At 65.8% G+C, this 56174-nt stretch carries 55 protein-coding genes, 2 tRNA genes and 1 other RNA gene (2 of these 58 cut by a window edge); 42 read left to right on the top strand and 16 right to left on the bottom strand.

Features of this window, described 5'->3' with window-relative positions:
- The 3 genes in view from ACW7G6_RS10265 to dnaQ are tightly spaced (at most 20 nt apart) and all read left to right on the top strand, a layout consistent with a single transcriptional unit that may run on beyond the window.
- On the top strand, positions 1–616 hold the 3' portion of the coding sequence (locus ACW7G6_RS10265) for a hypothetical protein (protein ID WP_456978678.1). The gene continues 110 nt to the left of window position 1, outside the view; the window shows 616 of its 726 coding nt (coding positions 111–726); the start codon falls outside the window, past its left edge; it ends in the stop codon at positions 614–616.
- Positions 617–636: 20 nt separating this feature from the next.
- Positions 637–1146: a ribonuclease HI gene (rnhA, locus tag ACW7G6_RS10260; protein WP_456978853.1), complete on the top strand. Its 510-nt coding sequence runs from the start codon at positions 637–639 to the stop codon at positions 1144–1146.
- Complete coding sequence (dnaQ, locus tag ACW7G6_RS10255; RefSeq protein ID WP_456998281.1) at positions 1085–1867, top strand: DNA polymerase III subunit epsilon; 783 nt, start codon at positions 1085–1087, stop codon at positions 1865–1867. Before rnhA ends, dnaQ begins: the two co-directional genes overlap by 62 nt.
- An 85-nt stretch (positions 1868–1952) precedes the next feature.
- Here the strand turns inward: dnaQ and ACW7G6_RS10250 are convergent, their stop codons facing one another.
- Positions 1953–2657 carry a PP2C family protein-serine/threonine phosphatase gene (locus ACW7G6_RS10250; RefSeq protein ID WP_456998190.1) on the bottom strand — a complete coding sequence of 235 codons (705 nt, stop codon included), beginning with the start codon at positions 2655–2657 and terminating at the stop codon, positions 1953–1955.
- A gap of 162 nt (positions 2658–2819) precedes the next feature.
- A tRNA-Ser gene (locus ACW7G6_RS10245) sits at positions 2820–2910 on the bottom strand.
- 128 nt (positions 2911–3038) lie between these two features.
- On the opposite strand from ACW7G6_RS10245, the gene ACW7G6_RS10240 reads away from it, so the two are divergent.
- Positions 3039–3446, top strand: a complete 408-nt coding sequence (locus tag ACW7G6_RS10240; protein WP_456978681.1) for a DUF6165 family protein — start codon at positions 3039–3041, stop codon at positions 3444–3446.
- A gap of 22 nt (positions 3447–3468) precedes the next feature.
- Here ACW7G6_RS10240 and ACW7G6_RS10235 read toward each other — a convergent pair whose 3' ends face one another.
- On the bottom strand, positions 3469–4551 hold the full coding sequence (locus ACW7G6_RS10235; RefSeq protein WP_456998280.1) for a glycosyltransferase family 9 protein: 1083 nt from the start codon (positions 4549–4551) through the stop codon (positions 3469–3471).
- Positions 4552–4573: 22 nt separating this feature from the next.
- Here ACW7G6_RS10235 and ACW7G6_RS10230 point away from each other — a divergent pair, with 22 nt between their 5' ends.
- Positions 4574–5323 (top strand): 3-deoxy-D-manno-octulosonic acid kinase, encoded by a 750-nt coding sequence (locus ACW7G6_RS10230; RefSeq protein WP_456978682.1) that lies wholly within the window; start codon positions 4574–4576, stop codon positions 5321–5323.
- A gap of 1 nt (position 5324) precedes the next feature.
- Positions 5325–6086, top strand: a complete 762-nt coding sequence (locus ACW7G6_RS10225; RefSeq protein ID WP_456978683.1) for an MBL fold metallo-hydrolase — start codon at positions 5325–5327, stop codon at positions 6084–6086.
- A 52-nt stretch (positions 6087–6138) separates the two neighbouring features.
- On the opposite strand, the gene ffs is transcribed toward ACW7G6_RS10225, so the two are convergent.
- Both ffs and ACW7G6_RS10215 read right to left on the bottom strand, forming a co-directional pair.
- Positions 6139–6235: signal recognition particle sRNA small type (gene ffs / locus ACW7G6_RS10220), an RNA gene on the bottom strand.
- A gap of 25 nt (positions 6236–6260) precedes the next feature.
- Positions 6261–6353, bottom strand: a tRNA-Ser gene (locus ACW7G6_RS10215).
- Between the two features lie 211 nt (positions 6354–6564).
- Here ACW7G6_RS10215 and dnaX point away from each other — a divergent pair.
- The 4 genes from dnaX to ACW7G6_RS10195 all read left to right on the top strand — a co-directional run bounded on the left by dnaX (position 6565) and on the right by ACW7G6_RS10195 (position 9810).
- Positions 6565–8349 (top strand): DNA polymerase III subunit gamma/tau, encoded by a 1785-nt coding sequence (dnaX, locus tag ACW7G6_RS10210; protein WP_456998189.1) that lies wholly within the window; start codon positions 6565–6567, stop codon positions 8347–8349.
- Between the two features lie 71 nt (positions 8350–8420).
- Positions 8421–8741, top strand: coding sequence for a YbaB/EbfC family nucleoid-associated protein (locus ACW7G6_RS10205; RefSeq protein WP_456962034.1), 321 nt, complete (start codon positions 8421–8423; stop codon positions 8739–8741).
- Positions 8742–8805: 64 nt separating this feature from the next.
- Positions 8806–9402, top strand: a complete 597-nt coding sequence (recR, locus tag ACW7G6_RS10200; protein ID WP_456998188.1) for a recombination mediator RecR — start codon at positions 8806–8808, stop codon at positions 9400–9402.
- Between the two features lie 54 nt (positions 9403–9456).
- On the top strand, positions 9457–9810 hold the full coding sequence (locus ACW7G6_RS10195; protein ID WP_456962032.1) for a histidine triad nucleotide-binding protein: 354 nt from the start codon (positions 9457–9459) through the stop codon (positions 9808–9810).
- A gap of 21 nt (positions 9811–9831) precedes the next feature.
- Here the strand turns inward: ACW7G6_RS10195 and ACW7G6_RS10190 are convergent, their stop codons facing one another.
- From ACW7G6_RS10190 to ACW7G6_RS10175, 4 genes are read right to left on the bottom strand one after another with little or no spacing between them, the layout of a single operon-like run.
- Positions 9832–10317 carry a Slp family lipoprotein gene (locus ACW7G6_RS10190; RefSeq protein WP_456978686.1) on the bottom strand — a complete coding sequence of 162 codons (486 nt, stop codon included), beginning with the start codon at positions 10315–10317 and terminating at the stop codon, positions 9832–9834.
- Positions 10318–10345: 28 nt separating this feature from the next.
- Positions 10346–12334: a transglutaminase TgpA family protein gene (locus ACW7G6_RS10185; protein ID WP_456998187.1), complete on the bottom strand. Its 1989-nt coding sequence runs from the start codon at positions 12332–12334 to the stop codon at positions 10346–10348.
- A complete protein-coding gene (locus tag ACW7G6_RS10180) occupies positions 12327–13295 on the bottom strand; it encodes a DUF58 domain-containing protein (protein ID WP_456998186.1) in 969 nt (322 codons plus the stop codon). The genes ACW7G6_RS10185 and ACW7G6_RS10180 overlap by 8 nt, the downstream gene beginning before the upstream one ends.
- Positions 13296–13316: 21 nt before the next feature.
- Complete coding sequence (locus tag ACW7G6_RS10175; RefSeq protein WP_456998279.1) at positions 13317–14243, bottom strand: AAA family ATPase; 927 nt, start codon at positions 14241–14243, stop codon at positions 13317–13319.
- A gap of 171 nt (positions 14244–14414) precedes the next feature.
- Here ACW7G6_RS10175 and ACW7G6_RS10170 point away from each other — a divergent pair, with 171 nt between their 5' ends.
- Positions 14415–16397: an ArnT family glycosyltransferase gene (locus tag ACW7G6_RS10170; RefSeq protein ID WP_456998185.1), complete on the top strand. Its 1983-nt coding sequence runs from the start codon at positions 14415–14417 to the stop codon at positions 16395–16397.
- A 45-nt stretch (positions 16398–16442) separates the two neighbouring features.
- On the opposite strand, the gene ACW7G6_RS10165 is transcribed toward ACW7G6_RS10170, so the two are convergent.
- Complete coding sequence (locus ACW7G6_RS10165; protein WP_456998184.1) at positions 16443–16817, bottom strand: hypothetical protein; 375 nt, start codon at positions 16815–16817, stop codon at positions 16443–16445.
- 188 nt (positions 16818–17005) lie between these two features.
- On the opposite strand from ACW7G6_RS10165, the gene ACW7G6_RS10160 reads away from it, so the two are divergent.
- The 13 genes from ACW7G6_RS10160 (at position 17006) to ACW7G6_RS10100 (ending at position 27925) form a co-directional block, all read left to right on the top strand.
- Positions 17006–17542 (top strand): YceD family protein, encoded by a 537-nt coding sequence (locus ACW7G6_RS10160; RefSeq protein WP_456998183.1) that lies wholly within the window; start codon positions 17006–17008, stop codon positions 17540–17542.
- A 58-nt stretch (positions 17543–17600) separates the two neighbouring features.
- Positions 17601–17795 carry a 50S ribosomal protein L32 gene (rpmF, locus tag ACW7G6_RS10155; protein WP_456962024.1) on the top strand — a complete coding sequence of 65 codons (195 nt, stop codon included), beginning with the start codon at positions 17601–17603 and terminating at the stop codon, positions 17793–17795.
- A 69-nt stretch (positions 17796–17864) separates the two neighbouring features.
- Positions 17865–18845, top strand: a complete 981-nt coding sequence (locus ACW7G6_RS10150) for a beta-ketoacyl-ACP synthase III (RefSeq protein ID WP_456978692.1) — start codon at positions 17865–17867, stop codon at positions 18843–18845.
- Positions 18846–18998: 153 nt separating this feature from the next.
- On the top strand, positions 18999–19958 hold the full coding sequence (gene fabD, locus ACW7G6_RS10145) for an ACP S-malonyltransferase (protein ID WP_456978693.1): 960 nt from the start codon (positions 18999–19001) through the stop codon (positions 19956–19958).
- Positions 19959–20014: 56 nt separating this feature from the next.
- Entirely contained in the window at positions 20015–20761 is a 747-nt protein-coding gene (gene fabG / locus ACW7G6_RS10140) for a 3-oxoacyl-ACP reductase FabG (protein WP_456978694.1), read from the top strand.
- 105 nt (positions 20762–20866) lie between these two features.
- The gene (gene acpP / locus ACW7G6_RS10135) at positions 20867–21106 is read left to right on the top strand and encodes an acyl carrier protein (protein WP_456962020.1); all 240 of its coding nucleotides are present in this window, start codon (positions 20867–20869) and stop codon (positions 21104–21106) included.
- Between the two features lie 159 nt (positions 21107–21265).
- Complete coding sequence (gene fabF / locus ACW7G6_RS10130) at positions 21266–22519, top strand: beta-ketoacyl-ACP synthase II (protein WP_456978695.1); 1254 nt, start codon at positions 21266–21268, stop codon at positions 22517–22519.
- Between the two features lie 47 nt (positions 22520–22566).
- A complete protein-coding gene (locus tag ACW7G6_RS10125; protein WP_456998182.1) occupies positions 22567–24000 on the top strand; it encodes an aminodeoxychorismate synthase component I in 1434 nt (477 codons plus the stop codon).
- A complete protein-coding gene (gene pabC / locus ACW7G6_RS10120; RefSeq protein WP_456978856.1) occupies positions 24000–24788 on the top strand; it encodes an aminodeoxychorismate lyase in 789 nt (262 codons plus the stop codon). The genes ACW7G6_RS10125 and pabC overlap by 1 nt, the downstream gene beginning before the upstream one ends.
- Positions 24785–25867, top strand: coding sequence for an endolytic transglycosylase MltG (gene mltG, locus ACW7G6_RS10115; RefSeq protein WP_456978697.1), 1083 nt, complete (start codon positions 24785–24787; stop codon positions 25865–25867). The genes pabC and mltG overlap by 4 nt, the downstream gene beginning before the upstream one ends.
- Positions 25864–26502 carry a dTMP kinase gene (gene tmk / locus ACW7G6_RS10110; protein WP_456978698.1) on the top strand — a complete coding sequence of 213 codons (639 nt, stop codon included), beginning with the start codon at positions 25864–25866 and terminating at the stop codon, positions 26500–26502. Before mltG ends, tmk begins: the two co-directional genes overlap by 4 nt.
- Positions 26499–27572, top strand: coding sequence for a DNA polymerase III subunit delta' (locus ACW7G6_RS10105; RefSeq protein ID WP_456978699.1), 1074 nt, complete (start codon positions 26499–26501; stop codon positions 27570–27572). Before tmk ends, ACW7G6_RS10105 begins: the two co-directional genes overlap by 4 nt.
- On the top strand, positions 27569–27925 hold the full coding sequence (locus tag ACW7G6_RS10100) for a PilZ domain-containing protein (protein ID WP_456962013.1): 357 nt from the start codon (positions 27569–27571) through the stop codon (positions 27923–27925). Before ACW7G6_RS10105 ends, ACW7G6_RS10100 begins: the two co-directional genes overlap by 4 nt.
- 29 nt (positions 27926–27954) lie before the next feature.
- Here the strand turns inward: ACW7G6_RS10100 and ACW7G6_RS10095 are convergent, their stop codons facing one another.
- Complete coding sequence (locus ACW7G6_RS10095; protein WP_456998181.1) at positions 27955–30024, bottom strand: 3-hydroxyacyl-CoA dehydrogenase NAD-binding domain-containing protein; 2070 nt, start codon at positions 30022–30024, stop codon at positions 27955–27957.
- A 221-nt stretch (positions 30025–30245) separates the two neighbouring features.
- On the opposite strand from ACW7G6_RS10095, the gene rpoE reads away from it, so the two are divergent.
- The 9 genes from rpoE (at position 30246) to recO (ending at position 39059) form a co-directional block, all read left to right on the top strand.
- Entirely contained in the window at positions 30246–30866 is a 621-nt protein-coding gene (gene rpoE / locus ACW7G6_RS10090) for an RNA polymerase sigma factor RpoE (RefSeq protein ID WP_456978701.1), read from the top strand.
- Positions 30866–31918, top strand: coding sequence for a sigma-E factor negative regulatory protein (locus tag ACW7G6_RS10085; RefSeq protein ID WP_456998180.1), 1053 nt, complete (start codon positions 30866–30868; stop codon positions 31916–31918). The genes rpoE and ACW7G6_RS10085 overlap by 1 nt, the downstream gene beginning before the upstream one ends.
- A gap of 122 nt (positions 31919–32040) precedes the next feature.
- Complete coding sequence (locus ACW7G6_RS10080) at positions 32041–33543, top strand: DegQ family serine endoprotease (RefSeq protein WP_456998179.1); 1503 nt, start codon at positions 32041–32043, stop codon at positions 33541–33543.
- Between the two features lie 84 nt (positions 33544–33627).
- Positions 33628–35421 carry a translation elongation factor 4 gene (lepA, locus tag ACW7G6_RS10075; RefSeq protein ID WP_456978704.1) on the top strand — a complete coding sequence of 598 codons (1794 nt, stop codon included), beginning with the start codon at positions 33628–33630 and terminating at the stop codon, positions 35419–35421.
- 23 nt (positions 35422–35444) lie between these two features.
- A complete protein-coding gene (gene lepB, locus ACW7G6_RS10070; RefSeq protein ID WP_456978705.1) occupies positions 35445–36230 on the top strand; it encodes a signal peptidase I in 786 nt (261 codons plus the stop codon).
- Between the two features lie 45 nt (positions 36231–36275).
- Positions 36276–36656: a DUF4845 domain-containing protein gene (locus tag ACW7G6_RS10065; RefSeq protein WP_456998178.1), complete on the top strand. Its 381-nt coding sequence runs from the start codon at positions 36276–36278 to the stop codon at positions 36654–36656.
- A 10-nt stretch (positions 36657–36666) separates the two neighbouring features.
- Positions 36667–37329: a ribonuclease III gene (gene rnc, locus ACW7G6_RS10060; protein ID WP_456978707.1), complete on the top strand. Its 663-nt coding sequence runs from the start codon at positions 36667–36669 to the stop codon at positions 37327–37329.
- A 50-nt stretch (positions 37330–37379) separates the two neighbouring features.
- Complete coding sequence (gene era, locus ACW7G6_RS10055; RefSeq protein ID WP_456998177.1) at positions 37380–38297, top strand: GTPase Era; 918 nt, start codon at positions 37380–37382, stop codon at positions 38295–38297.
- Positions 38298–38330: 33 nt separating this feature from the next.
- On the top strand, positions 38331–39059 hold the full coding sequence (gene recO / locus ACW7G6_RS10050) for a DNA repair protein RecO (protein WP_456978709.1): 729 nt from the start codon (positions 38331–38333) through the stop codon (positions 39057–39059).
- Here the strand turns inward: recO and ACW7G6_RS10045 are convergent.
- Positions 39015–39791, bottom strand: coding sequence for an Hpt domain-containing response regulator (locus ACW7G6_RS10045; RefSeq protein ID WP_456998176.1), 777 nt, complete (start codon positions 39789–39791; stop codon positions 39015–39017). The genes recO and ACW7G6_RS10045 overlap by 45 nt on opposite strands.
- Before the next feature lie 55 nt (positions 39792–39846).
- Here ACW7G6_RS10045 and ACW7G6_RS10040 point away from each other — a divergent pair, with 55 nt between their 5' ends.
- The 8 genes from ACW7G6_RS10040 to ACW7G6_RS10005 all read left to right on the top strand — a co-directional run bounded on the left by ACW7G6_RS10040 (position 39847) and on the right by ACW7G6_RS10005 (position 48697).
- Positions 39847–41886 carry a hypothetical protein gene (locus tag ACW7G6_RS10040; RefSeq protein WP_456998175.1) on the top strand — a complete coding sequence of 680 codons (2040 nt, stop codon included), beginning with the start codon at positions 39847–39849 and terminating at the stop codon, positions 41884–41886.
- Positions 41887–41961: 75 nt separating this feature from the next.
- Positions 41962–42579, top strand: a complete 618-nt coding sequence (locus tag ACW7G6_RS10035) for a DUF1318 domain-containing protein (protein ID WP_456978712.1) — start codon at positions 41962–41964, stop codon at positions 42577–42579.
- Positions 42580–42649: 70 nt separating this feature from the next.
- Positions 42650–43981, top strand: coding sequence for a 23S rRNA (uracil(1939)-C(5))-methyltransferase RlmD (rlmD, locus tag ACW7G6_RS10030; protein ID WP_456978713.1), 1332 nt, complete (start codon positions 42650–42652; stop codon positions 43979–43981).
- A gap of 6 nt (positions 43982–43987) precedes the next feature.
- Positions 43988–44515: a CYTH domain-containing protein gene (locus tag ACW7G6_RS10025; RefSeq protein ID WP_456978714.1), complete on the top strand. Its 528-nt coding sequence runs from the start codon at positions 43988–43990 to the stop codon at positions 44513–44515.
- 54 nt (positions 44516–44569) lie between these two features.
- Entirely contained in the window at positions 44570–45565 is a 996-nt protein-coding gene (gene nagZ, locus ACW7G6_RS10020) for a beta-N-acetylhexosaminidase (protein WP_456978715.1), read from the top strand.
- Positions 45562–46161 carry a hypoxanthine-guanine phosphoribosyltransferase gene (locus ACW7G6_RS10015; protein ID WP_456998174.1) on the top strand — a complete coding sequence of 200 codons (600 nt, stop codon included), beginning with the start codon at positions 45562–45564 and terminating at the stop codon, positions 46159–46161. Before nagZ ends, ACW7G6_RS10015 begins: the two co-directional genes overlap by 4 nt.
- A 3-nt stretch (positions 46162–46164) precedes the next feature.
- The gene (locus tag ACW7G6_RS10010) at positions 46165–46947 is read left to right on the top strand and encodes an S-methyl-5'-thioinosine phosphorylase (RefSeq protein WP_456998173.1); all 783 of its coding nucleotides are present in this window, start codon (positions 46165–46167) and stop codon (positions 46945–46947) included.
- Between the two features lie 61 nt (positions 46948–47008).
- Complete coding sequence (locus ACW7G6_RS10005; protein ID WP_456998172.1) at positions 47009–48697, top strand: acyl-CoA dehydrogenase family protein; 1689 nt, start codon at positions 47009–47011, stop codon at positions 48695–48697.
- On the opposite strand, the gene ACW7G6_RS10000 is transcribed toward ACW7G6_RS10005, so the two are convergent.
- From ACW7G6_RS10000 to ACW7G6_RS09985, 4 genes are all read right to left on the bottom strand, one after another.
- Positions 48681–50768, bottom strand: a complete 2088-nt coding sequence (locus tag ACW7G6_RS10000; protein ID WP_456998171.1) for a TonB-dependent copper receptor — start codon at positions 50766–50768, stop codon at positions 48681–48683. The genes ACW7G6_RS10005 and ACW7G6_RS10000 overlap by 17 nt on opposite strands.
- An 80-nt stretch (positions 50769–50848) precedes the next feature.
- The gene (locus ACW7G6_RS09995; protein WP_456978721.1) at positions 50849–51184 is read right to left on the bottom strand and encodes a DUF2946 family protein; all 336 of its coding nucleotides are present in this window, start codon (positions 51182–51184) and stop codon (positions 50849–50851) included.
- Positions 51185–51261: 77 nt separating this feature from the next.
- Positions 51262–53046, bottom strand: a complete 1785-nt coding sequence (locus tag ACW7G6_RS09990) for an ABC transporter transmembrane domain-containing protein (RefSeq protein WP_456978722.1) — start codon at positions 53044–53046, stop codon at positions 51262–51264.
- A gap of 5 nt (positions 53047–53051) precedes the next feature.
- Entirely contained in the window at positions 53052–53678 is a 627-nt protein-coding gene (locus ACW7G6_RS09985) for an IMPACT family protein (protein WP_456978723.1), read from the bottom strand.
- A gap of 128 nt (positions 53679–53806) precedes the next feature.
- Between ACW7G6_RS09985 and ACW7G6_RS09980 the strand changes: the two genes are divergently transcribed.
- On the top strand, positions 53807–56174 hold the 5' portion of the coding sequence (locus tag ACW7G6_RS09980; RefSeq protein WP_456978724.1) for an EAL domain-containing protein. Its footprint extends 587 nt past the window's final position; the window shows 2368 of its 2955 coding nt (coding positions 1–2368); its start codon is at positions 53807–53809; its stop codon lies beyond the right edge, outside the window.

Raw genomic sequence — 56174 nt, 5'->3', positions numbered from 1 at the left:
CAAGCGGGTATTGGATGCGTGTCCGGCGATGCCCTGGCTCTGGATCGGGGTGCCGGCGGCGGTGCCCCCGGTCGCTGGTCGTCGTGGGATTGTGCTGCACCGCAACCAGCACGATCTGGTCGGAACGGTGCGCTGTGCCTTGCCATTGCCGCTGGCCACGGAGACCTGCGGGGCGGTGCTGCTGCAGCACGCGCTCGATGACGGTGATGGTGGGCTGGCATTGCTGGAGGAATGCGCGCGCGTGCTGGCGCCGGGCGGTACGCTCTGGTTGGCGACCCTGAATCCCTGGACGCCGTACCGTTTTCGCTGGATGGGCACCGGCTTGCGGGCCCGCGACCCGGGCCGGTGGCAACGGGTGCTGCGGCAAACCGGGTTTTCCGGCAGCTCGATCCGGTTGCAATGGCTGGGCCCGCATTGGCGCGTCGGCACTGGCGAGACCGGGGTGGCTGCTGTGGATCGGTTTCGCGCGGCGATGGCGTTCACGGTAAGCAAGCGGGTGCTTGCATCAGTAACACCCACGCCGCTGCGCCAGTTGCGCTGGCAAGCGGGACGCTGGTCTGAATCCTCACCATCGGGGCAGACCTGCCCGCCGTGCTCGGTGATAATGCCCCGATGACTGAAGACATCTGCGACACCATGGAAAAACCGCCCGCGGCCGGACACCCTGTCGACGTGTCCGCCCCGGTCGCCCGTAACGTACAGATCCATACCGATGGTGCCTGCCTGGGCAATCCGGGGCCGGGCGGTTGGGCGGCGTTGTTGCGCTGCAATGGGGTGGAGCGTGAACTGACTGGCGGTGAAGCGGACACCACCAACAACCGTATGGAATTGATGGCGGCCATCTCCGCGCTGGAAGCACTCCGCAGTCCGTGCGTGGTCACCCTGCATACCGATTCCCAGTACGTCCGCCAGGGCATCACCCAGTGGATGGCCAACTGGGTGCGCCGTGGCTGGAAGACGGCGGCCGGCGCGCCAGTCAAGAACCGCGACCTGTGGGAGCGCCTGCAAGCGGCGACGGTGGCCCATCAGATTGATTGGCGATGGGTGAAGGGCCATTCCGGTGATCCGGACAACGAACGTGTCGATGATCTGGCGCGCGACGAGGCCACCCGCTTCAAGGGGCGTGCACCCCACGGGGTGGGTTGAGATGTCGCTTCGCCAGGTCGTGCTTGATACCGAAACCACCGGGCTGAGCTGGGAGCGCGGCAACCGGGTGGTCGAGATCGGTTGCGTCGAGTTCCTGGAGCGGCGCCCAAGCGGGCGTACGTTCCACCGTTATCTCAAGCCTGACTGCCAGTTTGAGCCGGGTGCGCAGGAAGTCACCGGCCTGACCCTGGAGTTCCTGGCCGACAAACCCGTTTTCGCGGACATCGTCGATGAATTCATTGCCTTCATCGACGGCGCCGAGCTGGTGATCCATAACGCGGCCTTCGACGTCGGCTTCCTGGACAACGAGCTGCGCTTGGTGGGTGGCGGCCACGGCGGCCTGGGTGAGCGTTGCGCGATAGAGGACACGCTGTTGCTGGCCCGTCGGCGCTTCCCGGGGCAGCGCAACTCACTCGATGCGCTCTGCCGGCGGCTTGGCGTGGACAATGCGCACCGCCAGTTGCACGGTGCGTTGCTGGATGCGCAGCTGTTGGCCGAAGTCTATATCGGGCTGACCTCGGGACAGGAAGAGATCGGGTTCGCCAGCCCGCAGCCGGCACCGGGAGCGGTCGCGGCAGTGCTGTTCAAACCGGATGACTCGATGCGGTCGCGGCCGTCGGTCGTGGTGCAGGCCGATGAGCTGGCTGCGCACGAGGTGCGACTGGAAAGCCTGCGCAAACGGGCCGGTGTTGCGGTGTGGGATGCCGCCGAGCCCGTCTAGTCAGCGGTTTGGCGTCCATGGATCCGCCTTCGACCGCAGGAAGTCCAGTCGGGCGCGGGGATGACGACAACTGTTCAGGTGTTGCCTAATGGCTGCGGACCAGGATCGCGGTGATGTTGTCGGAGCCACCGCCATCCAGCGCGGCCGCCACCAGGGTGTCGACGCATTCCTGGGCGCTGCAGTCGGCGTGGGCAAGTACCCGCGCGATCTGCTGGTCGTCGACCTCCTCGGTCAACCCATCGCTGCACAACAGCAACTGCATGCCCGGCAGCAGTTCCCCCGACATCATGGCGACGTCCAGGCTGCTGGGACCGGTCACTCCCAGCGCCTGGGTGACGACGTTGCGATGCGGGTGGTGGCGGGCCTGCTCGCGGGTGATGGCACCGGTGGAGATCAGCTCCTGCACGTAGCTGTGATCCCGGGACAGCTGGGTCAGCTGGTCCTCACGCCACAGATAGATCCGGCTGTCGCCGACCCAGACCACCTCGAACCGGGTGCCGCTGATGCGCGCTGCAACCACGGTGGTCCCCATGGGCAGCGCATCGCGTCGCCGTCGTGAGACGCGGATGATCTCCTCGTCGGCGATGCGGATGGCTTGGGCAAGTGGGGTGCCATCGCGGATTTCACGCACGATGGTCTCGCGCGCCAGTGCGCTGGCGACTTCGCCATACTCGTGGCCGCCCATGCCGTCGGCTACCAGCCACAGGCCCAGCTCGCTGTCGCCGTAATAGCTGTCTTCATTGAGCTCACGACGCAGGCCAGGGTGCGTCAGGTGTCCGAATTCGATCATGCAGATCCTGTTGTCGAAAACCCTTCGCAGAATAAAACGGAGTGATCGTCGTTGGCCGGCCAGCGATGGTCAGCAGCCGGGCAGCGGAAAGGACGTCCGAGTCCGGGAAGGCAACCAGTTTGTCAGCAAAAAGGGCTGTCAGGACAGCCCTTTCGCGATATCTGGCGGAGAGGGGGGGATTCGAACCCCCGGTACGCTATAAACGTACGCCTGATTTCGAATCAGGTACATTCGACCACTCTGCCACCTCTCCGGTGTGCCACGACCGCGAAACCCGGGTCGTGGGGGCGCAATGATACGGGCCGCAGCGCGGGTCGACAAGCTGCCTGGGTTCCGCTGCTCGACGCTAGACTGGTGGACCCCCTTATCCCGGTCTGTCCCATGTCTGAAATCCTGGTCCCCGTTTCATTCGGTGAGTTGCTCGACAAGATTGCGATCCTGACCATCAAGTCCGAGCGCATGACCGATGCCGCCAAGCTGGCGAACATCCACAACGAGCTGTCGGCGCTGCAGAAGACCTGGTTGGCGCACCCCGCGGCCGACAAGGACGTGATCCGCCTGCGCACGGAACTCAAGGCGGTCAACGAGCGCCTGTGGGTCATCGAGGACGACATCCGGATCAAGGAGAAGGCGCAGCAGTTCGACGCCGACTTCATCAAGCTGGCCCGCAGCGTCTATTTCGAGAATGACGAGCGCGCCCGGCTCAAGCGCGAAATCAACCTCGCCCTGGGGTCTTCGTATGTCGAGGAGAAGTCCTACCAGGACTACAAAGGCGGCGACGCGCCCTGACAGCGGACTGCCAGCGAGCGCGCTAGCCGCCTGCCCGCTGGCGACATCCCGGGTGGTCGGCGAGGAAGCGTTCAAACGCCGCGACCGCATCGTCGACGCTGACCAGGTCCATCACCCCGTCCTGCTCGATCTTGCTGCCCCAGCGGAGCTGGCTGGCAGGTTTGCCCCGATACTTGCGCGCGGCATCGTCATAGCGGTCCACGCAGTAACGGCGATCACTGTAAGGACCGCTGCGCGCCGGGTTGCTGGCTGCGTGCAGGCCCAGGACTTTCGTTCCCATCGCGTTGGCGATGTGCATCGGGCCCGAGTCCGGGGTCATCACCAGGTCGGCGCGTTCCAGCAGCGCCGGCAATTGTTTCAGGGTGTCCTTGCCCACCAGGTCCAGCGCGTCACCGCGCATCGCAGCGACGATGGCGTCGGTGGTCTGGCGCTCCAACTCGCTGCGTCCGCCACACAGCACCACTCGCCACCCGCGGGCGATCGCGTGATCGGCAACGGCGGCGTGGCGGTCGGGCCGCCAGTTGCGCAGGACATGGCTGGCGCACGGCGAGATCATCAGAGTCGGGGTGTCGTCGGTGGGCCATTGCGCGCCGGCCCATTGCCGCGCCTGCTCGGGTACCGGCAAATCCCATTGCACCCGGGCCTGGGTCAGCCCGAGGGGCTCGCAAAAGCTGCCGATGGCATCGAGTACATGGATGCCCGGCCGGTCCGGGATACGCCGATTGACAAACAATCCATGCCCGTCCCGGGAGCGCGCCGGGTCATAGCCCACGCGCATCGAGGCCGGGATGACCGCCGACAACAGGTTGGCGCGTGCGGCCACCTGCATCTGCAGTAATACGTCGAAGGTCGGGTTGTCGATCGGACCCCGTCGCAATCGGTGGTACAGCGCCAGCATGCCGCCGATTCCGGACTTCTTGTCGTATTCGATGAACTCCACGCCCGGCAGCCCCTCCAGCAAGCGCTGTTCTGTCTTGCCGATGACCCAGCTCAGCCGCGTTTCCGGCCATGCCGCCTGCAGGGTTCGCACCAACGGCACGACATGGGTGACGTCCCCCAGCGCGGACAAGCGCAGCAGGCAGATGGAAGCAGGTGCAGGAGGGATGCTAATTGCTAGACTCCGGAGGATGACTGGGTATGACGCCGCCGAGGGACTGACACCATTCCATGAAGATGGCGGGTATGGCGCGATTTTGTTCGACATTACGCGTGTCCGGCAAGCGCAACCCGAATGGTTCATTCCTGCCGCGTGGGAGGGCAAGGCGCGGCCGGTCGATAGTGGCGGCCGCGGCGGTGCCTGGTTTGTCGACGCGCCGTTTGGACCATCCGTACTGCGACGTTACCTGCGCGGCGGCATGGTCGCCAGGCTCAGCCGCGATCGCTATGTGTGGCAGGGCGCGGACCGCACCCGCAGTTTCGCCGAGTTCCGGCTGTCGCGCGCGATGATCGACAAGGGCGTGCCGGTGCCCTCGCCGATCGCCGCAATGTATCGGCGCGAAGGCGCGCTGTATCGGTGCGCGATCCTGATCGAACGCATCCCGAACGTGCGCAGCCTGGCCGATCGCGTGCTGGTGGCTGGCAGTGATGCGCCATGGGAGGAGACCGGCCGATTGATTGCCCGCGCCCATCGTGCGGGCCTGGATCATGCGGACCTCAACGCCCATAACCTGATGTTTGATAGCGCTGGACGTGGCTGGGTCATCGACCTGGATCGCAGCCAGATAATGATTCCCGCGACCCGTTGGCGCGAGCGCAACCTGGCCCGGCTCAAGCGCTCGCTGCTGAAACTGCGCGGGCCACGTGAGGTCGTCGCGGTCGAGCGCGATTTTGTCCGCCTGCGCGATGCCTACGATCGCATCTGGGCGCGAGGCTACTGAGATGGGTTGGAGCTTGCGGTTCCAGGGCGTCGGCAACTCCTCCGCGGTCGCGTTGGGCTCGGCGATGGCGACGATCGAGCACGATGGCGCGCCATGGCTGACCATCGACTGCGGCGGTGAAGGTTTGACCGCTTATCTTGCCCATTACGGGCAGATGCCGCGCGCGTTGTTCATCACCCACACCCATCTTGACCACGTCGGCGGTTTCGAGCGTCTGTTTGTGGGCAGCTATTTTGATGAAGCGCGTCGGGGGCGGGTGCGCCTGTACGTGCCGGCCAAACTGGTGCCGTTGCTGCACCAGCGTGTCGGCGACTACCCCAATGCGCTGGCCGAGGGTGGGGCCAATTTCTGGGACGCGTTCCAGGTGATCCCGGTCGGCGAGGCTTTCTGGCACGACGGTGTGCGGCTGGAGGTATTTCCGGTCCGCCACCACTGGCCCGATACCGCATTCGGCCTGCGCCTGCATGGCAGCCTGGTCTGGACCGGCGACACCCGTCCGATCCCGGAAATGCTGGCCACGATGGCCGACGCCGACGAGCTGGTCGCCCACGACTGTGCACTGCAAGGCAATCCGTCCCATAGCGGCATTGCCGACCTGGAGCGGGAGTACCCGGGTGAACTGCTGGCGCGTTGCCTGCTCTACCACTACGGCAGCCCGCGCGAAGGTGAGCTGCTCGCCGAACGCGGCTACCGGGTCGGCACGCCGGGCGAACTGGTCGCGCTGCGCGACACCACGGCACTGCGGGTCGAAGCGACGCCGTAGCGGCCCTCGAAATGAGCTGACCCAAACAGGCGCTGCCTCAAAAAAGGCGGTGGCCCTGCCGGCTGACCTCGGCACCCGCGTCAGTCAATACCGTTGCTGCCTTCCGGCCCTGGCGGAGTTTTCGACCTAGCGTCGCGAGGGGCCGACAGGGCCACCATGGACAATTGCAATATCTGGCGGAGAGAGGGGGATTCGAACCCCCGAAGCGCGGTTTAGACGCTTACACACTTTCCAGGCGTGCTCCTTCAACCACTCGGACACCTCTCCGCATCTGAACCGCTCAGACCCCGCCACGACGTCCAATCGGTAGTGGGCCGCAAAGTCTAGCGGTGCCGGGACGCGCGGACAAGTCGCACGTTGCGTGGGGTCGTCGCCCCACCGCGATGGAGGATCCGGCCGTGGCACAATGGCCCGGACCGGTTGCACGCTGCTGTCATGGCGTTGCGACCCTTTCCTCCGGACTTGCCCAAGGTTATTGATGTCCTACCTCGTCCTCGCCCGCAAGTGGCGGCCCAAGCGCTTCGCAGAACTGGTGGGGCAGGAGCACGTGGTCCGGGCGCTCAGCAACGCGCTCGATACCGGCCGGGTCCATCACGCGTTCCTGTTTTCCGGCACCCGTGGGGTCGGGAAGACCACCATTGCGCGGATTTTCGCCAAGTCGCTCAACTGCGAGCGCGGCACCTCGGCCGAACCGTGCGGGGAATGCAATGCCTGCAAGGACATCGATGCCGGCCGGTTCATCGACCTGCTGGAGATCGACGCGGCGTCCAACACCGGCGTCGATGACGTCCGCGAGCTGATCGACAACGCCCAGTACATGCCGTCGCGCGGACGGGTCAAGGTGTACCTGATCGATGAAGTCCACATGCTGTCCAAGTCGGCCTTCAATGCGCTGTTGAAGACGCTGGAGGAGCCGCCGGGGCACGTGAAGTTCCTGTTGGCCACCACCGACCCGCAGAAGTTGCCGGTGACGGTGTTGTCGCGCTGCCTGCAGTTCAACCTCAAGCGCCTGGACGAGGACCAGATCAGCGGCCAGATCGACAAGATCCTGGGCGCCGAGGGCATCGCGGTGGAGCCGGGCGCGGTGCGCCAGATCAGCAAGGCCGCCGACGGCAGCCTGCGCGACGGATTGTCGTTGCTCGACCAGGCCATTGCCTACACCGGCGGCCAGCTGACGGACGCCGCCGTAGCCACCATGCTCGGGACGGTCGACCAGACCCGGGTTGGCGCGCTGCTGACGGCGCTGGCCGGTGGCGATGGTGAGGCGTTGCTGGCCGAAGTGGCGACATTGGCGGAGTTCTCGCCGGACTGGGCTGGGGTGCTGGAAGCGCTGGCCGAGGCGATGCACCGGATCCAGGTGCGGCAGCTGGTGCCCGGCGCGGCGGTCGAAGCCGAAGGTGTCGATGTGGATTCGCTGGCCGCCGCCATTCCGGCCGAGCTGGTGCAATTGTGGTACCAGATGGCAATCAATGGCCGTCGCGATCTTGCGCTCGCGCCCAGCCTGCGCGCGGGGTTCGAGATGAGCGTGTTGCGGATGCTCGCGTTCCGCCCGGCAGGCCCGGGCGCGGCCCGCGAAGTGGCAGCGACGCCAGCCCGCAGCGAGCCGGCTTCTCATCCGGGGGCCGTGACCCGAGGTTCCGTCTCCGCTTCTGCAGACAAGGAGATCGCGGAACACGCCGCCGAATCCGAGCCCGAGCCCGAGTCAAGGCTCGAAGTCGTTCAGCAAGCCGGCATCCGGCCGGAGGTCTCTTACCCGGCCGCAGTCAAGCCGGTAGGGGAGCACCAGGCCAGTAGCAGTTCCGTATCGGAACCAGTGCCGGAACCAGTGCCGGCATCAACGCAGCCACCGTCCCATGCCACCGTCATCGACGACGCCGCAGCCTGGCATGCCTGGGTCATGGCCAGCAGCCTCAAGGGGCCTGCGCGGGTGTTGGCCGAGCACGTCGGCTTCATCGCCTGCAGCGATGGCGTGCTGGCGCTGGCGCTGGCACCGGCCGATGAATTGCTGAACAAACCGGCGCTGGTGCGGCAGATCGCCGAAGCATTGGCGCCGGCCCTGGGCCGCGTTCCCGAAATTCAATTCCAGCCCATGACTGGCGCCGATGGACCGGTGTCGCTGAACCAGCGCAACGAACGCGCGCGCGACGAGCGCCAGGCGGCGGCGGAACAGGCCTTCCTGAACGACGTCCAGGTGCAGGCGTTGATCAGCCAGCGTGGCGCGAAGGTGGTTCCCGATTCGATCCGGCCGTTTGACGATGCCTGACCCGCGACCTTGACGATTGCCGGCGGCACCTCAATCTCAACCGTTATCCATAACCGAAACGAGTAGACGAAATGCGTGGAAATATTGCCCAACTCATGCAGCAAGCGCAGCAGATGCAGGAAAACATGCAGCGTGCGCAGGAAGAGCTCGCCAACGTCGAGGTCACCGGCAACGCTGGCGGTGGCATGGTCAGCGTGACCCTGACCGGTCGCATGGAGTGCCGCAAGGTGCGCATCGATCCGAGCGTGATCAGCGACGCGGAGATGACCGAAGACCTGGTCGCCGCGGCCATCAACGACGCCGTCAACAAGGTCAACGCGGCCTCGCAGGACAAGATGGGTTCGGCCACCGCCGGCATGCAGTTGCCGCCGGGAATGAAGTTGCCGTTCTGATCATGCCTGCTCTGATCATGCCTGTTCTGATCATGTCGCTGCGATCAGTCCGGGCGGACTTTCGATGAGCTCGCCGCTGCTGGAACAATTGATCGAAGCGTTGCGGGTGCTGCCCGGGGTGGGTCAGAAGTCCGCGCAACGCATGGCGTACCACCTGCTGGAACGCGAGCGCGCCGGCGGCCAGCGGCTGTCCGAGGCGCTGGCGGTGGCGATGGTGAAGATCGGCCACTGCGCGCGTTGCCGCGACTTCAGCGAGGATGACGTCTGTCCGACCTGTGCCAGCCCTTCGCGCGATGTCCACCAGCTGTGCGTGGTGGAAACCCCGGCCGATCGTCTCGCCATCGAGCAGGCGACCGGCTACCGGGGCCTGTATTACGTACTGCAGGGCCGGCTCAGTCCCCTTGACGGTATCGGCCCGGCCGAGCTGGGCCTGGACCGGCTGGACGCACGACTGGCCGAAGGCGAGGTGTCGGAGCTGATCATCGCGACCAACCCGACGGTGGAAGGCGAGGCAACCGCGCATTACGTGGGCCAGATTGCGCGCCAGCACGCGGTGCATCCCAGTCGCCTGACCTACGGGGTGCCGCTGGGCGGCGAGTTGGAATATGTCGATCGCGGCACCTTGTCGCATGCCTTCGGCAGCCGCAGCGAGATGACCTGAGCCGACATGCGGCGAGCTGGGTGACAATGGCCCATTACCCCATGGAGCCGCGTCATGACTGACCAGACCATCTTCGGCAAGATCATTCGCCGTGAATTGCCGGCCGATATCGTCTACGAGGACGAGCACCTGATCGCGTTTCGCGACATCGCCCCGCAAGCGCCGGTGCACGTGTTGTTCGTTCCCAAGACACCGGTCGCGACCCTCGATGACCTGACCGAGGCGCAGGCGGTGATCGTCGGCCGGCTTGCCCATGCGGCAGCGTCATATGCCAGGCGGGAAGGCCTGGCCGACGACGGTTATCGACTGGTGATGAACTGCAACGAGCATGGTGGCCAGACCGTGTTCCAGATCCATCTGCATTTGCTTGGCGGCGCGCCGCTGGGGCGGTTTGGCACGCCTGCGTGACGTTGCGCTACCGGGGTGTGCTTACCAATAGCCCCACCACGGCCACGGCGCCGGACGGGTGATCACGTCCACCCGCTCGCGGACCGGCCACAGGTAGACCACGTCGGCGGCGACCCGCGGGAAGCGGTAGTCGTACTCGCCGATCCGTCGGGTTTCGTAACCGTCGATCCTGCCGGTAAAGGTCACTTCACGATTGACCTGGAACAATGCCGGGTCGTAGAAGCCTTCGCGGCATGCGATGAAGCGGCCACCAACGTCATCGGTGGCCCAATACGGCCGGGCCTGGACAGTGAGCCGGGTCGAGATCATCTCGAAACAGGTGCGGTTGGATTCCGGCTCGACCTGCACGATGCGTCCACCCCAGCGCACCAGCGCGCCGGTGCGATCGGCCGTGGTGGCATCGCGCGGACTGACCTGGGCGAACTCACCCTGCAGCGGCATTGGCTGGGTGGCACAGCTGGCCAGCAGTGCGGCGGCAAGCGCGAGCATGACAAGGCGGATGTTCATGGGTTTCTCCGTGTCGAAGGGCGTGCAGTCAACGCGTGCCGGTTGGACGGTGGGCTCGCAGCGCTCGAACAAGCTCCCGCGACTGTTGTGTTGGGGGACATTGCCCCGACAGAAGTCTAGCGTAACGCCAATTGCTGAAACGCTCGCTGAGCCGAAGCAACTCGTCGCGCGCTTGTGGATGGACACCGCCGACCCGCCGTGCCCATCGGCCTGCGGGCTCGTCGGGCTCGCGTCCCAGCCCCAGCCGCTGGTAGCGCTGATCCAGCTGGTGCCAGGCACGCAGTACCGGATCGGCTTGACGTTCACCGCGGCGGCTCCACCAGGCCATCCACAGCAGTGCCAGCAGCGCCGCAACGACGAACAACAGGCCCAGCCGGGCGCCTGCCAGGTGTTCGATGCCAAGCGGCCGCAGCATCCTTGACTGACGCTGTGCATCGAAGCCGAGTACAAGATCATTCCAGCCACGACGCATCCAGTCGCCCACCTGGAACAGGCTGCCGCCGTTGCCCAACATGCGGCCGAACAGGCCACTGGTGCCACCCCCGGCCATCAGGTCGTCGACGGTGTCGTAGATCCGCTCCGGGGCGACCGCCGCGGTCGGGTCGACGCGCGTCCAGCCACGCCCGGACAGCCACACCTCGGCCCAGGCGTGGGCGTCGGAGCGGCGTACCAGCCAATAATCGCCCAGCGGGTTGTGCCGGCCACCGACGTAACCGGTCACCACGCGCGCGGGAATGCCGGCGCTGCGCATCAGGATCACGAAGGCAGAGCTGAAGTGTTCGCAGAACCCTTCTTGCTGATCGAACAGGAACTCATCGGCCGAATGCCGCCCCGCGAGCGGGGTGCTGAGGGTGTAGGCGAAGTCCTGACGTATCCAGGCCAGTGAACGCTGGACGATCCGGGCATCGTCATTGCCGGCTTCGGCGCGCCACTGCCGGGCCAGGGTGCGGGTACGCGGGTTGAACTGGTCGGGCAGGGCGAGTGCCGCCTCGCGCACTGAGGATGACAGGCGCGGCTCGAAATGGACCGGTGGGGCGGATTGGATCCGCCAGCGGGTCAGCGAGCTCAGCGGGCGCGAGGCAAACAAGCCGTAGGCATGGCCGAGCCGTGTGCCCTCGGGAGCGGCGAGCGGCAGGTCCAGCGCCAGCACCTGTCGACGGTCGGTGGGTTCAATTTCGACCTCATAGTCCCAGCGCTGTCCGGCAGGCGTTACCGCTGCCGCCGGTGAGCGGGTCAGCCGGCGCGACCGGGTCCAACTGCGCCCGTCGAAATCAACCAGCACCGGCCCGCGCCAATACATCTGCGACGTGGGTGGGGTGGCGCCGAAAAAATGCACGCGCAACGCCGGGGTGTCGTCGACCATCAGGTCGATCCATTGGCCGGGGCTCATCTCATCGGATAGTCCGGTACGCGCCAATGCACGCTCGGGCAGGCCCCACAACGGTGATGCCAGCCGTGGGAACAGCCAGAATGCGGCCAGCGCCAAAGGCAGCCCGATCGCCAGCAGGCGACCAGTTCCGGCAAGTCGGCGGCGGACGTCCGTATCGATCGTGTCCCCGGACTCCAGGTCGGCCAGCCGTTGCAGCGCACCCAGCGCAAGCACCGTCCCGACCAGGCTGAGCGCGAGCGTCAGCGGTCCCTGATCGAGCAGGAAGGCGGCGAACGGGCCAAACAACGCGAACCCGACAAGGCTGCGCGCATCACGGACGGTGAAGGTCTCTGCCGGTTTCACCGCCAGCATGGCCGCCAGTACGGCGCAACCGGTGTCGCGGCCAACGCTGAATCCGGCGATGCCCAGCAAGGTCGCCAACAGGCCGAACGCGAGTCCCAGCCGCCACACGACATGCAGCGGCTTGCGCCATGACAGCGCGGTGACCAGCACGGCCGCCGATCCGGCCAGCCATCCCAACGGCGACGGCAGCTGCAACAGCAGGGGGAACAGGCAGGCGCCAGCAGCCGCCAGCGTCCAACGCCGACTGCCCGGGTCCAGCGTCCCTGCCAACGTTGACTCAGCCATGTGGCATCAGCGCCAGTGCGCGCAGGCAGTCGTGACGATGGATGGGCCCCTGCGCCGGTCCGATCGCAACCTGTCCGGGCAAGACCAGCCGATAGCGGCGGCCATCGCGCTCGGCTTCATCCACCCAGCGTGCCAATCGTGCGATCCGTTGCTCGCGACCCAGCGCGCCGGCATGGTGCCAGTCCAGGACGATGTCCGCGCCCAGTGGTTGTTCGTATTCGCGCACCAGCAACGTATCGCGCCGGGCCGAGGGCTTCCACGCAATCGCGCGGCGGGAATCTCCGCGACGGTAGCTGCGCAGGTGATGGACATCATCGCCGCTGGGGTGCAGCCGGCTTTGCACCCGGTCACCGGAGCCGGTAGGCAGCGCGGGTCCGTCGGTTTCTGGCCGTGGGTACACCAGCAGCGGCACCGGCGACCAGATGTAGCACCAGGCGCGCGCCAGGCCGAGCGGGCGAGTGGTGGCGATGCGCAGCCGTCCCAGGTCCAACCAGCCGCGCTGGACAGTGGATACGGGCAACTGTGCCTGGCCATGGCTCGGGTCCAGGTTGAGTACGGCCGAGGGAGGCCCGGTGTCGTCGCCAGCGTCGATGCGCTCCAGCGTCAATTGCAGGCCACGCCGCCTGCGCCCGTCATCGGCCTGGGCATGCAACCGCAGCAACAGGTCGGTGCCGGCCGGAACCGGCTCCGCATCAATGGCCACGATCGCCAGACCGGTCAACTGCAGCTGGGCGGCCACCAGGCTGGCCAGCCCGGCGCCGGCCAGCAACAACCCCAGCAGCAGGGCCGGGTTGTTGTTGTAGTTCAACGCGCCCAGCAGCATCGTGACCAGCAGCACCGCATAAAACAGGCCGAATCGGGTCGGCAAGACGTACACGCGGCGCCGATCGAAGTGCGCGGGCAGCGTTTCGGGTTCCCGCGGACGGGTCCAGCCCAATGCCCAGCGGTGCCAACGTCGCATCAAAGGTCCCGGCGTCACGGCTCAGTCCACGGCGACCGCATGCAGGATGGATTTTGCCAGCGCGGCGTCACTGCCGGCGTCGGCCTCGCCGACCAGGCGATGCGCAGCGACAGCCGCGAACAGCGTCTGGACGTCTTCAGGGCGGGCATGGTCGCGGCCCAGCAACAGCGCATGGGCACGGGCGGCGCGCAGCAAAGCCAGTCCGGCGCGTGGCGACAGCCCGACCCGTACTCCAGGATGCTTGCGGCTGCGGGCAAGCAGTGCCTGCACGTAGTCGACCAGTGCAGTGCTGGCATGCACCTCGATGACCGCACGGCGGATGGCGATGACGTCGTCCCGGGTCAGTCGTGGCTGGGCCTGGGCAATCAGCGCACGGCGATCGCGGCCGGCGAGCAGCTCGCGTTCCGCTTCCTGTCCGGGGTAGCCAAGCGTGAGACGCAGCAGGAAACGGTCAAGCTGGGAATCGGGTAACGGGTAGGTGCCGGCCAGGTCGACCGGGTTCTGGGTAGCGATCACGAAAAACGGGTCGGGCAGGGCATGGGTGGCGCCGTCGATGCTGACCTGGTGTTCGGCCATCGCCTCCAGCAGCGCACTCTGGGTGCGGGGCGGGGCGCGGTTGATCTCATCGGCGAGCAGTACCTGGGTGAATACCGGTCCCGGATGGAACTCGAACCGCCTCGCCTGCGGGTCAAACACGGACACACCCACGATGTCCGCCGGCAGCAGGTCGGAGGTGAACTGCACGCGCTGGAAGTCCAGCCCGAGGGTCGCGGCCAACGCATGGGCGAGGGTGGTCTTGCCAAGCCCGGGCAGGTCCTCGATCAACAGGTGGCCCTGCGAGAGCAGCGAGACAAATGCCAGCCGCACCTCGAGGGATTTGCCCAGTACCAGTGAATTGACCTGCGCCTGGGCATCGTCAAGCGCATTTCGCAGTGGGTCCGGTAGCATGCGTGCCTTCGCCGAACCGATACCGGCATCGATTGCCGGGGTGGATACCGCCATGGTGCTCTCCGGGAGTTGCCCAAGCCGATGAATGCCAAGCTTGGGCAGTGTCGTGGGTCGGCCCGCCGATCGCGGCCCGTGTCGTCATCGCAACGAGTGTAACGAGGTCGCAACCCCATGCGCTTAGTCCAATCGCCCCAGCTCCCGCCATCGGAATCTTCGTTCGACGCGGACTCGCCCCCGTCGCTGGGGTCCACCGAAGCCCTTGGGCAATCACCCGATGGCGCGGGACCGGCACGACGTTGGTTCTGGAGCCTGTTCGCGGTCGTGCTGGCGCTGAAAATTCTGGTGGCGGCGAGGTTGCCGCCGTTCGTCGACGAGACTTTCTACTGGCTTGAGGGTCAGCACCTCGCGCCGGCGTACTCCGACTTGCCCGGCCTGACCGCATGGCTGTCGCGGCTGGGGGTGACCCTGGGAGGCAATACCGAGTTGGGGCTACGCCTGCCATTCCTGCTGATCGCGGCGGTGGTGCCGTGGCTGGTAGTGCGGATTACCCGGCGGGAATACGGCGAGACTTTCGGCTGGCAGGCGGGGTGCTTTGCCTTGTTGTTGCCATTGTCCGGGACCTTGGGCCTGTTGGCCTTGCCGGATGCGGCGATGGCGGTGGCAACGTTGTTGTGCGTGGACGCGGGAGCGAAACTGCTGCGGCAGGTCGACGCTGGCGTCGCGTTGGAGTTGGCGGCGGGCCTGTCGATCGGAGCGCTGAGCCACTACCGCTTCATCGCCGTGATCGGTGTCGGCCTGCTGGCGCTGTTGCTCATCACCGATGGTCGCAAGGTCCTGCGCGATGCACGTACCTGGACCGCCATTGCGATTGGTGCGGCAGCGTGGGCACCGCTGGTGGCATGGAACCTGGACAACTCCGACGCCGGCCTGCGATTCCAACTGGTTGACCGGCACCCGTGGGCATTCCATTTCGACGGCGTTTTGTTCATTGCGGTCCAGGCGCTGATGGTGACGCCACTGTTGTTCGCGGCCCTGGCGATGGCGAGTTGGCGTGGGAGCAGGAGCGCGCTGCCGGTCTCACGTTACTTTGCGTTGCTTGGCGGTCTGCTGGTGCTGGGTTTCTTTACCCTGGGATTCTTCGCCGATACCGAACGGGTCAGCTTTCATTGGCCACTGCCGGGCTATCTGGCCCTGTTGCCGCTGTTGCCGGCCGTGCTGGCGGCCTGGCCGCGCTGGTTGCGCGTCGCGACCTGGGCAACGGCAGGACTGGGCCTGGTCGTGGTGCTGGGCTATTACGTTGCCGTCTCCGTACCTGTGGTGCGGGAACGCGCTGCAGTGGAAAAATGGTACCCCGCCAATTTTGCCGGATGGGATGAGCTGGCCGAGACGGTGCGCGTTACCCGCGCGCAGATGCCGGCCGGCACCCGCATCGTAGCCGGCAGCTTCAAGGTCGGCGCAGAACTGGGTTTTGCCCTGGACAACGCGGAAATTCCGGTGCTCGAGCACCCGCTCAACCACAAGCATGGCCGCGCACCGCAGTTGCGCTTGTGGAACCTGCAGACGACCGGACGTGCCGGCTGGGCAGCACAGTTCGGCAAGCCGTGGGGCGAGGTGCCGGTGCTGCTGGTAGAGGCGGTCACCGACGTGTCCTACAAGGACCTGCTGCGTCGTTACCACGATCTGTGCCGGATGGTGGGCCCATTGCCGCCGCCTCAGGTGATCAACGTCGACCATGGCAGTCAACGTTTTATGCTGTTCAAGCTTGATCCCCAAGCCCCTGTCAGAGGTACCTGCGTTGCTCCGGCGATGGCCTGGATAGACCAACCGGTCGGCCGTGCCACGGTGGGCCGCACGTTCGAAATCACCGGCTGGGCGTTCAAGGAAGGAGTGGGGCTGGAGCGCGTGGAGGTACTGTTGGACGGGCAACGGGTGGCGGACGTCAAGTACGGGCTGGACAGCCCCGGCGTGGCTGACTATTGGAAACTCAGCAACGATCCGAACCATCCTGCGGTCGGGTTTGCCGGACGCGTCAACCTGGGCGACGTGGAGCCAGGCAGTCATTGGCTCGGACTGCGCCTGTATGGCGCCGATGGCAGCGTGGAGGCGTGGTCGGAGCAGCCGCTGGAAGTCCGGCCAGGCGAGACCGGGCAATAGCGGCCGGCGATAACGGCGGGGTTGCCGCCGCTCACTGCATCGAGCTCACTCCATCGAAGTGCGGGCCTGCTGGATCTGGGCCAGTTGTTGCTCGATCCGGGTGCCGGCCATCTCGATCGAGCCGCGTACCTCTTGCAATTCCTGCACACTTGCGCGCTTTCCATGTTCGCGTAACCAGAGGCGCTGGCGCAGCATTTCACGCAGGGCCTCCTGGACCGGATCGGCGGCGTCTTCGCCCACCACGGCGGTGATCTCCGCGCGTGCGGCGCGCAGGCGCGTCTCCAGCCCGTCGGCGGCATCCAGCAACTGCTGCATCTCGCGCTGGCGTCCATCGCCCGGACGGCGTATCCGGGCAATGATGAACGCCACGACGGCCGCAGCGCAGGCCAGCACAAGCAACAGCGACAAAGGAGTGTTCACGGCGAGGATAATGGCTGGGCACCGGTGGGATGGGCGTTCAGTCTGCCGTGCGCGCGTAAAGCGGGCAAACCCGCCGAACCGGCGTGCTCCCGCTTGGCGCGGCCATTGCCGGTAGAAGTCCGGTTCCGGAGTCGGCGGGGTTGCCGGGTTTGACACGCCAGCACGCGCTCCTTAACATTCTCGGGCTTATGTCCGCTGACGTGCCCAAAGTGACTGTACCCGAGGTTCTGGATGCGTGGCGCATGGTGGCAACGCGTCGCGGTGTCGAGGGCCGCGTGCCGTTGGCAGCGTTGGTGCGGTTGCGTGACAGCTTGGTGGATAGCGACGGTGACGTGAGCTATTCGCTGGATTTTGGCACTGACGAGTTGCAGGTCCCGTATGTGGAGTTGCGCGCGCAGGCGTCGTTGCCGCTGCTGTGCCAGCGCAGTCTTGAGCGGTTCCTGTTCCCGGTGGCGATTGCGCAACGGCTTGGCCTGATCCGTAATGAGGCCGACGAGGCGGCATTGCCGGAGGGGTACGAGCCGCTGCTGATGCCGCCCGACGGGATGCTGTCACCGGCTGCACTGGTCGAAGATGAGCTGATCCTGGCGATACCGGTGATACCGGTGAAGCCCGGAACAGAAGCGATGGAAGCAGATTGGCCGGCGCCTGCGGCCGATCTGGAGCGCGTCAACCCGTTCGCGGCGTTGTCGGCACTGAAAAGCAAGGCGGACAAGTCGAACTAGCACTTCGAGTTGTCCTTCGAATCAAGCGTTATTCACGGTTTTCCCTGGAGTTAAGATCATGGCTGTCCAGAAGTCCCGCGTTTCCCCGTCCAAGCGTGGCATGCGCCGCGGCCACGACTCGTTGACCAGCAAGCTGCTGTCCACCGACCCGACCACCGGCGAGATCCACGTCCGCCACCACGTCACTGCTGACGGTTACTACCGCGGCAAGAAGGTGATCAACACCCAGGCCAACGTTGCCGACGAAGAGTAAGCTGCCTCACGTGCGTTACATCGCCGCTGCCCGCGGAACACGCGTGCGGCGGCCGTCGCTGGAGTGGTGATGACTGATCGAATTTTCTCCCGCATTGCGGGCACTGGCAGCTATTTGCCGGAAAAAGTCCTGACCAATGCCGATCTGTCGAAGATCGTCGAGACCAGTGACGAATGGATTGCCTCGCGCACCGGTATTCGCCAGCGCCATGTCGCGGCCGAGGGTGAGACCACCAGTGACCTGGCTTATCACGCTGCAGTGCGTGCCATGGAGGCGGCCGGGGTCGAGGCGTCCGAGCTGGATTTGATCGTGCTGGGCACGACCACGCCCGACATCATATTTCCGTCCACCGCCTGCCTGGTCCAGCACCGCCTGGGCGCCAACGGCTGCCCTGCGTTCGACGTCAACGCCGCGTGTTCAGGCTTCATCTACGGCTTGGCGGTCGCGGACCAGTTCATTCGCTCCGGTTCAGTGAAGACGGCGCTGGTGATCGGTGCGGAAACCCTTACCCGGATGCTGGACTGGACCGATCGCGCCACCTGCGTGCTGTTTGGCGATGGCGCCGGGGCAGTGGTGCTGAAGGCCGACAGCGAAGCCGGCATCCTCAGCACCCACCTGCATGCCGACGGTGGCAAGAAAGAGTTGCTGTACAACCCGGTCGGGGTCTCGGTGGGCTTCAAGCCCGAGGAGCACAACGCCGGGGTGAAGGTGATGATGACCGGCAACGATGTGTTCAAGCACGCGGTCAAGGCGCTTGATGCGGTCGTTGAGGAAACCCTGGAGGCCAACGGCCTGGACCGCAGCCAGATCGATTGGCTGATCCCGCACCAGGCCAACCTGCGCATCATCGAGCTGACCGCCAGGCGGCTGGAAATGCCGATGGAACGGGTGGTGGTCACCGTCGACAAGCACGGCAACACCTCATCGGGCTCAGTGCCGCTGGCATTGGACGAGGCGGTGCGTTCGGGCCGGGTAAAGCGTGGTCAACTGGTGCTGTTGGAGGCGTTCGGCGGCGGATTTACCTGGGGCTCGGCGCTCTTGCGCTACTGAGCGGGCGGTAATGACTGCAATCCCACGGTCCGGTCGGGTCGGCCCCGTGCTGGTCAATACCCTCCTGCCCGGGGCGTTGACTGTACGCCACGGTACAGACACCTCGATGGGTTCACTCGTATCATGGTGTGTTCCATCTGCAGGGGACGTCGTGTGAGCGATTCTCGACACAGCGACCAGCAACTCGCTTTCATCTTTCCAGGCCAGGGTTCGCAATCGCCGGGCATGCTCGGTGAGCTCGCCCGGGACCATCCGCTGGTGACCGAGACGTTTGCCGAAGCCAGCGCCGGTGCCGGGGTCGATCTGTGGGCGTTGAGCCAGGACGAGTCCGCGCAGCAGCTCAACCAGACCGAATTCACCCAGCCGGCGTTGCTTGCGGCAGGCGTGGCGGTATGGCGCCTGTGGCAGTCGCGTGGCGGTGCGCGTCCGGCGCAGCTGGCCGGCCACAGCCTGGGGGAGTACAGCGCCCTGGTGGCCGCCGGCGTGCTTGAGCTGGGCGAGGCGGCCGGGCTGGTGCGCCTGCGCGGCCAGTTGATGCAGGACGCCGCACCCGCCGGCACCGGTGCGATGGCCGCGATACTGGGCGCTGACGATGCGTTGGTCGAGCAGGTCTGCCAGTCGGTCTCGGGCAAGGAGGTCGTGGTGCCGGCCAACTACAACTCACCGGGCCAGATCGTGATTGGTGGCGATGCCGCCGCCGTCGACAAGGCCTTGGTGCAGCTGGCCGAGCGCGGCGTTCGCAAGGTGGTCAAGCTGGCCGTCAGCGTGCCATCGCACACGCCGCTGATGCGCGACGCTGCAGACCACCTGGCCAAGGCGATGGACGATATCCGTTGGCAGCCGGCGCTTTTGCCGGTAATACACAACGTCGATGCCAAAGTGCACGAGGGCGGCGAGGCGATCCGTGATGCATTGGTGCGCCAGTTGTACCTGCCGGTGCAGTGGACTGGTTGCATGCAGGCACTGGCCGAGCGCGGCGCACGGCGGTTTGTCGAGTGCGGTCCGGGCAAGGTGCTCACCGGCCTGGTCAAGCGGATCGACAGGACGCTGGAAGCACGCTCGATCGGCACCGCGGCTGATTTCGAAGCCACCCTGGCCGATTGGAAACAATAGCCTTTTTCATTCGCAGGCCACCGGCAACGGTGCCTGCCAGCAGGAAGACGAAAGACATGAGCACACAACCCCTCAGCGGCGAGATCGCCTTGGTCACCGGCGCCAGCCGCGGTATTGGCGCGGCGATCGCCGACGAACTGGCGGCCCAGGGCGCGACCGTGATCGGCACCGCCACCAGCGAGCGCGGCGCCAACGCGATTGCCGAGCGCCTGGCCGGGCACGGCGGGCACGGCCGCGTCGTTGACGTGGTCGACGCCGCGGCAACCGCTGCGCTGATCGACAGCATCGGCAAAGACATCGGCGCGATCTCGATTCTGGTCAACAATGCCGGCATCACCCGCGACAACCTGTTGTTGCGCATGAAGGACGAGGACTGGCAGGCGGTGATCGACACCAACCTGAGCAGCGTCTATCGCACCTCCAAGGCGGTGATGCGCTCGATGATGAAGGCGCGTCGCGGTCGTATCGTCAATATCGCGTCGGTCATCGGAGCGACCGGCAACGCAGGACAGGCCAACTACGCCGCGGCGAAGGCGGGCATCATCGCGTTCAGCAAGTCGCTGGCCAAGGAGATTGGCAGCCGTGGGATCACCGTCAACGTGGTCGCACCCGGCTTCATTGACACCGACATGACCCGCGCACTGCCGGAAGATGCCAAAAACGCGATGCTGGGCCAGATTGCGCTGGGTCGTTTCGGCGAGCCGGCCGACATCGCACGGGCGGTGGCGTTTCTCGCCGGACCGTCTGCGGCTTACATCACCGGCGAGACCCTGCACGTGAACGGCGGAATGTACATGTCGTAGTTCCGCGACAGGCAACGGTAACCAAAGGGCTCCGCGATCGTCGCGAAGCTCTCGATTCCACTACACTATTCCATCGAATATCCCGTCCGGGAGGAGTGAATACCAATGAGCAGCATCGAAGAACGCGTCAAGAAAATCGTGGTCGAGCAACTGGGCGTCAAGGAAGACGAGGTCACCAACAACGCCTCGTTCGTTGACGATCTCGGCGCCGACTCCCTTGATACCGTCGAGCTGGTGATGGCGCTTGAAGAAGAGTTCGAGTGCGAGATCCCGGACGAGGAAGCCGAGAAGATCACCTCGGTGCAGCAGGCGATCGATTACGTGACGACCCACGTCAAGGCGTAACAGGGCCGCAGGTCGTGGTGCGACCGGTCCAGGACCGGCGCCCCATGCCCGGCAGCACCGACCGGGGCCGCATCACGCGGCCTTGAGTTTATCCAACGTACGAAACACGTCAGGCGCGTCATGGACCCCGTGACGGCGCGTCCGCAAGCGGAGTTCCCCATGTCCAATCGACCAGCCTCCAGCAGGCGCGTAGTCATCACCGGCCTTGGCATCGTCTCGCCGCTGGGTAACGACCTGGCCAGCAGCTGGGATGGCATCATCAATGGCCGCTCCGGTATTGGCCCGATCAGTCACTTCGATACCACCGGTTTCACCACCCGGATCGCCGGGCAAATCCATGACTTCGACATCACCCATTGGGTGCCGACGAAGGATGCGAAGAAGATGGACCGCTTCATCCACTACGGCGTCGGTGCCTCGTTGATGGCGTTGGCTGACTCCGGGCTGGAGATCGACGACGGCAACGCCGAGCGAATTGGCGCGTTGATCGGTTCAGGCATCGGCGGCATCCTCGGGATCGAGGAGCAGACCGCAAAGTACCTGGCCGGCGGCCCACGCAAGATCTCACCGTTCTACGTGCCCAGCACGATCATCAACATGCTCCCCGGCCAGGTGTCGTTGCTGACCGGCATCAAGGGTCCCAATTTTTCCGCGGTCTCGGCTTGCGCCACCTCCAACCATTCGATTGGCATGGCGATGCGCCTGATCCAGTACGGCGATGCCGACGTGATGCTCGCCGGTGGCGCCGAGCGCGGCTCCTCGCCGACTTCGGTCGGTGGGTTTTGCTCGATGAAGGCGATGTCTACCCGCAACGACGATCCCACCCGCGCCTCGCGCCCTTGGGACAAGGACCGCGACGGCTTCGTGCTCGGTGATGGTGCCGGCGTCCTGGTGCTGGAAGAGTACGAGCACGCCAAGGCCCGCGGTGCACGGATTTACTGCGAGCTGGTTGGCTTCGGCGCCAGCTCCGATGCGTTCCACATGACCGCACCCAGCGAGGACGGCGAAGGGCCGGCACGCTGCATGGTTGCGGCGATGCGGGACGCGGGCGTCAATCCCGAGCAGGTCGGCTATCTCAATGCGCATGGCACTTCGACCCCCTTGGGCGATCTTGCCGAGACCCTGGCGATCAAGCGCGCGTTCGGCGACCACGCCTACAAGACGATGGTGAGCTCGACCAAGTCGATGACCGGCCACTTGCTGGGTGCGGCCGGCGGCGCCGAGGCGATCTTCTCGATCATGGCGCTGCATACCGGAATCATCCCGCCGACGATCAACCTGGAGGAGCCGGGCGAAGGCTGCGACCTGGATTACGTGCCGAACGTGGCGCGCGAGGCGAAGATCGATGTCGCCGTGTCCAATGGGTTCGGCTTCGGCGGCACAAATGGCACCCTGGTGTTCCAGCGGCTCTGACGGCATCCCGGACGCCGGTGCTCGATGGTGTCCAATCAACGATCAACATGGCCCTGACGTACCCGCTGGCTTCCCCGGTCGACCTGCTGGACCTGCATCGGCATGCACCCTCGCGCTACCCGCTGTTGCTGGAGTCCAGTGCCGCCGGCACCGTCCAGGGGCGTTGGGATGTGTTGCTGGCTGGCAATGGTGAATCGTTGCAGCTCGATCCCGATGGGCTGGTTCGCGACCAGCGCGGTGTCGTGGTCGGCGATGACTTCCTGCAGGCACTGGACAACGCCTGGCAAGCGGAACGGGTCGAGCCCGAACGCACCGGTTGGCCCTTCCGTGGCGGCTGGGCACTGTTGCTGGGTTATGAGCTGGCGGTCCAGATCGAGCCGGTGCTGAAGCTGCCGCCCGCGCCGGGTGGCTTGCCCGTGGCAGTGGCGATTCGTTGCCCGGCTGCAATATTGCGTGATCACGTTACCGGCGACTGCTTCGCATTGGCCGAGCCGGAATATGGGGGCTTGCTTGAAGCTGTCGCGGTCGATCTGGCGTCCCTGGCCCGACAGGCACCGCTCTGCGCGTGGCAACCCCCATCATCGATTCGGGAGGATCCGCCACAGCGGTATCTCGACGGCGTCGCCCGGGTGCTTGACTACCTCGTCGCGGGTGATGTGTTCCAGGCCAATGTGTCGCGTGGCTGGTGCGCGTACTTTGATGCGCCGGTGGATCCGGCGGCGCTGTTCCAGCGACTGCGCAATAACAATCCGGCGCCATTCGCCGGCATCTTCTCGGGCGCTGGCGTTGGCGCCGATGCGGATGCGGGCGCGACTTCATGCGGCGGTGCCGGTGACTGGTCCGTGGTCAGCGCCTCGCCGGAGCGGTTGGTCTCGGTGCGCGGCGGCATGGTCGAAACCCGTCCCATCGCCGGTACCTCCGCGAGGGTAATGGGTGACGACGACAGCGCCCGGATCAGCGAGTTGATCGCGCACCCCAAGGAGCGTGCCGAGCATGTGATGTTGATTGACCTGGAACGCAACGATCTTGGCCGGGTCTGCGTGCCTGGCAGCGTGGAGGTCGACGAGTTGATGGTGGTCGAGAGTTATGCCCACGTTCACCACATCGTCAGCAACGTGCGCGGTCGCCTGCGTGAGACCGTGACTCCAGGTGAGGTTATCCGCGCCGTGTTTCCGGGCGGAACCATCACCGGGTGCCCGAAGGTGCGTTGCATGCAGGTCATCGCCGAGCTCGAAGGCCAGGGCCGCGGCAGCTATACCGGCGCAATGGGCTGGCTCAATCGGGACGGCGATCTGGACCTCAATATCCTGATCCGTAGCGCGGAGATCGAGATGGACACATTGCGCTTCCGTACCGGCGCCGGGATCGTGGTCGACTCCGACCCACAGCGGGAGCTCGACGAGACCCGTGCCAAGGCACGGGGAATGTTGCGCGCGCTCGGGTGCGGTGATGGCGATTATCGCGGCGGCGTGCGGCAGTGATGCAGACCGACGACCGCGCGCTGAGCTATGGCGATGGCCTGTTCGAGACCATGCGCGCCTATCGTGGCCGTGTGCCGTGGTGGGACATGCATTGGGCCCGGCTGGAGCGTGGCGCGCATTGCCTGCAGATACCCACGCCCCCGGTGGCGCAGGTTCGCGACCAGGCCGAGCAGCTGCTTGATGGCGCCGACGGCGTGTTGAAGCTGCTGCTCAGCCGCGGCAGTGGCGGCCGTGGGTACGCGCCACCCACCCCTCCACAGTCAAACTGGGGGCTGTCGCTACACCCCTTGCCAGCATCGGTGCCGACGGCAGGCCTGACCCTGCGTTGGTGTGATATCCGGTTGTCGCTACAGCCGGCGCTGGCCGGAATCAAACATTGCAACCGGCTCGAACAGGTGCTCGCACGCAGTGAATGGAACGACGCCGTCGTTGCCGACGAGGGCCTGATGCGCAGCATGGATGGCGATGTGGTTTGCGCGACGGCGGCGAACCTGTTTGTGTTGCACGGTGATCAGTGGCGCACCCCGGAAGTGGACCGCTGCGGCGTTGCAGGGGTGTGTCGCCAGTGGCTGCTGGAGCATTTCCCGATCCGGCAGGCCAGGTTGTCGCCCGCTGATGTCGAAACTGCCGATGCGATCGTCCTGACCAACGCGGTGCGGGGTATCCTGCCTGTCGCCCGGTTGGGCGAGCGCGGATGGCAGCCACACCCGATGGTGGCCCAGTGGCAGGACCGTCTCGCCGCCGAGCATCCTGCATTCGCCAAGCCGACAGGCACGGAGGTGTCGTGAGTCGTTCCCGCAAGCATCGTTTTGGTGTGTGGTTGCTGTTGATACTGCTGCTGTCGCTGATCGTCGCAGCGGTTGCCGGATTCTGGGCATGGCAACGCTACACCGCCTTCGCCACGACGCCGATTGCCGGCCTGCAGGCGGGCGACAGCGTGGTCATCGAACGTGGTGATTCGCTGCCGGTCGTGGTGTCCAAGCTGCGCCAGGCGGGTGTCCGCGAAGGCGGCGAGTACGAGTGGCGCCTGCTGGGGCGGCAACTCGGTGCCGCGTCCACACTGCATGTGGGCGAGTACGCCCTCGACCCGGGCATCTCGCCGCAGGAACTGCTGGTCGCGATGGGGCGGGGCGACATCATCCGGCATCGCTTCACGATCGTGGAGGGTTGGAACATTCGCGAGCTGAGGACGGCATTGGCCGCCGCGGAGTCACTGGAGCACGCTGCAACCGGCCTTGATGCCGCCGCGCTGATGGAGGCCCTGGATTTCAACGACGAGCACCCGGAAGGCCGCTTCCTGCCCGAGACCTACCTGTACAGCCGCGGCGACAGCGACCTGGATTTGTTGCGCCGGGCCCACGATGCGATGGAACAGGCATTGGCTGCCGCGTGGGAAGCGCGCGACCCGGACATCGGACTGGAAAGTCCCTACGAGATGCTGATCATGGCGTCGATCGTGGAGAAGGAAACCGGGATCGCGTCCGAGCGTCCGGAGATTGCCGGGGTGTTCGAGCGGCGACTGAAAATCGGCATGAAGTTGCAGACCGATCCCACCGTCATCTATGGCATGGGCACCGACTACGACGGCAATATCCGTCGCAGCGACCTGACCACCGACACCCCGTACAACACCTACACCCGCAGCGGACTGCCACCGACCCCGATCGCGATGCCGGGCGCGGATGCGCTGCAGGCGGTCGCACACCCGGCGTCGGGCGATGCGTTGTATTTTGTTGCCGTCGGCGATGGCAGCGGCCGCCACCTGTTTGGCAAGTCACTGGCCGAACACCAGGCCAACGTGCGCAAGTACCTGCACAACTACCGCCAGAACATGCGCCAGGCGCAGGACGCGAGCCCGACCCCATGAGCCTGCAGGTGCAACCGCGACTGTTGAGCCTGGAAGGTGGGGAGGGCGCCGGCAAGTCTACGGTGATGGCCGCACTGGCCGAGGCGTTGCGGGTATCGGGAGCGTCGGTCGTATGCACCCGCGAGCCGGGCGGCACGCCGATGGCCGAGCAGATCCGGAACTTGCTGTTGCACGGCGGCGATGAGCATCCGGCGCCGGAAACCGAGATGTTGCTGATGTTTGCCGCGCGTTCCCAACATGTTCGCCAACGGGTCTTGCCGGCGCTGCAGCGCGGCGACTGGGTGATCAGCGATCGCTTCACCGATGCCAGTTATGCCTACCAGGGCGCGGCGCGCGGCGGCGACCCCGACTTCATCGCCGAGCTGGAACGCCGCGTGGTAGGCATCGTCCCGGGCCTGACCCTGTTGCTGGACGTGCCCGTCCAGCTCGGTTTGCAACGCGTGCGCGGGCGCGGCAACAGCGATCGGATCGAAGCGGAGGCCGACGATTTCTTCGAGCGCGTGCGTGCCGCCTATCTGGCGCGCGCCGCCGCCGACCCGTCGCGGTTCCGGGTGATCGATGCCAGCCAGTCACCGGACACTGTGGCGAGCGAAGCGATCGCCCACCTGCGTGCCTACCAGGCCGCATTGGCATGAGTGCGTTCGCGCCGTGGCAACAGCGCGTCTACGATCACGCCGCCAGCGCGATTGATGCCGGCCGCCTCGGTCATGGCCTGCTGTTCTGTGGCCCGGCCCGGCTGGGCAAGCTGGCGGTCGCCGAACGTCTCGCCAAACGCTTGTTGTGCATGGACCGCGCGGCCGGTGGCGAGCCCTGCGAGGCGTGCCGCAGTTGCCGCCTGTTTGCGGTGCGTTCGCAAACCGATCCGGTCGAGCTGCGTCCCGATGGCTCGTTGGCGCATCCTGGAGGACATACCGGCCATCCGGACTTCTCGCAGATCAGCTATGGCATCAATGACAAGGCGAAGCCCAAGCCCAAGTCGCGTTCCGAGATCGTGATCGAACAGATGCGCAAGCTCTCCGAGCGGATGGCCCTGAGCCCGCACTATGGCGAGGTCAAGATCGCGATCATCGAGCCGGCCGATGCGATCAATCATGCCGGTGCCAATGCCCTGCTCAAGACGCTGGAGGAGCCGGTTGAGGGCCGTTACCTGTGGCTGGTCAGCGCCAATCCCTCGCGGCTGTCGGCGACCATTCGCAGTCGTTGCCAAAAGCTTGAGTTTCGTCTGCCACCGCAAAGTGAAGCTTTGGCCTGGTTGCAGCAGCAGGGTCACGCACAGGTCAAGGCCGCCGAGGCGCTTGCTGCGGCCCGCGGCCATCCGGGTCTGGCCCACGAATGGCTGCAGGGAGATGGCCTGGACCTGCGGCGTCAGGTGGCAAGCGACCTGGAGCAGGTGGCCCGTGGCCAACTGGCCGTGGTCGAGACCGCGCAGCGCTGGGTGGCGGACGGTGACGCCGATCAGCGCCTGAGCTTCGCCGCCGACCTGGCCCTGACGATGGCCAGGCAAGCCGATGGCTTGACCGACCCGATGGGCACGCGCAGTCTGGCAACATGGTTTGACCGCGCCAATCGCGCGCGCGGACTGTTGCGTACGACGGTTCGTGCCGATCTGGTCGTGGTTGAATTGTTGATGGCCTGGCGCGTCGCACAAGCACGCCGGGCCGCCGGGAAACGAGGGGACAGCACTATGCAGGGGAAAGCGTCATGAGTGGAGCAGGTGGGGCGAGCCAGGGCATCGTGACCCTGGCGGTGAAGGACAAGGCGGCGCTGTACAACGCCTACATGCCCTATATCCGCCATGGCGGCATCTTCGTGCCGACGGCCAAGCGGTATTTCCTTGGTGACGAGGTGTTCCTGCTGTTGACCCTGCCCGAGTCCGGCGAGCGCCTGCCGGTGGCCGGCAAGGTCATCTGGGTAACGCCTGCCGGCGCCCAGGGCAACCGTCCTTCCGGCATCGGCATCCAGTTTGCCGATACCGCCGAAGGCGAAAGCCTGAAGGGCAAGATCGACGCGCTCCTGGCGGGCAGCCTGGAGGCGGAGCGCGCGACCCACACCATGTAGTCGGTCGCACCGTGTCAGCGGTGCAAGGCTCAACGCAACGCGGCGGAGTCCCAGCCCGGTCGCGGTGCAAATCGATCGCCGTGTCGGGCTTGCAGCTGCTTGAGGCGCTCCAGCAGCGCGTCCGCGCCGGTCTCGCGGATGTACTGGATCGGGCCGCCCCGGAACGGTGCGAACCCGGTACCGAAGATCACCCCGGCATCCAGCAGGTCGGCATCGGCGACCACCCCATCATGCAGGCAGGCGACCGCCTCGTTGAGCATCGGCAGGATCAGGCGATCCTCGATGTCGGCGGGCGCTTCGTAGTTCTCGGGCAATTCCGGTTTGATTGCCTTGCCGTCTTCCCACTTGTACAGCCCCTGTCCATCCTTTTTGCCGCGCTTGCCCGGCTCGGCCTGGGTGGCGAGCGCGTCGGGCACCTGCAGGCCGAGGAACGGCGACAGCTCCGCGCCGACCCCGGCCGCGACGTCCAGGCCGACCGTGTCGACCAGTTCGATCGGTCCCATCGGCATGCCGAACTTTTCCGCTGCCTTGTCGATCGCCCTGCCGGGGATGCCTTCCGCGTAGGCGGTGACCGCTTCCAGCATGTACGGGAACAGCACCCGGTTGACCAGGAACCCCGGGGTCCCGGCCACCGGGACCGGCAGCTTGCCAATCGCCTTGCAGAAGGCGGCCAGGCGCTGCCGGGTTTCCGCGGACAGCCCGTCGTGGAGCACGATTTCGACCAGCGGCATCAGTGCCACCGGGTTGAAGTAGTGCAGTCCGGCGAACTGCGCCGGGCGCTGGATCCCATCGCGCAATTCAAGCAGCGGAATCGAGGAGGTGTTGGTGACCAGCAGCGCATCGGGCTTCATTTGCGGCTCCACCGCCGCGTACAGCTCGCGCTTGGCGTCCGGTTGCTCGATGATCGCCTCGATCACCAGGTCCGCGTTGCCCGCGCCGTCGCCGGCGAGATCGCCTTTCAGCCGTGCGGTCACCGCTGGACGTTTCGCCTCGTCCTTGACCTTTTTGGCGAACAACTTGCCGGCGCGTTCCATCGCGGTATCGATGTAACTTTGCTCACGGTCGCTCAGGGTGACCTGGAAGCCCTTGTAGGCCGACCATGCCGCGATGTCGCCGCCCATCACGCCGGCGCCGATCACGTGCACGTGCTGGATGCCGTGATCCCCGCCGCCGGCGGCCTTCAGCCGCTCCTGCAGGAAGAACACCCGGATCAGGTTGCGTGCGGTCGGGGTGGAGGCGAGCTTGGCGACCGATTTGCGCTCGGCCGCCAGCCGCGTCTCGATCCCGCCGCCGGTGGCCTTCCAGGTGTTGACCAGCGCGTACGGTGCCGGGTAATGCTCCTTGCGGGCCTTGCGCGCGACCTGCTTGAGCAGCATCGGTGCGATCACCTGGCGCGCTGGCCAGGTGTTGGTCAGCCAGCCCATGGCGCGTTGCTTGAACGGGCGCTTGCCACCGCGCAGCACTAACGTGGCGGCGGAATCGACCAGCGTCGCCTTGTCCGTAGTCTTGTCGACCAGCCCGTTCGCGCGTGCCGCCGAGGCCGACAAGGTGCGTCCGGTCAGCATCATGTCGAAAGCCGCCGGCGCACCGATCAATTTCGGCAACCGCACGCTGCCGCCCCAGCCCGGATAGATGCCGAGTTTGACCTCGGGCAGGCCGATCCGGGTCGAGGGGTCGTTGCTGGCGACACGGTAGTCGCAGGCCAAGGCCAGCTCGGTGCCACCGCCCATGCAGAAGCCGTGGATCGCCGCGGCGGTGGGGCAGGGCAAGCCGGCCACGCGCTGGAACACCTGCTGGCCACGCTTGAGTGCGCCGGCGACATTGCCTTGCTCGTCGAAACTCCGGAATTCCTTGATGTCGGCGCCGGCGATGAAACCGCTGTCCTTGCCCGAGCGGAACACCACGCCCTTGGGCGGATCGCTGGCCAACCGCTCCACCAGCGAGTCCAACTCGATCAGCACGTCCTGCGATAACGAGTTGACGGCTTCGCCGGCACGGTCGAGCGCCAACACCAGGACGCCATCGGGGCGTACTTCTGCGTGCCAGTGCTGGACGCGCAACCCGGCGAAGGTCGGCACTGCGGTGTCATGAGGGGCCATGCGGCACCATCCGTTCAAGTATGGATCAAGCCGCTATCATCCCGAGGTTGTTTGACCTGCGTCAAATAGGGCAACGTCGACACAGCTTGGACGCCAATGGGCCGATGATGGTTGCGGTCGTGCCATGGCGCCCCAATCGTTGTGGTAATTGAACTTTCGTCCCGACAGGGTTGTCTCATTGCTTGGCCATGGCCGAGCTGACAGGAGTGCCGGCGCGCGGTATGGCCGAGAACAGATTGTTGGATCAGGATCTGGACCAGGAGCTGGTCAGGCGTGTGCAGCAGGGCGACAGCACTGCGTTCGATGCATTGGTACTCAAGTACCAGCATCGGATCGTGGCGTTGATTGGCCGCTACATCTCTGACTGGAGTGAATGCCAGGACGTCGCCCAGGATGCATTCATGCGCGCTTATCGTGCGCTGCCGAACTTTCGTGGCGATGCGCAGTTCTACACATGGTTGCACCGTATCGCCGTGAATACCGCCAAGAACCATCTGGTTGCACAAAAGCGCCGTCCGCCCGCCGATGACATCGAAGTGGGCGACGCCGAGCAATTCGATGTCGGTGTCCGCCTGCGTGACAACGACACCCCGGAACGCGAACTGATGCGCCACCAGGTGGAACAAACGGTGATGCGCGTGGTCGAAGGATTGCCGGAAGACCTGCGCACGGCGATCAGCCTGCGCGAGGTCGATGGTCTGAGCTACGACGAGATTGCACAGAAAATGGAGTGTCCAATCGGAACCGTGCGCTCGCGGATTTTTCGTGCCCGCGAAGCGATCGATATCGAACTGCGCCCCCTGCTTGATACGGACCACGACTCCCCGGAGCGGAAACACTGATGCCGAATAGTCCAATCCCTGACGTCGACCACCATGACGCAAACCATCATGACGCAGACCGCGAGACCCTCAGCGCGCTGTTTGATGGCCAGCTGGCGGGTGATGCCGCGCGTTTCGCACTGAAGCGCCTGGGACATGATCCGCAGTGGCGGCGGACCTGCGGTCACTGGCAGCTGGCCGGTGATGTCCTGCGTGGAAACACCGGCGCCATCGCGCCGCCAGACTTTGCGGCACGGGTAATGGCGGCGGTGGCACATGAGTCGCGCGACGACCTGCCTGCAACGTCGGCGAAGCCCACCGCGGTCGGAGCTGCGGCGATGGCGCGGCGACGCTGGATCGGCGGTGCGGCGCTGGCGGCCTCGGTGGCGATGGCGGCATTGTTCGTCGTGCGGCCATTGACCCAGACCGAGGTGCCCATGCCGGGAACCCCGGCCCAACAGGTCACCACCAGTGCCGATGGGACAGCGGGCGGCTCGGCCACGGTCGAGGCGGGCGGTGCGATGCCGGCATCGACGATGCAAGCACAAGCATCCACGTTGCAAATTGCCAGCGTGCCGCAAGCGCCATTGCCGCAAGCCCCGATTCCGCAGCCGGTGTCACCCGACAACGGCAGTCACCTGGCAACCGCCGCAGCCGCCATCGCGGTGGCCGAATTGCCGCGGCGTGCCAGTGAGCGTCGTTCGCGCGGTCAGTCCCAGCGCGCGGCGCGGCGTGTTGCCAGTCGCGAGGTGCCGGCACAAGCGCTGGCCGCCGCATCGGTCGCGCCAGGCGCGCCGTCGTCAGTCACCGGCACGCTGGCCGAGGTCGATGTCGATGCCGGTGGCGCTTCGGTACACCCGTTCCAGCCTCGCGGCGAGATTGCGTCGCGACCGTGGCCGCGCGCGACGTTGGCTGGTTACCCGGTTGCCGGCGAAACGCTGACTGCCAGTTACGACGGTGGGGACGTTGCAGACTCGCCATCGCCGTCGTTTTATCCATTCCAGCCGCAGGCTTTGCAGGATGACGCGGCAGCCCCGCGATCGGACTGGCCGCAGGCCACCGATTGGCCGTGACCGCGCTGGCCGCGAGCCACCGCGTGCCTGCTGTCGCTGACATTCCCGCAGTGCACGCCCCCGCAGTGCACGTCGTCCCGGGCGGCGCACCTATTTCTTCTTTGTAACTTCAGGCCGATTCCATGAACCGTCCCTTTCGCTCCATTGCCCTGCTCGGCGCGCTTGCCGCTGCCTTGCCCATCGCCTGCACCGCACAGTCCCCGAGCGTAGCCGCGGCGGCCTCGCAGGCGGTCACGCCGCCAACCGCACAGCCCATTGTCAGTGGGCTGCCGGATTTCACCGAGCTGGTGAAGCGGGTGGGTCCGGCGGTGGTCAATATCAGCGCGAAAACCGCGCCGCGCCGCAGCCGTTCGCAGCAGCAACTGCCCGAAGGCGTTGAGGAACTGTTCCGTCGCTTCGGGATGCCGTTCCCGGGCGCGCCGGGTGGACCGCACGGCCCGCGCGGTGGAGCGACGTCGCTGGGCAGCGGGTTCGTGATCTCCGACGATGGCTACGTGCTGACCAATTTCCATGTGGTCGATGGGGCCGACACCGTCACCGTGACCTTGTCGGACCGCCGCGAGTTCCAGGCCGAGGTGGTCGGCAGCGACGAGCAATACGACATCGCGCTGTTGAAGATTGACGCGGACAACCTGCGCTGGCTGCGTCCGGGCCAGTCCTCGGCACTGCAGCCCGGCCAATGGGTGGTGGCGATTGGCTCGCCGTTTGGTCTGGATCATTCGGTGACCGCCGGGATCGTCAGCGCCGTCGGCCGTTCCAACCAGTATTCCGGCCAACAGTACGTTCCCTTCATCCAGACCGACGTAGCCATCAATCCGGGCAATTCCGGCGGTCCGCTGCTCAACACCTCTGGCGAGGTGGTCGGGATCAACTCGCAGATATACTCCAACTCCGGTGGCTACATGGGGGTCAGCTTCGCGATCCCGATCGACCTGGCAATGGGCGCGGTCGATCAAATCAAGGCGACCGGCAAGGTCAGTCGCGGCTTGCTCGGGGTCAACATCCAGGAGGTCAGCAACGTGGCTGCCGAGGCGATCGGTCTGCCCGACAGCCGTGGCGCGATGGTCAGCAATGTCCAGCCCGGCAGCGCCGCCGACAAGGCCGGTATCGAGCCCATGGACGTGATCCGCTCGTTCAATGGTGCCGAGGTGACTGATTTCAGTGACCTGCCGCCGCTGGTAGGCGCAGTGGCTCCCGGCAGCAAGGCGAAACTGGAAGTATTCCGCGGCGGCAAGCTGCGCAAGATCGACCTGGTGGTTGGCGGGGACGAGTCGTTCGCCGGCAATGCGGCACCGGGCGGCAATTCCAGGGCGCCCGGTGCGACCACCTCGACGGGAGTCAATCCGCTGGGGCTGGTGGCACGCGAACTGACTGCCGGGCAACGGCAGGAGCTCGGCTTGAAGGACGATGAAGGCGTGTTGCTGGTCGATGTCGACAACGAGTCTGCGCGTGCCGCGGGATTGCAGGCCGGAGACGTGGTCACCGCCGTTGGTCGCAAGGCCGTAGGCAGCGTCGCGGCATTCAACCGCGAACTGGCCGGCGCCAAGCCCGGTGAGACGGTGATGTTGCTGATCCAGCGCGGCAACTCGAGGCAGTACATGGCAGTGACGGCGCCCGAGGATTGAGTGCTGCATCGGGCGGGCCGGGCGCGGCGGGTATGCGATAATCGCGTGTTGACCTTCCCCGGCCCAGAGCCCGTTGCCGCCCGCATGCAGCAGATACGAAACTTCTCCATCATCGCCCACGTCGACCACGGCAAGTCGACCCTGGCCGACCGCATCATCCATATGTGCGGCGGCCTGAGTTCGCGCGAGATGGAGGCCCAGGTGCTCGACACCAATCCGATCGAGCGCGAACGCGGGATCACCATCAAGTCGCAGTCGGTATCGGTGCCGTATACCGCGCGTGACGGCAAGACCTACCAGCTCAATTTCATCGACACTCCCGGCCACGTCGACTTCAGCTACGAGGTCAGCCGCTCGCTGGCCGCCTGCGAAGGCGCGCTGTTGGTGGTGGACGCCGCCCAGGGCGTGGAAGCGCAGTCGGTCGCCAACTGCTACACCGCCGTCGAGCAGGGCCTGGAAGTGGTGCCGGTGATCAACAAGATCGACCTGCCGACGGCCGATATCGATCGCGCCAAGGCCGAGATCGAGGCGGTGATCGGGATCGACGCCAGCGACGCGGTCGCGATCAGTGCCAAGACCGGGCTGAACGTCGAGGAAGTGCTGGAGGCGATCGTCACCCGCATCCCGCCGCCCCAGCCGCGCGACACCGACAAGCTACAGGCGCTGATCATCGACTCGTGGTTCGACAACTACCTGGGCGTGGTCAGCCTGGTGCGGGTGATGCAGGGCGAGATCACACCCGGCACCAAGATCCTGGTGATGTCGACCGGTCGCACCCACCTGGTCGACAAGGTCGGCGTGTTCACCCCCAAGCGCAAGGACATGGCCAAGCTTGGCGCGGGCGAGGTGGGCTGGATCAATGCCTCGATCAAGGATGTGCACGGCGCTCCGGTGGGCGACACCCTGACCTTGGCCAGCGACCCGGCCAGCAAGCCGTTGCCGGGCTTCCAGGAAATGCAGCCGCGCGTGTTCGCGGGCCTGTTTCCGGTCGATGCGGACGATTATCCGGACCTGCGCGAAGCGCTCGACAAGTTGCGCCTGAACGACGCGGCGATGCGCTTCGAACCCGAGTCTTCCGAGGCGATGGGGTTTGGCTTCCGTTGTGGTTTCCTAGGCATGCTGCACATGGAGATCGTCCAGGAGCGGCTGGAACGCGAGTACGACCTCAACCTGATCAGCACTGCGCCGACGGTGGTGTACGAGGTGCTCAGGACCGATGGCGAGATCGTGTCGCTGGACAACCCGGCCAAGCTGCCGCCGGCCAACCTGATCGAGGAAGTCCGCGAGCCGATCATCCGCGCCAACATCCTGACCCCGCCCGATTATGTCGGCAACGTGATCACCCTGTGCGAGGAAAAGCGCGGCAACCAGATCGGCATCACCTACCTGGGCAGCCAGGTGCAGATCAGCTACGAGTTGCCGATGAGCGAGGTGGTGCTGGACTTCTTCGACCGGCTCAAATCCGTATCGCGGGGCTACGCATCGCTTGACTACCATTTCCTGCGTTTCCAGGCCGGCCCGTTCGTGCGCGTGGATACCCTGATCAATGGCGACAAGGTCGATGCCCTCAGCATCATTACCCATCGCGCGCACGCGGACAGGCGTGGCCGGGAGATCAGCGAGAAAATGCGCGAACTGATCCCGCGGCAGATGTTCGACGTGGCCATCCAGGCCGCAGTGGGCTCCCAGATCATCGCCCGCAGCACGGTCAAGGCAATGCGCAAGAACGTGCTGGCCAAGTGCTACGGTGGCGACATTTCGCGCAAGAAGAAGCTGCTCGAGAAGCAAAAAGCCGGCAAGAAGCGGATGAAGCAGGTTGGTAACGTCGAGATCCCGCAGGAAGCGTTCCTGGCGGTACTGCAAGCCGACCACAAATAGTCGCAACACATTGAGGAAGACGCATGCGTTGGTTTGAAATTGCCCTGGTGACGTTCACCGTCGTGTCCGGTTTGGTGTGGCTGCTCGACAAACTGGTACTGGCCCGGCGCAGGGCCGCCTATCAGGGGCTGCTCGATGACGATGCCGAGCCGTGGTATGTCGATTATGCGAAGGCGTTCTTTCCTGTGTTGCTGGCTGTATTGGTGCTGCGAAGCTTCATCGCTGAACCGTTCCGGATCCCCTCCAATTCGATGATGCCGACCCTGCTGACCGGCGACTTCATCCTGGTCAACAAGTTCGCCTACGGCTTGCGCCTGCCAATCACCAACAGCAAGTTCATCGATACCGGCGAGCCCGAGCGCGGCGACGTGGTGGTGTTCCATCCGCCGCATCATCCCGAGCAGGACTGGATCAAACGCGTGATCGGGCTGCCGGGCGACCGGATCGGCTATTACGACAACCAGGTCCATATCAACGGTGTTCCCGTCGCGTACGAATCACTGGGCAGCTACCAGGGCCATGGCAAGGGCACCCAGATGACCGGGGCCGAGGAGCTGCGTGAACAATTGCCGGGTCGCACGCACGTCGTGCTGGAGCGCACCAACCTGCCATTTACCGACCCCGCGCAGGGTGAGTGGGTGGTGCCGGCCGGTCAGTATTTCGTGATGGGGGACAATCGCGACAATAGTGAAGACAGTCGATACTGGGGCTTCCTGCCGGAGGAGAACCTGCGCGGCAAGGCGTTCCTGATCTGGATGAATATCGATGGGGGGATCAATTTCTCGCGCGTCGGGCAGTCGATCCAGTAGGGTCCGGCAGCACGGCGTGCAACCAACAAAAGGGGAGTAACTGAAATGAAGCGTACGCAAAGTGGCATGACGCTGGTGGGGTTCATCATCGTTTTGGGGGTGGTCGGTGTGTTCATCTACATGGGGATGAAGGTGATACCCATGTATTCGGAGTACTACTCGGTCAAGCAGGCGCTGGAGGGCCTGGAGAATGAAGCGGACATCGCCAGCCAATCACCGGCAAAAATCAAGGACATGTTTTTCCGCCGTCTGTACATCAGCTACGCGGAAACGGTGAAGCCCGAGCACGTCAAGATCGTGCGCCAGGATTCCGGGTACCTGATCACGGTGGATTACGAAGTGCGCAAGCCGCTGATTGCGAACCTGGACGTGGTGGGCAAGTTCAGTACCGAGAAGCAATTGCGGCGCGGCGTCGGGAAGCACTGAGCGGGACCGGATGGTGACTGACCGGATTGGCCATGCTTTCACGCGGACCGAATTGCTGTCCCAGGCGCTGACCCATCGCAGTGCCGGTGCGCCGCATAACGAGCGGCTGGAATTCCTCGGTGACGGACTGGTCAACCTGTTTGTTGCCGAGGCGTTGTACCTGCGCTGGCCGCGAGCCGACGAGGGCGCGCTGACCCGCGCGCGCGCCGAGCTGGTGCGCGAATCGGCGCTGGCGCCAATTGCGCGTGCGCTGGCATTGGGCGATCGGCTGACAATGGGCCCGGGGGAGATGAAGTCCGGCGGACATCGCCGCGATTCGATCCTGGCCGACGCAGTGGAGGCGCTGGTCGCAGCCATTTACCTGGACGCCGGGTTCGAGGCCTGCCGGGCCGTGGTGATGCCATGGTTCGCCGAACAGATGGACGCGTTGCCGCCGCCGCACAAGGTCGGCAAGGACGCCAAGACGCGGCTGCAGGAATGGCTGCAAGGCCGACAAAAACCGCTGCCGGTATATCAGTTGATCGCCGAAAGCGGTGAGGACCATGCCAAGACCTTCCGGGTCAGCTGCAGCCTTGGACAACCGACGCTGGTGACCGAAGGTGAGGGCAATTCGCGTCGTGGCGCGGAGCAGGCGGCGGCGGCGGCGGCATTGGCGGCCGTCACGGCGGCCTGAATCGGGTGGCGGTGGGCGACCACTCACCTGTCTGGCTTTACAATCTCCTCATGAATCCATCGCAGAATCCATCGCACCGCAGCGGCCACGTCGCCGTCATTGGCCGTCCCAACGTCGGCAAATCCACCCTGACCAACGCCCTGGTTGGCGCCAAGGTGAGCATCGTCTCGTCCCGGCCACAAACCACCCGTCACCGTTTGCTGGGTATTGCCACCTTTGCCGATGGCCAACTGCTGTTGGTCGATACCCCCGGCCTGCATCGTGACCAGGGCAAATCCACCGCGACCGCCATGCATCGCTGGATGAATCGCGCAGCCCGAGGCGCTCTGGAAGGCGTGGATGCGGCGATGCTGGTGGTGCGTGCAGGCAAGTGGGAGGAGTCGGACAGCTTCGCTTACCAAGCCCTGAGCCACGCGGGTGTGCCGGTGATCCTGGTGGTCAACCAGATCGACCGGATGAAGGACAAGACCGACTTGTTGCCCTACCTGGCGCAGGTATCGGAAGGACGTGACTTCGCCGGCATCCATCCGATCTCCGCGCTCAAGCGCAAGGGCCTGGACCCGCTGGTCAAGCAGTTGCTGGGCCTGATGCCCGAGCAGGCAGCGCAGTATGGCGATGATGAGATCACCGACAAGAGCCAACGCTTCCTGGCCGGTGAACTGGTCCGCGAGCAACTGATGCGCCAACTCGGCGAGGAGCTGCCGTATGCCACCACGGTGGAAATCGAGCGGTTCATCGTCGACGGCCCGCTGCTGCGGATCGGTGCGGTGATCTGGGTCGAGCGCGATGGCCAGAAGGCGATCGTGATCGGCAAGGGCGGTGAACGGCTGCGCGAGATCGGCACCCGGGCGCGGATACAGATGGAGCAACTGTTCGCGGCGAAAGTGTTCCTGGAGACCTGGGTCCGTGTACGCGAAGGCTGGTCGGACGACGAGGCCGCGCTGCGGGCGTTTGGCTACCACGACTGACACCATCATCCACGGTGGGACCTGCGAGTGGCCATGCGCCTGAACAAGGAACCAGCGTTTGTCCTGCATGCCCGCGCGTGGCGCGAGACCAGCTTGCTGGTCGAGGTGCTGAGCGCCAACCATGGCCGTTTGGGACTGGTGGCGCGCGGCGTGCGCGGCGCCCGGCAACATTCATTGCGCGCGGCGTTGCAACCATTGCAATGGATCGCCCTGGATGCGGTGCAACAGGGCGAGCTGGCCCAGTTGCGCAGCGCCGAGGCACTGGATGCCGCGCCGCGCCTGACCGGCGAGGCGATGCTGGCGGGGTTCTACCTCAACGAGCTGAGCTTGCGCTTGACCCCGCGCGGTGAACCGCAGCCCGGGCTTTTCCTCGCCTACGCCATCACCCGCGAGCGACTGCGTGCCACCGAACCACTGGGATGGACGTTGCGGCGCTTCGAGCGTGACCTGCTGGAAGCGTTGGGCTACGGCCATGACTGGACGTGCGACAGCGATGGCGTCCCCATCGACCCGGCCGCCCGCTACCGGGTCGACCCCGAGCGTGGCCTGGAGCGGCTGCTCAGTGACCGTGGCCATGACGACCGCCGCCAGGCCGCGACGGGGCGCGGGCTGTTGTCGCTGGCCGCCGACCAGCTGCCAGCGGACGATGACCTGCCGGGACTGCGACGCGTGATGCGGGTACTGCTGGCCCATCATCTCGGCCCACGTGGCTTGAAGTCATGGGAGATGCTGGCGGCCCTGCCAAGGATCGGTCGACGCTGACGCGCGTAACCCGTCAAGCGTGGCTTGCGCCGCGGCATCGAAGCGGGAGATCGCCACCGTGGTTTCCGGGTCCCGCTGCAATGCCTGCACCGACGCACCCAAGCGTGCCGCACCCACAAAACCGCAACTGGCGCGCAGCTTGTGCAGCTCGTCGTGCAACTGGTCAAGCTGGCCCGCACCCGCCGCGGCCATGACCCGCTGGCGCACGGACGGAAGCTCGTCGCTGAAAAGCCGTCGCAGCGTCTCGATGTGGTCGCGATTGCCATTGAGTGCGGTGGCGGCGGCCTCGTCATCCCATAGCGGTGGGGTGTCGGTGGCATCGGTGGCCACTTCGATGTCGGTCCCGGTGCCGGCCGCCAACCCGAGCACCTGCCGTACCGTCGCTTGCAGGTGTGCGGATGACAGTGGCTTGACCAGGACTTCCTTGAAGCCCGCCAGCGCAAGTGCTTCCAGCACGGCCGGCTCGCGGGAGGCAGTGTGGGCGATCCCTGGGATGTCCGGGTGCATGGCCTGCAGCTGAGCGAGCAATGCCGCCCCGGTGCCGTCGGGCAAGCTGGCGTCGAGCAGCCACAGGTCGTACCGGCCAGCGTTGGCCAGTGCCGCCGCCGCCGCCACGCTGCCGCTGCAGTCAACCCGGGCCGGCACCGCGCCCACGGCGGCGGCGAGGAAGGCGGCGCTGGTCGGATCGTCCTCCACCAGCAAGATGCGGGGCAGATCGGGTGTCGTATTCATCGGGAACCCTGTCTTGGCTGGTTATGCTGCGACGATGGTTTTTTCGATACTACCCTTGCGACTGCGCCGTTTGTCCAGCGCCGCCGGCGTTCTGGTCCTGGCGGGGCTGCTGGTGAGCGGCGCTGCCCAGGCACGTTCGGTCACCGCCCACATCGATCGGGTCGACACCGCCGTGGCCAACCTGCGCGGGGTGGAGGTGGAACTGTCGTGGCCAGCCGACGCGCCGCAAGGGGCGCTGCGGTTGCACGTGCGCGAGGCCGTGTCACCAGCCCTGGGCTATCGATTCACCGGGCTGGACTGGCGCTGCCCGCTGCAGCGGGTGGAAGCGGCGGACGGAGGCAATAGCGGTTGGCGCTGCACCGGCCCGGTACGTGGCGGCGGCAAGGTGATGCAGCTATCGGTCGCAATCGACGCGGCGTCGACCCATGCCAGTCTGTCGGACGGGGCCCCCCGGATCGAATTGCACCGCAGCGCGGCCCGGCCCGATGCCACCCGGATCGACCTGGTCCAGGTGCCGTTGGCCTGGGCACAGGCGCTGGCGTCGCAGGCCTGGGAGGCGGCGCGAATCACCGGCGGCACCCTCGACAGCCAGCTGCTCATCACTGCGCCCGATAATGCTCCATTGCGGATCGCCGGTCCGCTCGCCCTGTATGCGGCCGGATTTGATACGCCCGATGGCACAATTGCCGCGGCAGGGCTGGAGGCACGGCTGGATATCGAAGCCCTGCTGGGTGATCGTGACAGCGTCAACGTGGCCGGTACGCTGGGAGACGGCGAGCTGCTGTTTGGCTCCACTTATGTGTCGCTGCAGCAGCGCCAGGTCGACTTGCTGGTGGCGGCGCAGCGGCAGGATGGACAGGGCTGGCAACTGCCGCGCCTGCAATGGCATGACCCCGGATTGCTGGTGGCCGACGCCACGGCGGCGTTTGACCTGGACGGCGGTCTGCAAGCCCTGGACGCGCGCGTCCACGCACCGGTACTGGCACCGCTGCGGGACGGCTACCTGAGCGGCTGGCTCGGGATGGCGGGGCTGGAAGAGCTGACGCTGGATGGCAGCGCCGATGCACGGGTGCGGATGGAGGAAGGGGCATTGGTCGAGGCCTCACTGTCACTGCACGAGGTGAGCTTGACCGACCCAGACGACCGATTCGGCTTTCAAGGGCTGGATGGCGACCTGCGCCTGTCCTCCGCTTCCACGGTGGACAGTGAGCTGCGCTGGCGGGGAGGCACGCTGCATGGCATTCCCTTCGGCGCGGCCTCGTTGCCCTTCACCAGTGACGCCGGAGCGTTGCGCCTGGCGGAACCGGTCGATCTGTCCATCCTGGGCGGCAATGCGCACTTCGATCACCTGCAGATCCGACCGCCAGCGGCCGATCGGGAGCTGGATATCCGCTTCGGCCTGGCGTTGCAGGCACTGGACATCGCGCAGCTGTCGGAGGCCCTGGATTGGCCGGCGTTCACTGGCCAGCTGAGCGGGACCATTCCCCATGCCAGCTACGTCGGTGACCGCTTGCAGTTCGATGGTGGCCTGAACGTGCAGCTGTTCGGCGGCGAGGTGGCGGTAACCGGGCTGTCGATGGAGCGTCCGTTCGGTGTACTGCCGACACTCTCGGCCGATATTGCCTTCAATGACATCGACCTGCTGTCGCTCACCGGCGCATTCGACTTTGGCAGCATCAGCGGCAAGCTTGACGGCAACATCGCCGAGCTGCGACTGGTGGATTGGCAGGCGGTTTCCTTCTCGGCCCGCATTGCCACCGACCGCCATCGCGGCGTGCGCCAACGGATCAGCCAGCGCGCCGTGCAGGACCTGACCAGCGTCGGCAACGCGTCGTTCGTGAACTCGCTGCAATCACAATTGATCGGCTTCTTCGACGACTTCGGCTATTCGAAGATCGGAATCGGCTGCACGCTGTCACGGGAGGTGTGCACGATGGACGGGATAGGTTCAGCGGGCGAGGGCTTTATACTCGTACGTGGCTCGGGCCTGCCGCGATTGACCGTGGTGGGCTTCAACCGCCGGGTCGACTGGCCGACGCTGGTCGAACGCCTCGCCGCGGTAGGCAAGGGAGACGTGAAACCGGTAGTTGAGTAGCATGCTGTCGACTAGCGTGTTGTTGACTAGCGTAGCGTCGAATCCATATTCGGGGACTTCCCCAGGAGATAGCTCATGCGTCGTTGGATGGGAATTCCGGTTGCTGCGGTGATGATCACCGCCTGTGTCACGATCAATGTCTATTTCCCGGCCGCCGAAGCGCGCGAAGCAGCCAAGCAGTTCGTCGAGAAAGTTATCGGCGATCAACCCCAGCCCTCCACTCCGGTCGAAGAAGGTGACGGCGGGCCAAGCGCCATGCTGGATGCGGGCTTGCTCAAACAGTTGGCTTCACGGGTTGACCTGTATGCCTTGATCGGCATCGGCAGTGCACACGCGCAGTCACCGGACATCAGTATCCAGACGCCGGCGATCCAGGCGATCCAGGCACGCATGGCCTCGCGCTTCAACTCCAGCTTGCGTGCGGGTTTCGATGCCGGCGCGCTCGGGTTTGCGAGCGACGGTACGATCGTGGTCCGCGATGCTTCCAAGTTGGCGTTGAAGGACCGGGCCAAGGTCCAGCAGGCGGTGGCGGAAGACAATCGCGACCGCAATGCGGTGTACCGCGAGGTCGCGGTCGCCAACGGCCATCCGGAGTGGGAGTCGCAGATCCGCGGGGTTTTCGCCAAGCAGTGGATCGCCAGTGCACGCAGTGGCTGGTGGTACCAGAGCGGCGGTGCGTGGAAGCAGAAGTAGGGATTGCCGCGTCCCGCGGGGTCGGGACGCATCTGCGATAATGCGCGGCCCGGTTTCCTGCGTCCTGCCTGTGGCCCGCATTGATAAAACCCCCTTTGAGGCCGTAATCGACGGCATCACCCACGACGGCCGCGGTGTCGCTCATCTTGCGGACGGCAAGGCGGTCTTCATCGCCGGTGCGTTGCCGGGCGAGCGGGTGATGGCGACCCGGACGGGTCGTCATCGCAGCTTCGACGAGGCCAGGACGGTAGAAGTGCTGGAGGCGGCGCCCGAGCGGGTCGAGCCGCGATGCCAGCACTTCGGCACCTGCGGTGGCTGCGCCATGCAGCACTGGGCCCAGGACAAGCAGATCCTGGCCAAGCAAAATGTGTTGCTGGAAAATTTCCAGCGCATCGGTCACGTCACGCCCGAGCGCGTACTTGAGCCGCTGACCGATGCGGCCTGGGGCTATCGCCGCAAGGGCCGGTTCTCGGTGCGCAGGGTCGACAAGAAGGGCAAGACACTGGTCGGCTTTCGCGAAACCGATGGGCGTTTTGTCGCCGATATTTCCCATTGCCACACCGTGATCCCGGCGATTGGGGAGAAGGTCGAGGCGCTCGGGCTGTTGGTCGACAGCCTGCAGGCGCGTCGTGAAATCCCGCAGATCGAGTTCATCGCCGGCGACCCGATGCCGGACTTCAACGGTATCGCCTTGACCATCCGCCACATGGTCCCGTTGACGGCGGATGACCTTGCGGCGCTGGTCGCCTTCGGTCAGCAGCACGGGTTTGCGATCTTCCTGCAACCCGGTGGGGTCGACAGTGTGCATCCGTTGTGGCCGCAGGAGCCAAAGCTCGCGTTTCGCCTGCCGCAGTCGGAACTGGAGTTCGTGTTTCAACCCTTGGACTTCATCCAGGTCAACGCCGGTCTCAATGGCAAGATGATCGACCTGGCGATCGAGTTGCTGGACGCGCAAGCCGATGACCGGGTGCTCGACCTGTTCTGCGGGCTGGGCAACTTCACCCTGCCGCTGGCGCGCTGCGTGCGCGAAGTGGTCGGGGTGGAAGGCGATGCGGGACTGGTCCAGCGTGCCCGCGACAACGCGGAGCACAACGCGATCGGCAACGCCAAGTTCCACGCCGCGGACCTGGCCAGGGACCTCGGCGATCAACCCTGGATGCGCGAAGGGTTCGACAAACTGCTGCTGGATCCACCGCGCTCGGGTGCCGATTTCGTGCTGACGCAGTTGCCGCTGGAGCAGTTCAAGCGGATCGTCTACGTGAGTTGCCATCCGGCGTCGCTGGCTCGTGATGCCGACTACCTGGTCAATCAACGAGGCTGGAAGTTGCGCGCCGCAGGAGTGATGGACATGTTCCCGCACACCGCCCATGTCGAGTCGATCGCGATGTTCGAGCCGGGCTGACATCCGATGGCGATTGAAATCGAGCGCAAGTTCCTGGTCGTCGGCGATGGCTGGCGCGACGCGGCAGACAAGGTGGTGCCGATGGCGCAGGGTTATCTCAACGACCTGGCGGCGATGGACGAGGCGGGCGAGGGCCGCGTGATGAAGGCTTCGGTGCGGGTGCGGATTGCCGGCGATGCGGCCTGGCTCAACCTCAAGTCGTGCCAGTCGGGACATACCCGGCAGGAGTTCGAGTATCCGGTCCCGGTGGCCGATGGGCGCGCGCTGCTGGCGTTGAGCGTGGGCGGCCTGATCGACAAACGGCGGCATTACGTGCGTTTCGAGGGCCACCTGTGGGAGGTCGATGAATTCCTCGGCGACAACGCCGGGCTGGTGGTGGCCGAGATCGAACTGGAACACGCCGATGAGGCCTTCGCGCACCCGCCCTGGCTTGGCGCCGAGGTCACCGATGAGGTCCGCTACTACAACCTGGCGCTGGCCAATCGACCGTACACGCAATGGAGCCAGGCGGAACAGCGCGCCTACCAGAGCTGATCAACTGCGCGACAATGGCGATATTGCCTTTCTTGACCTGTCCAGGAGTTTCCCATGCTCGTGATCGGCATTGCCGGCACCGAACTGACCGCGCAAGAGCGCGACTGGCTGCAGCACGATGCCTGCGCCGGCGTGATCCTGTTCACACGCAATTTTGCGTCCCGGGCACAGGTTGCCGAGCTGTCCCAGGCCATCCGCGCGGCCGCCCCACGCCCGCAACTGATCTGCGTGGACCAGGAGGGCGGCCGGGTACAACGCTTCCGTGACGGTTACAGCGCACTGTCATCCTTGCAGGAGTTCGGCACGCTGTTCACGCGCGATCGCGAGGCGGCGTTGAAACTTGCCGGGGAGCACGCCTGGGTGATGGCCAGCGAGATCAAGGCCAGTGGCGTGGACCTCAGCTTTGCGCCGGTGGTCGACCTCGGCCGTGGCAACCGTGCGATCGGTGACCGGGCGTTTTCCGAAGATCCCGCGATCGTCGCCGAGTTCACCAGGGCTTACGTGTGCGGCATGCATGAGGCCGGGATGGCGGCGACGCTCAAGCATTTCCCGGGCCATGGATCGGTGCTTGAAGACACCCATTTCGATGATGCCGTCGACCCTCGCTCGCTGGAAGAGATCCGGGCGTCGGATCTGGTGCCATTCGTCGCCGGCATCGAAGCCAGGGCGGACGCGGTGATGATGGCGCACGTGGTCTATCCGCAGGTTGCGCCGGAGCCGGCAGGGTATTCAAAGCGCTGGATCGAGGAGATCCTGCGCCAGGAAATGGGCTTCCGCGGGGTGGTGTTTTCCGATGACATCGGCATGGCCGCCGCGTTCTCGGCCGGAGGCGTCAAGCAACGCGTCGACCTGCACCTGGATGCCGGCTGCGACGTGGTCCTGGTCTGTCACCCCGAACTGGTCGAGGCGTCGTTGAAGGCGGTGGAAGGACGCAAGCTCAACACGATGGCCTTGGGCGGGCTGATTGGCGGCGGCCCGATGGGCTGGGACAACCTGCTCGCCGACGCCCGTTACCAGAAAAACCGTGACCGCCTGGAAGGGCTGGCATGACTACTCCCCTGTTGCGTGACGCGCTCGCCAATGCGGACCTGTTGTTTGACCGTGAAGCGCTGGAAAAGGCAATCGCAGCCATGGCCGTGGCCATCCGCGCGGATTATGCGGACGCGAGCCTGATCGACGCGGAGCATTCCGGGATCGACCCGGTCGATGCGCGCCCGGTCTACCTCACGGTGATGCACGGCGGCATGCCGTTTGCCGCGCAACTGGGGTTCGAGCTGGGTGCGCTGGGCCTGGACCTCGAGTTCGATTACCTGCACGCCACCCGCTACCGCGGCGCGATGACCGGCGGCGAGCTGGCCTGGAAGCACCGCCCGGCGACCTCGCTGCGGGGCCGCCGGGTGCTGTTGGCCGACGACATTTTCGACGAGGGCCACACCATGGCGGCGATTACCGCCTGGTGTCGCGAGCAAGGTGCGGCAGATGTGCGGATTGCCGCACTGGCAGTGAAAATCCACGACCGCGTAGTACCCGGCCTGCGTGCCGATTATGTCGGGATCGAGTTGCCGGACCGTTACGTGTTTGGTTACGGGATGGATTACCACGAGCAAGGCCGTAACCTGCCGGCCATCTACGCATTGAAGGATTGAACCATGGAAAAGCCCGTCGACAAGCCCATCGAACTTGCCGTCATCGGTGGTACCGGTCTTTACCGGTTGGCCGAGCTTGTCGATGTTGAATCGCACCAGCCGGCAACCCGTTTTGGCGTCCCCTCGGGGCCGGTGCGGGTCGGTACCCTGGACGGCCACCGGGTGGCATTCCTGGCCCGTCACGGCGAGGGCCATTCCCTGCCGCCCCACCGGATCAATTACCGCGCCAACCTCGCCGCGCTGCAGGCACTGGGCGCGCGCCGGGTGCTGGCGCTCAATACCGTCGGCGGCATCACCGAGCGCTTCGGTCCCGGCGTCCTGGGCTGCCCCGACCAGTTGATCGACTACACCTGGGGCCGGGTGTCGAGCCTGTGCGATGACGGCGCGGATGGAAGCGGGGGCGACGAGGTGCTGCATGTCGATTTCGGCGAGCCTTACACCCGGTCGCTGCGCCGCTTGCTGATCACCGCCGCGGCGAGCGCCAATATCGAGATGGTCGGCGCCGGCTGCTACGGCGCCACCCAGGGACCGCGACTGGAAACCCGCGCGGAGATTGCACGGATGCGGCGTGATGGCTGTGACCTGGTCGGCATGACCGGCATGCCCGAAGCCGGCCTGGCGCGCGAGATGGGGCTGGACTACGCCTGCCTGGCGATCGTTGCCAACTGGGCCGCGGGTACGGGACCCGATCCCGACGAGGTGATCACCTTGCAGGATGTGCTGGACAACGTTGCGAGGGCCTCGTCCAGCGTGCCGGCGTTGTTGCGCCGGCTGCTGGACAGCTAGCTGGCGGCAGCGGCGGTCGCGGTGCGCTAGATTCGGGGCTCAGCCGTGACCGGAGCCGGGAATGAAGCCTCCATCGTTTGATCGCGCGAGCTACCAGACCCACCAGGTCCAGAACCAGCCGCCGGCGTTCGCGCCGCGCGACCTGTGGCGTGATGACGTGGTCCTGCGTGAGGCCGCTGCGGCGGAAGGCGCCGGCGCCTACCTGGAGTCGCTGGGTAGCTACGGAAACTTGGCCGGCAGTCACCTGTACGAATGGGCATTCGATGCCCACCGTGACCGGCCGCGGTTGCTTGGATACGACCGGTTCGGGCATCGTATCGACCGGGTGGAGTTCCACCCCGCGTACCACGCCCTGATGCAGGCCGCGATCGAGCACGGTGTCGCCGGTTTGTCGTGGCGTGACGCGCAACCCGGGGCGCATGTCGCGCGTGCCGCGTTGAGCTACCTGCACCACCAGGTCGAGCCCGGTACCAGCTGCCCGTTGACCATGACCCACGCTGCGGTGGCAGTGCTGCGCCGTGAACCGGGACTGGCGGAATGGGCGGACAAGGCCGCCGCCCCGCATTACGACCCGCGCGAGCTGCCGATCGGCGACAAGGTCGGCGTCACCATCGGCATGGGCATGACCGAGAAGCAGGGCGGCAGTGATGTGCGCAGCAACACCACCGCCGCCATGGCGCTACCCGATACCGGCGAGCCGTCCGCGGCATCGACGTACCGGCTGGTCGGACACAAATGGTTCTTCTCGGCACCGATGAGTGACGGCTTCCTGGTGTTGGCGCAGGCGCCGGGCGGCTTGAGCTGCTTCCTGATGCCGCGCCGGTTGGCCGATGGCAGCAGGAACGCATTCCACCTGATGCGCCTGAAGGACAAGCTGGGTGACTGGTCCAACGCGTCTGCGGAAGTCGAGTTCTGCGGCGCGCAGGCATGGCGGATCGGCGAGGAAGGCCGCGGTATCGCCACCATCCTGGAAATGGTGATGCTGACCCGGCTGGACTGCATGTTGGGCAGCGCCGCGCAGATGCGCATGGCCCTGGCGCAGGCGATCCATCATTGCCGTCACCGGCGTGCCTTCGGCCAGCGGTTGGTGGACCAGCCGCTGATGCGCAACGTGCTCGCCGACCTGGCGATCGAGGCCGAAGCGGCGCTCGTGCTCTCGATGCGGGTCGCCCGCGCGGTCGATGCGGCGTCGCGCGATCCTGCTGAGGCGGCGCTGGCGCGGGTGGCCACGGCGATCGGAAAATACTGGATATGCCGGCGCGCGCCGGCATTCGTCAACGAGGCCCAGGAGTGCCTGGGCGGGAATGGCTATATCGAGGAGTCGATCCTGCCGCGCCTGTACCGGCAAGCGCCGCTGAATTCGATCTGGGAAGGCAGCGGCAACATCCAGTGCCTGGATGTCCTGCGCGCGTTGTCGCGGGAACCGGAAACCGCCGCTGCGTTGTGGGTGGAGCTGCAGCTTGCCGGCGATGGCCATCCCGACCATGCCGCCGCAGTCGACGCCCTGCGCGCGCCACTGCATGGCGAGGTCGTGGTCGACCCGGCCGGGGCCCGCCATTTCGTCGAGCGGCTGGCGCTGGCCCTGCAGGCCGGTATCCTGTTGCGTGCGGGTAGCCCTGCAGCGGAGGCGTTCTGCCGCAGCCGCCTGGGCGGTGCGCACGGATTGGCGATGGGGACCTTGCCGCCGGACCTGCCGCTGGACGGCTTGATCGAGCGCGCGCTCCCCGTCGGGATCAATACGTCAGGTTGAGCTTCATCCAGGCGGTACGCCCCGGCTCATGGATCCGTATCGGATCGGCCGGATAGCCAAAGTCGGCGTTGCCGGCCAGGTTCAGGTGCTCGCTGTAGTTGCGATCGAACACGTTGTCGACGCCGAACGTTAGCTGCAGCTTCTCGTTGAACCGGTAGCCACCGTTGACGGCGAAAGTGGCGAACCCCGCGCTGGGTCCCAGGTCCTGGCCGACCACGCTGCCTTGCGCCAGCGCGACACGATCCTGGGCCGCGACAGCGCGGACCAGGGCGCCGACTGACCAGCGGGTGTCGTCCCAACCCAGCGACAGGCGCGCCTCCAGTGGCGGCATTTGTGGCAACGCGGAGCCGGCGTCGCGGTTCTTGCCGCGGGCGTAGGCGAGGGTACCGCCCAGCTTCAGCGGTTTGGTCGGGCGGTATTCGACGCCGATCTCGCCGCCGCGGACGGCCGCGTCCACGTTGGTGACCTGGGACATCGGGCCCATCATGCCGCCGGCGTGATAGCGGAACAGGAGGTAGTCGTTGATCCGGCCGGCATAGGCCGACACCCAGGCGTCCACCTGCCTGGTCCGGTACTGCAGGCCGATATCGAGCTGGGTGGTCTTTTCCGTCCTCGTCCCGGCGAACGCATTGGCCGTGCCTGTCGGCCCCATGTCAGGCGAGAACAACTCCCAGTAGTCGGGCATGCGCTCGGTATGGCCGATACCGGCATACCAGTTCAACGGCGCATCGCCGAGGTCCTGCTCGAAACGGGCGAAGCCGGCGGTCAGCGTTTCATGGCGCGTGTCACCGGCGGTCGGGTTGGGCGTCGTGGCCATGCCGACAACTTGGCGCTGGTCAGTGGCTTGCGCGCGATCGGCACGCACACCGGCAACCAGCCGCTCGCGATCGGTGACCCACCAGGTGGCCTCGGCAAATACACCTACCGTGCGCATTTGCGCATCCGTCGTCCACGGTTGGGCCTTGTAGGTGCCCCGGCCGTGGGCGCTGCGTCGGCGGTGGCGGCTGTCCTGACCGTCCACGCCCGCGGTCAGGTCGATGTCATCCGTGCGCCAGGTGGCCGCGAAACGGCCGCCGACGGTGGTGCGCTCGACATTGGATGCCATCGGCATCGGCATCGGGCCATTCGGGTTGGGTTCGCGCAGGCTGTAGTTGTCCATCACGTGATCGGCGCGGTTGTAGAACACGTTCGCCTCGATTTCGTCCAGTACGCCCGCCAGGTTCTTCTTTTCCAACCGGATCGAGTAGCTATCACGCTGGAACTGCGAGCCGTCCATGCCGCGACCGGCGTAACGGGCCTCGCCGTCACCGGCGCCGGCCGACATTTCCACGATGGTGTCCGCGTCGGGCGTCCATCCAAACGCCAGGTCGGCATTCCACTTGTTCCAAGCCGATGGGACTGCGTTGCCGTCGCCGTCGCGGTAGTCGTGGGAATCGGAACGGTTGGCGCTGATGCGCGCATAGCCGGGTTCGGCGCCGAAGGTGGCATCGAACACCTGGTCGTTGCGCGCAAACGAGCCTGCCAGCAGGCTGCCGGCCAGCTTCAGGGTGGGCGCGTCGAACTGCTCGCGGTCGCGCGAGAAGCGCACGGTGCCGGCGGAGGCGCCAGGGCCCCAGAGCACGGTCTGCGGGCCTTTCACCACGACCAGACTGTCGTAGGTCTCCGGGGAGACGTACGACATCGGGTTGTCCATCCGCGACGGACATGCGCCGGGCATGGCGCCGTCGTTGCTGAGCAGGTTCAGGCGGGAGCCGAACATGCCGCGCAACACCGGATCACCATTGGTGCCGCCATTGCGGATCGCAGTGAAGCCGGGGATGGTCTTCAGGTAGTCGGCGCCGTCACTGGCGGGCACCGGCTGGCGCGGCAGCCGCGGGTCGGTCTCGAACGTGAGTGCCGATACCGGGGCAGCGGCGGTGACGACCAGTGCATCGAAATCAATCGGAGTGCGGGACATTGCCTCGGCGGCGTCCCGTTCATTGGCTTGGGCCGGCAGCGAGAGCGCGGCGGCGATGGCAACACACAGATACAGATACGACGAACGGTTGGACGAATGACGTAGGTGTGACATGGGAACTCCAGAACACCGGGGTGCAAGCGGGCGTCACCGCATTGCGGGGCAGGGAACTGCGTGACAGGGGGGGCGGAACGTCAGGCGGCGCGAGGCGGCCCGCGTGAACCCAGGCCAGTCGGGTGGCGCTGTGTGCGCCGCGTTTGCGCGGCGAAGGTGACATCGGCCACCGTTGGCGCTGGCAGCAGTGCCAGCGCCACCCACGATGGCAGCGCGATCATCGAGTGGAGCAGTGCGCAGTACGCACAGTCCTGCATGTCGCCATGCGGATCCGAAACCGGCGGGTGCGAATGCATCGCCTCCGATGGTGCTGGCGTCATCCCGGCCATGCGTCCGATGGTTGGCACCAACAGCAGCGCCAGCATGGCGGCCAGTGCCAGGCGATTCATCCAGCGGTGGAGAATACGGTTGCGCATGGTGGCAATGATTGTGCGGTGTTCAGTCCGCGCAAACGCTGACCCAGATCAAGCCACCATCGTCAGGGCACGAGGACTCAGTCCAGGAACTGCAGCTTGGCCAGCTCCGCGTACAGGCCACCCTGGGCCAACAGCTGGTCATGGCTGCCTTCGGCGACCACGCGGCCATGGTCGAGCACCACGATGCGGTCGGCCTTCAACACCGTTGCCAGCCGGTGGGCGATGACCAGCGTCGTGCGGCCTTCCATCAAAGTGTCCAGCGCTTGCTGGACGGCGCGCTCGCTCTGCGCATCCAGCGCGCTGGTGGCCTCGTCGAGCAGCAGGATCGGGGCATCCTTGAGCAACGCACGGGCAATGGCGATGCGTTGTTGCTGGCCACCGGACAAGCGCGCGCCGCGTTCGCCCAATTCGGTATCCAGCCCTTGTGGCAACGCCCGGATGAAGTCGGTGGCGTGGGCGGCCTCGACCGCGGCCTCCACATCGCCGTCGCTGGCTTCCAGGCGGCCGTAGCGGATGTTGTCACGCGCAGTGGTGGCAAAGATGCTTGGCTGCTGCGACACCAGCGCCATTGCGCTGCGCAATTGGCCCGGATCGAGCTGGCGGATATCGATGCCATCCACGCTGATCGTGCCGCTGCGCGGATCGTGGAAACGCAGCAACAACGACAACACCGTGCTCTTTCCTGCGCCCGACGGGCCGACCAGCGCTACCGTCTCGCCCGGTTGGATATGCAGGCTGAAATCTTCCAGCGCCGGCCGGTCGGGACGCATCGGGTAGTGGAAGGTGACGTGATCCAGCGTGATCTCGCCGCGTACCGGTTGCGGCAGTGGTTGCGGATGCTCCGGCGCGGTGATCGCCGAGGTCTCCTCCAGCAGTTCGCTGATGCGTCCCATGCCGCCGGACGCACGCTGGACCTCGTTCCAGACCTCCGCCAGCGAGCCAATCGAACCGCCGCCGATCAGTGCATACAACACAAACTGGCCCAGCGTGCCGGCGCTCATGTTGCCGTCCATCACGTCGTGCGCGCCCGACCACAGCACCAGCGTAATCGCGCCAAACACCAGCATGATCGCGATCGCGGTCACCCAGGCCTGGGCCTGGATGCGACGGCGCGCGGTGGCCACGGCAATCTTGAGTGACTCGCTGAAACGCCCCAGCTCGTAGGATTCGCGGACATGCGCCTGCACCGTGCCCACGGCGCCAAGGGTCTCGTTGGCCAGCGTGTTCGCGTCGGCAACGCGGTCCTGGCTGGCACGGGAGATTTTCTTCAGCCGGCGACCGCCGACCACGATCGGCAATACCGCCAGCGGGATGCCGACCAGCGCGTAGGCCGCCAGGTGCGGGCTGCTGACAAACAGCATCACGATGCTGCCAACGAAGGTCACCAGGCTGCGCAGGGCGACCGACATGCTGGTGGCGATCAGGCTGCGCAGCAGCTCGGCGTCCGCCGTCAACCGCGAGACCAGCTCACCGCTGCGGCTGCGGTCGTGGAAGCTGGCGTCCAGGGTGATCAGGTGCGAGTACAGGCGCTCGCGCAGGTCGGCGACCACGCGTTCGCCCAGCAAGGACACGAAAAAGAAACGGGCCGCCGTCGCCAGTGCCAGCGCCACCGCCACCGCGAACAGCAGCATGAACGCCTGGTCGATGGCGCTGCCGCCACCTTGGGCGAAGCCCTTGTCGATCATGGTCTTGAACGCGATCGGCAGGCTCAAGGTCGCCGCCGACGAGCACGCCAGTGCCACCAGCCAGCCACTGAACAGGCCGGTGTGCTTGCGCACGAAGGGCCACAAGGTTTGCAGGCTGCCGATGGAGGGTTTGGGTTGGGTTTCCGGGCTGGGGGCGGACGCGGTATTGGCAGTCATGGCGGCTATTGTCCGCTATCGACGGGGTGCGCGTCGCGCTGCTGCAGCCGCGCGCGATCACGGGTGGCGTCGCGCAAATGACTTGTCAGCGCCTCCAGTTGCCGCGCGGGCAGGCGCAGCTGCAGGACACTGCCGCCGGCATGGAACCGCTCGTCGAGCTTGTCCACCTGGTACGCGACCAAAGCCGCGTGGACCGCGCCGGTGTCGGCGAAATCGAATGCAATCTGGCAGTGGACGTATTGGATCAACTCCCGGCGTGGAGCGACACGCAGGCACTCCGCTGCACAACCGCCATACGCGCGCACCAGGCCACCGGCTCCCAGCTTGATGCCGCCAAACCACCGGGTCACCACGGCGATGACCTGGTCCAATCCCTGGCCGTCAATCGCCGCGAGAATCGGTCGCCCGGCAGTTCCGGCGGGTTCGCCATCATCGCTGGAACGGTACAGGCCGCCGATCCGGTACGCCCAGCAGTTGTGGTTTGCGGTAGCGTCGGCGACCCCGGTGACGAAGGCCAGCGCGTCTTCCGGGGAGGCCACGGAGGTGGCCAGGGCCAGGAACCGGCTGTTCTTGACCTCGATTGCATGGCGGACGGGTCGAGCCAGGGTGTGGCTGTTGGCAGTCTCGTTCATCGCCTGCAGGGTACCCACTGGCGGTACCGACGCAAGGGCGGGGTGGATAGCGGGCGCGAAGTCGGGTCGGCGCGCTATCCTGCGCGAATGAAACGGGGACGATATCGGTGCGAAGTACAGATGCCCAGATGACCGCTCTGCCTGACACGCCGGTCCAGGCAGGTTCCGGCGATGCGGATTCGCTGGCGGGCGCACTGCGGGCCGCGTTGCCTGGCTGCTCGCAAATGGTGCTGCGCTGGCACGATGTCGATGGCCGGCCGGCCGGTTCGACGTCGCTGGGCGTTGATGCGACTTTGGTGGCTCGCGCCGAGCGGATACTGGCGGCTGGCCACGGCGACGATGGCACCCCAGACCATGCTGACCGCAGCCTGCGTCGGGTCGAGATGGGCTGGCATGGTGAAGCCGGGCCGGCGGCGATCGTGGCCGAGCTGGCCGAGCCGATGGCGCAACCCTTGCGGACGGGCTGGGAGAAGCTGGCCAGGAGGATCGTCGATCTGCACATGCTCGCCGACATTGCGCAAGCGCGCGCGGAATCACTGGAGAAGTCCGAGCGGCTGCAGCAGGCGCTGTACGAGATCGCCGACCTGGCGGGCTCGGACCTCGAAATGGCCGACATGCTGCAGCGCATCCACGGCATCGTCGCCGGCCTGATGGTTGCCGAGAACTTTTACATCGTGCTGTACGACGACGTGCGCGAGTGTTACCGGTTCCTGTATTTTGCCGACCGTATCGACACGTTCGTCCCCGACCCGGACCAGGAAATCTACGGTGAGAACACGCCCAACAGCCTGACTTTCGCGTTGTTGCGGCATGGCGAGCCGGTGCAGGGGCCTTCCGATTATGTCTGCCAGCAGCTCGGTGTTGCCTCTGACAACCGCCATGGCCCGGACAGCGAGGACTGGCTCGGGGTGCTCCTGCGCCGGGATGACCGGGTGTGCGGGGCAATCGTGGTGCAAAGCTATGACCGTCCCCGCAGTTACGGCGATGAGGAACGGACGTTGCTGGTGTTCGTTGCCCAGCACATCCTTACCGCACTGGATCGCCACCAGGCCCGGGAGGAGTTGGAGCGTCGCGTCGAGGAGCGGACCCAGGCATTGCAGTTGAGCAACCATGACTTGCAGGCGGAGATCGTCGAGCGTCAACGAGCCGAACGGCTGCAGCGCGCGTTGTTCCGGATTGCGGACTTGTCGATCACCTCCGAGACCCTGGAACGCTTCTACACCCAGGTCCACGATGTGGTGGGCGAGCTGCTGTATGCGCGAAATTTCTACATCGCGCTGTTGTCGAAGGAGGGTGACCGGCTCGAGTTTCCCTACTCCGTGGATGAGCGCGACATCGTCCGCGCCGATCGTCGGCTGGACCAGGGAATGACCGAGTACGTGATCTCCACCGGCGGCGCATTGTTGGCGGACCGGCAGCGGATCAGCCAACTGGAGTCGCAAGGCCGATTGCGTAGTCACGGCACCATGTCGCAATGCTGGCTGGGGGTGCCGCTTTACCGTGATGACAAGGTGGTCGGGGCGATTGCGGTGCAGAGTTACTCTCCCGCCATTGCCTTCACGGCGCGAGACCAGGACCTGCTGACGTTCGTGGCCAACCACATCAGTATCGGGCTGACCCGCAAGCAGTCCCAGGAATGGCTGATCGCCGCCCATGGGGAGCTGGAGCAACGGGTGCAATCACGTACGCGCGACCTGGCGATGGCCAACGCGGAGCTGCTTGAACAGATTGGCGAGCGCCTGCGTGCCGAGCAGGAACTGACCTACCAGGCCCACCATGACGCGTTGACCGGCCTGCCAAACCGGACCCAGTTGCTGGATCGGATCGCCACCGCGATCCAGTCCGCGCAGTCCAACGCACAGTCGGTGGGGGCAGGTGGGACTGCGCGTTCGTTCGCGTTGCTGTTCCTTGACCTGGACCGGTTCAAACTGGTCAACGACAGCGTCGGCCATTCCGCCGGTGACGACCTGCTGGTGGAGGCCGGTCGGCGGATCGTGTCGGCCGTTCGTGGTGAGGACATGGTTGCCCGGTTGGGGGGCGACGAGTTCGCGATCCTGGTCAACGATATAGAGGGCCTGCACGTGGCCCAGGAACTCGCGCAGCGCATCTTGTACTTGCTCGGACGGCCTTACCTGGCCGCGGGCCGCGAGGTATTTCCTTCCGCCAGCCTGGGTATAGCCCTGTGGCATCCACGCCACCGTACCGGCGCGGAACTGCTGCGCGATGCCGACGCGGCGATGTATCGCGCCAAGGCAAGTGGCCGTGACCGCTCGATCGTGTTCGACGAGGACATGCGCGAGGACGCGTTGCGGATCCTGGAACTCGAGTCCAACTTGCGCCGCGCCATCAATGACAACAATTTCGTTGCCTACTACCAGCCGATCGTCAGGCTGGACGACATGAAGGTGATCGGCCATGAGGCGTTGCTGCGCTGGCAGCACCCAAGCCGTGGCTTGCTGGCGCCGGGCGAGTTCATCGGCCTGGGCGAGGACAATG

The organism is Lysobacter sp. A421 (genome assembly GCF_054052145.1).
This window is presented reverse-complemented; position numbering and strand designations above follow the sequence as displayed.

Coding starts and splice junctions, on each gene's coding strand:
- pabC (WP_456978856.1), top strand. CDS start 24,000: ATGCAGACCGACGACCGCGCGCTGAGCTATGGCGATGGCCTGTTCGAG.
- acpP (WP_456962020.1), top strand. CDS start 20,867: ATGAGCAGCATCGAAGAACGCGTCAAGAAAATCGTGGTCGAGCAACTG.
- ACW7G6_RS10065 (WP_456998178.1), top strand. CDS start 36,276: ATGAAGCGTACGCAAAGTGGCATGACGCTGGTGGGGTTCATCATCGTT.
- ACW7G6_RS09995 (WP_456978721.1), bottom strand. CDS start 51,184: ATGCGCAACCGTATTCTCCACCGCTGGATGAATCGCCTGGCACTGGCC.
- ACW7G6_RS10225 (WP_456978683.1), top strand. CDS start 5,325: ATGGGTTGGAGCTTGCGGTTCCAGGGCGTCGGCAACTCCTCCGCGGTC.
- fabF (WP_456978695.1), top strand. CDS start 21,266: ATGTCCAATCGACCAGCCTCCAGCAGGCGCGTAGTCATCACCGGCCTT.
- recR (WP_456998188.1), top strand. CDS start 8,806: ATGAGCTCGCCGCTGCTGGAACAATTGATCGAAGCGTTGCGGGTGCTG.
- ACW7G6_RS10000 (WP_456998171.1), bottom strand. CDS start 50,768: ATGTCACACCTACGTCATTCGTCCAACCGTTCGTCGTATCTGTATCTG.
- ACW7G6_RS10100 (WP_456962013.1), top strand. CDS start 27,569: ATGAGTGGAGCAGGTGGGGCGAGCCAGGGCATCGTGACCCTGGCGGTG.
- rpmF (WP_456962024.1), top strand. CDS start 17,601: ATGGCTGTCCAGAAGTCCCGCGTTTCCCCGTCCAAGCGTGGCATGCGC.
- ACW7G6_RS10175 (WP_456998279.1), bottom strand. CDS start 14,243: ATGCTACCGGACCCACTGCGAAATGCGCTTGACGATGCCCAGGCGCAG.
- ACW7G6_RS10180 (WP_456998186.1), bottom strand. CDS start 13,295: ATGCGACGTTGGCACCGCTGGGCATTGGGCTGGACCCGTCCGCGGGAA.
- ACW7G6_RS10250 (WP_456998190.1), bottom strand. CDS start 2,657: ATGATCGAATTCGGACACCTGACGCACCCTGGCCTGCGTCGTGAGCTC.
- ACW7G6_RS10080 (WP_456998179.1), top strand. CDS start 32,041: ATGAACCGTCCCTTTCGCTCCATTGCCCTGCTCGGCGCGCTTGCCGCT.
- ACW7G6_RS10035 (WP_456978712.1), top strand. CDS start 41,962: ATGCGTCGTTGGATGGGAATTCCGGTTGCTGCGGTGATGATCACCGCC.
- rnc (WP_456978707.1), top strand. CDS start 36,667: ATGGTGACTGACCGGATTGGCCATGCTTTCACGCGGACCGAATTGCTG.
- ACW7G6_RS09985 (WP_456978723.1), bottom strand. CDS start 53,678: ATGAACGAGACTGCCAACAGCCACACCCTGGCTCGACCCGTCCGCCAT.
- ACW7G6_RS10045 (WP_456998176.1), bottom strand. CDS start 39,791: ATGAATACGACACCCGATCTGCCCCGCATCTTGCTGGTGGAGGACGAT.
- ACW7G6_RS10015 (WP_456998174.1), top strand. CDS start 45,562: ATGACTACTCCCCTGTTGCGTGACGCGCTCGCCAATGCGGACCTGTTG.
- nagZ (WP_456978715.1), top strand. CDS start 44,570: ATGCTCGTGATCGGCATTGCCGGCACCGAACTGACCGCGCAAGAGCGC.
- ACW7G6_RS10185 (WP_456998187.1), bottom strand. CDS start 12,334: ATGGCTGAGTCAACGTTGGCAGGGACGCTGGACCCGGGCAGTCGGCGT.
- ACW7G6_RS10150 (WP_456978692.1), top strand. CDS start 17,865: ATGACTGATCGAATTTTCTCCCGCATTGCGGGCACTGGCAGCTATTTG.
- ACW7G6_RS10085 (WP_456998180.1), top strand. CDS start 30,866: ATGCCGAATAGTCCAATCCCTGACGTCGACCACCATGACGCAAACCAT.
- ACW7G6_RS10240 (WP_456978681.1), top strand. CDS start 3,039: ATGTCTGAAATCCTGGTCCCCGTTTCATTCGGTGAGTTGCTCGACAAG.
- rnhA (WP_456978853.1), top strand. CDS start 637: ATGGAAAAACCGCCCGCGGCCGGACACCCTGTCGACGTGTCCGCCCCG.
- ACW7G6_RS10125 (WP_456998182.1), top strand. CDS start 22,567: ATGGCCCTGACGTACCCGCTGGCTTCCCCGGTCGACCTGCTGGACCTG.
- ACW7G6_RS10105 (WP_456978699.1), top strand. CDS start 26,499: ATGAGTGCGTTCGCGCCGTGGCAACAGCGCGTCTACGATCACGCCGCC.
- fabG (WP_456978694.1), top strand. CDS start 20,015: ATGAGCACACAACCCCTCAGCGGCGAGATCGCCTTGGTCACCGGCGCC.
- ACW7G6_RS10170 (WP_456998185.1), top strand. CDS start 14,415: ATGCGCTTAGTCCAATCGCCCCAGCTCCCGCCATCGGAATCTTCGTTC.
- ACW7G6_RS10190 (WP_456978686.1), bottom strand. CDS start 10,317: ATGAACATCCGCCTTGTCATGCTCGCGCTTGCCGCCGCACTGCTGGCC.
- ACW7G6_RS10005 (WP_456998172.1), top strand. CDS start 47,009: ATGAAGCCTCCATCGTTTGATCGCGCGAGCTACCAGACCCACCAGGTC.
- ACW7G6_RS10230 (WP_456978682.1), top strand. CDS start 4,574: ATGACTGGGTATGACGCCGCCGAGGGACTGACACCATTCCATGAAGAT.
- ACW7G6_RS10160 (WP_456998183.1), top strand. CDS start 17,006: ATGTCCGCTGACGTGCCCAAAGTGACTGTACCCGAGGTTCTGGATGCG.
- ACW7G6_RS10095 (WP_456998181.1), bottom strand. CDS start 30,024: ATGGCCCCTCATGACACCGCAGTGCCGACCTTCGCCGGGTTGCGCGTC.
- tmk (WP_456978698.1), top strand. CDS start 25,864: ATGAGCCTGCAGGTGCAACCGCGACTGTTGAGCCTGGAAGGTGGGGAG.
- rpoE (WP_456978701.1), top strand. CDS start 30,246: ATGGCCGAGAACAGATTGTTGGATCAGGATCTGGACCAGGAGCTGGTC.
- ACW7G6_RS10025 (WP_456978714.1), top strand. CDS start 43,988: ATGGCGATTGAAATCGAGCGCAAGTTCCTGGTCGTCGGCGATGGCTGG.
- recO (WP_456978709.1), top strand. CDS start 38,331: ATGCGCCTGAACAAGGAACCAGCGTTTGTCCTGCATGCCCGCGCGTGG.
- ACW7G6_RS10195 (WP_456962032.1), top strand. CDS start 9,457: ATGACTGACCAGACCATCTTCGGCAAGATCATTCGCCGTGAATTGCCG.
- era (WP_456998177.1), top strand. CDS start 37,380: ATGAATCCATCGCAGAATCCATCGCACCGCAGCGGCCACGTCGCCGTC.
- ACW7G6_RS09990 (WP_456978722.1), bottom strand. CDS start 53,046: ATGACTGCCAATACCGCGTCCGCCCCCAGCCCGGAAACCCAACCCAAA.
- lepB (WP_456978705.1), top strand. CDS start 35,445: ATGCGTTGGTTTGAAATTGCCCTGGTGACGTTCACCGTCGTGTCCGGT.
- dnaX (WP_456998189.1), top strand. CDS start 6,565: ATGTCCTACCTCGTCCTCGCCCGCAAGTGGCGGCCCAAGCGCTTCGCA.
- ACW7G6_RS10205 (WP_456962034.1), top strand. CDS start 8,421: ATGCGTGGAAATATTGCCCAACTCATGCAGCAAGCGCAGCAGATGCAG.
- ACW7G6_RS10010 (WP_456998173.1), top strand. CDS start 46,165: ATGGAAAAGCCCGTCGACAAGCCCATCGAACTTGCCGTCATCGGTGGT.
- dnaQ (WP_456998281.1), top strand. CDS start 1,085: ATGATCTGGCGCGCGACGAGGCCACCCGCTTCAAGGGGCGTGCACCCC.
- lepA (WP_456978704.1), top strand. CDS start 33,628: ATGCAGCAGATACGAAACTTCTCCATCATCGCCCACGTCGACCACGGC.